Origin of the sequence: Dactylosporangium sp. NPDC050588 (genome assembly GCF_040654975.1) — a bacterium.
GTDB classification, from domain to species: domain Bacteria; phylum Actinomycetota; class Actinomycetes; order Mycobacteriales; family Micromonosporaceae; genus Dactylosporangium; species Dactylosporangium maewongense.
On record NZ_JBFAJA010000021.1, the window covers coordinates 1 to 56,562 of the forward strand.

Genomic DNA, 56,562 nt, shown 5'->3' on the forward strand with positions numbered 1-56,562 from the left:
TCGGACTTCGCGCCCGCGATGAACTGGTGGCGGATCACGTCGATCCGGACCGAGGCGGGTGCGGAGATCGCGGTCGACTACAGCGACCCGGACTGCACCAACCCCGGCCGGCTGCCGAACGTGAACGCGTTGGACAGCAACACCCTGCGCTGCTATCCGGTGAAGTGGGTGCCGCAGGGGTACACCCAGCCGCGCACCGACTACTTCCACAAGTACGTCGTCGACTCGGTGCAGCAGATCGACCTCACCGCCGGTGGCAGCGCCACCAAGACGTTCTACGAGTACGAGAACCCCGAGAACCTGCCGTTGTGGCACTGGGACGGCGAGGACGGCCTCGTCCAGGCCAAGTACAAGACGTGGGGGCAGTGGCGCGGGTATCCGTACGTCAAGACGAAGTTCGGGGAAGGCTCGAAGCAGCAGGTGCTGCGGGCGCAGTACTTCCGCGGCATGCACGGCGACAAGACCGCCTCCGGCACCAGAACGGTGAACGTGACCGGCCTGGAGGGTGGTCCGTTCCCGGACTACGAGCAGTTCGCGGGCATGGTTCGTGAGCAACTCGTCTATCTCGACGGGGCGGTCAACGCCGGCACGGTGACGACCCCGTGGCGGTCGACGACCCCCGCCGCGAGCCGGACGATCAACGGCGTCGTCACCGAGTCCCGCTATGCGGGCAGCGAGAAGACCGCGACCCGCGCGCTGATCAGCGGCGGGCAGTGGCGCCGGTTCGAGACGGTCACCGAGAACGACCAGCAGGGCGTCCCGCTGAAGATCAAGGATCTCGGCGACCCGGCAGACCCGGACGACGACAAGTGCACGGTGCACGAGTACCTGCCCAACACCGACCCCAACGTGTGGGTGCTGCGCTCGGCGAAGCGGGTCCGGACCTGGGCCGGTGACTGCGCCGCCGGCGGGCCGTCCGCCGCGGACCAGGTGATCTCGGATCTGCGGTACACGTACGACAACCTGGCCTACGGCGCGACGCCGACCACGGGACTGGTCACGAAGATCGAGCGGATGAGCGCCTGGAACGGCGGCAACGTCCAGTTCCAGACCGTCGGCACGTACAAGCACGACCCGCACGGCCGCACCACGGAGTCGACCGACATCGCCGGCCGGCTGTCGAAGACCGACTACTCGCCGACGACGGGCGGCCCGCTCGTCGGGATGACCACCACGAACCCGAAGCTGTGGACCACGACGGTCGTCATCGACCCGGCGCACGGCGAGGTGCTCAGCGAGTCCGACGTCAACAGCAGGGTCACCTCGGCGCAGTACGACGCGCTCGGCCGCCGCACCAAGGTGTGGAACGCCGACCGGTTGCAGGCCAGCAACCTGAACACGCCCAGCGTCGAATACCGGTACACGATCAGCAAGACCTCGGTGAACGCGGTCGAGACGCTCAGCCAGGACGCGAACGGCAACTACCAGTCGCTGTTCGAGCTGTACGACGGGCTGCTGCGGCCGCGCCAGAAGCAGGCGAAGGCGGTCGGTGGGGGCAGGATCATCGCCGACACCAACTTCTACGACTCGTTCGGCCGGGTGTGGAAGAGCAACGCGGCCTACGACACGACCGGCACGGCGGGCACGACCCTGCACCAGCCCGCCGACCTGGACGTCCCGGCGCAGAGCCGCATCGACTTCGACACGGCGGGCCGGCCGATCGAGGCCGCGCTGTACTCGGAGAACGTCTACAAGTGGAGCACGGTCACCAAGTACTACGGCGACTACACCACGGTCACCCCGCCGCTCGGCGGGACGGCCGGTGCCACGTTCACCGACAACCGCGGGCAGACGACCAAGCTGCGGCAGTACCACGGCGGCACCCCGACCGGCACCTATGACGAGATCTCCTACAGCTACAACAAGACCGGGCAGGTCGAGAAGATCACCGACGCCTCCGGCAACGTGTGGTCGTACGAGTTCGACGAGCTGGGTCGCACGAAGAAGTCCACGGACCCGGACCGGGGCGCCACCGAGTACACGTACAACACCTCGGACCAGCTGGTGCAGGTGAAGGACGCCGAGAACCGGATTCTGGCGTACACCTACGACGACCTCGACCGGCCCACCTCGATCCGTGACGGCAGCGAGACCGGGCCGCTGCGCGTGCAGACGGTGTACGACCTGCCGGCCAAGGGCCTGACGAAGTCGGTGTCCCGTTTCGTCGGCACCGACGAGTACAAGACCGAGCTGGTCACCGCTGACGCGCTGTACCGGCCGACGCAGACCAGGGTCACCCTTCCGCAGAGCGAGGGCGTCCTCGGCACCTCGTTCGCCGTGCGGAACACGTACAAGGTCAACGGCGACCTGAACACCGTCACGTTCCCGGCCGTCGGCAACCTCGCCGGGGAGACGCTGACGTACGAGTACGACAGCACGTACGGTCTGCCGAAGGCGCTGAGCACGAACTACGGCGACGCGACGTACTACGTCACCGACGCCACGTACACGGAGTTCGGCGAGTCGAGCTCGGTGATCCGGTCCACGGCCCTGACCGGTGCGCCGTTCGTGCAGAGCAAGACCGAGTACGACGACGTCACGCACCAGGTGAAGCGGCAGGCGGTGCTCAAGTCGGTCGGCTCCGCGTACGTCGCGGACGCGGCGTACAAGTACGACCCCGCCGGCAACCTGATCAAGATCGATGACAACCCGCTCAACGGGCAGCGGGACACGCAGTGCTTCGAGTACGACCACGCCCGCCGGCTGAAGCAGGCGTGGACCCCGCAGAGCGGTGACTGCTCGACCTCGCCCGCGTCCACGACGATGGGTGGCCCCGCACCGTACTGGCAGGAGTGGGACTTCGGTGCCGCCACAGACCCCAAGGGGCGCACCGGTTCCAGGCTGAAGGAGATCGACCACCTCACCCCGACCGGGCTGCAGACCACCGACTACACATACCCGAACCAGGGCGTCGCCGGCACCCAGCCGCACCTGTTGAAGGGCTCCACGCTCAAGAACTCCACCGGGCAGGTCCTCAAGACCTCGACGTACGAGTACGACAAGACCGGTAACACCACGTCGCGGCCGGGGCCGAACGGGCAGCAGAACCTGCAGTGGGACGCCGAGGGGCACCTCACCTCGGTGACCGACACGACCGGCACCACGTCATACGTCTACGACGGCGCCGGCAACCGGCTGCTGGCCAAGGACAGCACCGGCGCCACGCTCTATGTCGGCAACATGGAGATCAAGCTCACCGGCGCCTCGACGCTGACGACGACCCGCTTCTACTCGTTCAACGGTCAGGTCGTGGCGCAGCGGACCGGCAGCGGCATCGCCTGGTTGTGCGGCGACCAGCAGGGCACGGGCAATGTCGCGATCAGCGGCGACGCGGCCCAGACCGTGACCCGCCGCCGCCAGACCCCGTACGGCGAGGCTCGTGGCGCGGCGGTGGCCTGGCCGAACAAGAAGGGCTTCGTCGGCGGCACGGCGGACCCCACCGGCCTGGTCCACCTCGGCGCCCGCGAGTACGACCCGAACACGGGCAGGTTCATCTCCCTCGACCCGCTCGTCGACTTCAACGATCCGCAGCAGATGCACGGCTACGCGTACGCGAGCAACAACCCGACCACGCTCTCCGACCCGAGCGGACTGAAGGGCGTCGGCGACTTCTTCAAGGGCTTCCTGAGCGGCCTCTGGAACAGCCTCAAGTTCTGGGAAGCGTTCTTCGGCATCCTCAAGATGCTCCGGGACCCGAAGGGAGCGTGGAACGGCCTCAAGGGCGAGGCGAAGAAGTGGGAGAAGAAGACCGGCAACTTCGTCATGGGCTGGGCCTGCGCGATCAGCGGCATCTGCGACCAGATCGCCTCGTGCGTCGGCGGCGACGCCACCGCCTACGACTGCGGTGTGACCATCGGCGAGCTCGCCGGCGAGATGCTCCTCACCGCCTTGTCCGGCGGCGCGGGGTTGAGCGCCCGCGGCGCCGCCCTCGCCAAGAAGCTCGCCGAGAAGTTCAACGTCAAGATCCCCGGCATCGACACCGGACCGTCACACAACCGCGACGGTAACGGCAACGGCAACAGTTCGGACGGCGACGGGTCCTCGAGCGGCGACTCGGGCAACTCCGGTGACACCACCAAGTCCGGCGACAAGACCGGCGACGGCGGCGACGGGAACAACTCCGGCGGGGACGGCAAGTCCGGCGACCAGAACTCGGGCGGCGACGGCGACAGCTGCAAGCACAGCTTCGATCCGGAGACCAGGGTTCTGATGGCCGACGGCACCGTCAAGGCCATCAAGGACATCCAGGTCGGCGACGAGGTCCTCGCGACCGATCCGGAGACCGGTGAGACGCGCGCCCAGGTCGTCGAGGCGCTGCACCGCAACCTCGACGCGGAGTTCGCCACCCTCGACGTGGTGGACGGCGAGGGCGGCGAGGCCACCCTGCAGACGACCGCCAACCACCCGTTCTGGAACGAATCCCACGAGCGGTGGGAGCACGCGGGGGAGCTGGCGTCCGGCGATCTGCTGGTCGCGCCCGACGGCTCGACGGCCACGGTCAGCGCGTCCGTGGTGTGGACCGGCGCGAAGTACATGCACGACCTCACCGTCGCCCGGATGCACACGTACTACGTGCTCGCCGGTGCGTCCCCGGTGCTCGTGCACAACTGCCCCAAGGACGAGGACAACGACAACTACGCGGCCGACGACCCCTACTCGCCGAAGAACGTCAAGGCCCGGAGTGACCAGTGGAAGGGGCACTTCAAGCAGAACCGGTCGTACTTCCAGGTGCCGCCCGCCATCCATGAGATCGTCCGGCGCATCATGACCGACCCGACGTACCCGCAGCGCCGCAACCCCAACCAGACCAGGGACAACTTCGGCGGGCACAATCTGCCGGCGGGGCACTTCGGGCGTGGTTTCGGCGGTGAACCGATCTACGATCTCGGGGACGGCAGCCAGTTCCGGGTGGTCAGGCGCCGGTCCGACGGGGCGCTCGCCTGGGTCGGCCTCGATCAGCACGGCGTGCACGACTACTCGAAGGTCTATCAGTATCCGTGGGCGACGGCACCTGTGGTGACGTCCGTTCCGTAAGGTGGTTGACCGGCGTGGGGTGCGCGGACCGCACCCCACGCCGGTCCGCGTAGGGCGACGATCGGAGCATGGGGATGCGCGACCTGAGCACGGAGTTCGGTCGTGCCGGCCTGGAGTTCATCACCGTCGCCGACCCCGGGCACCCCTACATCCCGCCCGCGGTCGCCGCGGCGGCGACGAACGCCTCCGAGTTTCCGGGCCGGCGCTGGTTCGAGATCCCGGACGACGCGCCGGACCTGGTCGAGCGGGGCAACGCCGCCTGGCACGAGATGTGCTGCGGCCACGGCCTTTTCACACCCGAGGACCGGCGGTTCCTCGTCGCCGTCGACCTGAGCGAGGACAGCGCCTACGGCACGCGCTGGTGGGCCGAGGTGGCGCTGACCGACGACTGGGATGTCGTCGGCGAGGGCTCGGCGGGCATCCTCGGCCTCGGCCGCGGCCGGCCGGTCTTCGTCATGCTGTCGCGCGACGGCGACGTGGCCGTGCGCGGCGACCTGTGGCAGAGGTCCATCGGCGGGGTCCTCGTGCCCGACGTACAGCGGATGCAGCGGTCCCGGCAGGCCACGGGCTGGATCCTCGACGACCCGAGGTCCAGCCCGGCCGACCTGCGGGTGGTCCGGCGCTGGCTGGATCACCTCGCCGGCCTCCCGGACCGGTAGCCCCGGACAGCACCGTCGTCGCCGCGTGCGGCGATCCCGAAACGGCCGGGACCCGCGACCGCCGGGATGGGTGTTCGACGCGAACGCTCTGACAACCTCATAAGCGCACGCGAATCCGCCTGACGGCGGGTGGTCCGGCTTCGGCTGGGTCACCCGCCGTTTTCGCGTGTGTTGCCGTCCCAGAAACGCCGGTCTCCAGGCCGGGTTCCCGGATGGTGGGACGCGAACAGCGGCTGTCCGGACGGTTGACAACGGGGGTTCGGGCTGCGTTTATTTACGTTACCACCGAAGAAACATCGTTCCACTCTGCGAAACGGCTGCCGGTGCGGTGGAGCGGCCAGCCGGAGCAAACACCAGAGAGGAAGCGGCGATTCGATGAAGAATCCCTCCAGGTTGGCGGCCGGGGCCCTGGGCCTCGTCGCCGCCATCGCCGTCGGCGGCACCGCCGCCGAGGCGTACGGGCCCGCGGCGAACTCGCTCGGCTGTCGGCTGTACTTCAGCGACGCCGGCACGGGCAGCTCGCCGACGACGTGGAACGACACGTTCGGGCTCACCCAGACGCCGGCCACGCCGTCGCCCGGGCAGACCGTCACCGTCACCTTCACGGCGGTCGCCGGGCCGAACAACGGTCCGGTCCCGCTGAACGCGGGTGACGTGCCGGTCGTCATCAAGTTGGCGCTCGGCGGCTCCCAGTCGGGGACCGTCACGCTCAACATGGCCACCTACCCGACCGCCCCGGCGGCCGCGGGCGCGCCGCTCGGCTCCATCACCGCGACCGGCACGTACGTCGCCGGCACGGCCGGGGCCGCGTCGCTCACCGTCACGCAGGCCGTGTTCAACAACGCGACCGCCAAGACGTACTGCTCCGGCCCGGGCGACCGGGACCACAAGGCCGCCCCGGCGGCGAGCACGATCGTCGAGAACTACAGCGTGTTCGGCGGCGGCACCAGCATCACCTCGGTCACCGGGCAGAGCGTCACGAGCGCTGCGCGGGCGGGAAACACCATCAACTTCTCCGTGACCGGGCTGGCTCCAAGCGCGACCCTGAGCGCGTCGCTGAAGAACGCGGGCGGCGGTGGCACCGCTGAAGGCAGCGGCGCCGGCACCACCGACGCCACGGGTGCGGGCACCGGGACGCTCGTCGTCCCCGCCGGCGCCACGACCGGGGCGCGGACGCTGTCGGTGTCCGACGGCACCAACACCGTCACCACGCCGATCACGATCCTCGGCGCACCGGCCATCTCCATCACCCCCGGTGGTGGCGGCGCGGGCACGGCGATCGCGGTGACCGGCACCAACTGGAACCCGGGCAGCACCGTCTCCATCCGGGGCTACAAGGCCGGGGCGCCCCCGCCGCCGCCCACCGCCGACGCGGCGGTCACGGCGACGGCGAGCGCGACCGGCGCGATCACGGGCTCGTTCACGGTGAACGACCCGACCACCGCCTACATCGGCGCGTCGTCGGGCACCGGGCCGGGCACCCTGTTCGCGGTCGCCACCTGGACGGCCTCGGCCGACTCCTGCGTGGCGAAGGCCGGCCTGGCCACCACGGGCTCCTGCAACCTCACCTACAACCTGTCCCAGACGGTCACGGCGGGCAACCTCGCGATGTCCCGCACCACCGGCTCGGGCAACGTCACGTTGAGCGGCGTCACGCTCAACGGCACCGTCCAGCACGGCACCGGCGCGCTCGCGCCGATCACCGTGACGGACTACCGGGGCAGCACCTTCGGCTGGAGCCTGGTCGGTGCGGTCACCGACTTCACCGGTACGCCGGGCGGCAGCATCGCGAAGGCGAACCTCACCTGGATCCCGACGTGTGTGGCCGCCGCCGGCAGTACCAACGCGGTGACGGCGACGGCGGGCTCCGCGGGTGCGGTCGACGGCTCGACCCTGTGCTCGGCCCCGGCCGACGCGGCCGGCACGGGTGGCGGCTTCGACGCGGGCGCCGCGCTCGACCTGCAGATCCCGGCCAACCAGCTGGCCGGCAGCTACACCGCGACGCTCACGATCACGCTGAGCTAGCAGCCGAGGTGGGGGTCCTGCCGGGCCCCCACCTCCAAGCGGGAGGACAGACGTTGCGTTCCTTGACAAGCGTGCTCGCGGTCGTGCTCGCGGTCGCCCTCGTCGGCGCGCCCGCGCACGCCGCGGACAACGGTGAGTGGTCGGTGAACCCGACACCGCCCGCGCAGCCGGGCCCGGCGCCGCGCCTGTACTTCTTCCTCGAGTCGCCGCCCGGCACCTCCGTGCAGGACTCGGTCCGGGTGACGAACCTCGCCGACCAGCCGCGCACGTTCCGCCTGTACGGCGCCGACGCGTACAACACCCCCCGCGACGGCGGGTTCGGCCTGCGTACCCAGGACGCCACCCACGTCGACATCGGCGCCTGGACCCAGGTCGGCGCCGCGACCGTGACGGTGCCGGCGAAGTCGCAGGCGGACGTCCCGTTCGTCATCACCGTGCCCACCAACGCGACCCCCGGCGACCACGTCGGCGGGGTCGTCGCCATGGAGGAGCAGCCGGGCGCGACCACGAAGCAGAACGGCGTCGACGTCACCGTCCGCCGCGCCGTGGCCGCCCGCGTGTACCTGCGCGTCAGCGGGCCGACCGTCCCCGGCCTGCGGGTCGACCACGTGACGACGAAGCACGGGACCCCGTGGCTGCCGTCCACCGTCGACGGTTCCTACACGTACGACGTGGTCAACACCGGCAACCTGCACCTGCCGCCGAAGCTGGAGGTGCGCGTCACCGGGCTGTTCGGCCATCGCATCGCCCAGCACGGCAGCGCGCCGCAGATCGACCTGCTGCCCGGTGCGAGGACCCGGCTCGGCGGCACGTTCAGCGGCGTGTGGCCGTTCGACGTCGTCACCACCTCGGTGACCGTGACCGCCGACGGCGGCGTCTCCGCGCGGTCGCAGGACACGACGGTGGTCGTGTCGTGGCCGACCCTTGCCGTCGTCGTCGCCGGTCTGGTGCTGCTCGTCTGGCACCGTCGCCGCCGCGCCGCCGCGGTGACCGCCAAGCCCCGCAGGCGACTGCCCGAACCGGTGACGGTGCGATGAGGCGGACCCTCACCGTCCTCCGTGGACCTCGGCCGGCGGTGCCTCGGGCCGCCGCCGTCCTGTGCGGACCGCCGCGGACGGTGCCGCCGGCGGCGGCGCGGACCGTCGCCGTCCTCTGTGGACTGCTGCTGGCGGTGCTGCCGGCCGCGCCGGCGCGCGCCGACGGCATGACCGCGAGCGCCGCCGCACCGTCGGCGAAGCCGGGCGCGACGCTGCGGATCACCGGCGCCGGCTGGCCCGCCGGGCAGCTGCTGCAGCTCGTCACCTGCGGCGAGCTCGCCATGACCGGCTCCGGTGCCTGCGACATGCGCGCGGCGGTCGCGACCCCGGCCCGGGCCGACGGCACGTTCGGCGTCGACATCCGCGTCGGTGACCCGCCCCGCCCGTGCCCGTGCGTCGTGCACGTCGCGCTCGTCGGCACCGGCGCCGGCGGGCACGTCGACGTGCCCCTCGACATCCCCGGCCACGCGACCGGCCCGGCGCCGACCGCGGCGAGCACCATCGCCCGCCTCGACGTGGTGCGGATCAGGCTCACCGGCCGGCCGTCGTGGACGGAGTGGTTCGGCGCCCGCGCGGAGCGCACCCTCGTCTACGAGGTCCGCAACCCGGGTGCGCAGAGCCTGCGGGAGCTGCCGCTCAACGTCCGCGTCGGCAAGGGCGGCGGCGACCCGGCGGAAGCGCCGCGCTCCGGCGAGATCCGCCCCGGCGAGACCCGCGAATACCGGGTGCCGGTGACGATCCCGTTCGCGGCGTTCGGCCGGTACCAGGTCCGCGCCGACATCGCCGGGCTGGGCGCCGCGTCGGTCGGCTACGACGCGTACCCGTGGGGGCTGCTGGCGCTCAACGTGTTCGGCGTCGCGCTCATCGTCCTCGGCGTCCACCGCCGCCTGAAGGCCCGGCGGCACCGCGACGCCCTCGTGCCGCAGAGCACCGACCCGTTGCTGTTGCCGCCGCTGGTACGGGTGCCCGCGCTCGGCGCGGTGCTCGTGTTCGACGACGCCCCCGGCGCGAACCGGCTCCGCCGCAAGGCCCGGGCCCAGATCAGCGCCGCGACCCTGCGCGAGCTGATCGGCGAGCCGGACGGCGACGGCGGCACCGCGATCGTCGACCTGGCGGCGCTCGACACCGTCCTCGCGGGCGGCCGCCCGGCATCCGACGTGCCGGAGGCGAGCGGGAGCGCGGCCGTCGTCGACCTCGGCGAGCTGGACGCCTACCTCGCCGGCCACGCGGACGCCGACGACTGGCGGGCCGCACTGCAGCGTCCATCCCGGAAGGGCCGGCCCGGCCGGCGGAAGAGGAGCCCTGATGTGGGTGCGTGAGCGGGTGCACGACTGGTCCCTCGCGCTGCGCGCTGGCGCCGCCGCGGTCGCCGCCGTGGTGGCGTTCGCCGGCTGCTCCTCGGTGATGCCGGGGGCACTGGACGGCGGTGGCGGCACCGGCGACCAGCCGGTGACCGGGGCCGGGCCGGGCGTGACCGCGGACAGCGTCAAGGTCGTGTTCGTCGGCGTCGACCTCAAGGCCACCGCGAGCGTCACCGGCTTCAAGACCGCGGACGCCGGCGACCCGGCCCGCCAGGTCAAGGCCCTCGAGACATGGGTCAACGCCAACGGCGGCGTCGCCGGGCGCAAGATGGTCGCCGTCTACCGCAACTACGAGGCCGCCGACGACTCGCCGGCCGCCGAGGAGCGGCTGTGCAACCAGGTCACCCAGGACGACAAGGCGTTCGCGGTCGTGCTCACCGGCCAGTTCCAGAGCAACGCCCGCCCCTGCTACGCGACCCGCCGCACGCTCGTGCTCGACGCCACCCTCGTCGCCAACGACCAGACCACGTTCACGAAGCTCGCACCGTACCTGTGGTCGGCCAGCTACCCGGACTACGACGAGTTCGTGCGGGCGTTCCTCGGCAGCCTCGAACAGCAGCAGTACTTCGCCGGCAAGACCAAGGCCGGCGTCGTCGCCGCCGACACGCCCACCAACCGCAGCGCGTACGAGCGTCTCGCCGTGCCGGAGCTGAAACGGCTCAACGTCACACCGGCGGTCGCGTGGATCGACACCACCGACCTCGGCACCCTGAACGCCGGGCTCAACCAGGCCGCCGTCGACTTCCGCGCCAAGGGGGTCGACCGCGTGTTCTTCCTCGGCGGCGCCCGGATGGCGTCGTTCTTCCTCACGGTCGCCGCCGCGCAGAGCTTCACCGCCCGCTACGCGCTGTCCAGCTTCGACAACCCGAGCTTCCTGGTGAACAACCCGGCGACGATCCCGAAGGAGGGCCTCGAGGGCGCCGTCGGCATCGGCTTCAACCCCAGCCAGGACGTCCCCGACAGCGCGTACCCGTTCCCCGGCACCGACGCCGAACGCGCCTGCCTGAAGGTGTACGAGGCCGACGGCCAGAAGTTCGCGACCCGCGAGAACGCCCGCGTCGCGTTCCCCTACTGCGACGCGGCGCTGCTGCTGCAGGCCGGCGCCCGCGACCTCGGCGCCGACCTCAACGCGGCCGCGTGGTCGAAGGCCGCCCGCGCGCTCGGCACCGGGTTCAGCCCCGCGACCGGGTTCGCCGGGCTGCTCGGCCCCGGCAGGTTCTCGGCCGCGAACGGCTACCGCCCCCTCGCCTACGACGGCGGCTGCGGCTGCTTCGCCTACCAGGGCGAGGAGGTGCCCTTTGCGGCCCGCTGACGCGCTGTCCTGCGCCGCCGTCGACGCCTCCTACGGGCCCGTGCAGGTGCTGTACGGCGTGAACGTCCACGTCGCCGCCGGCGAGATGGTCGGCGTCTGCGGCCCGAACGGCGTCGGCAAGACCACGCTCGTGCGGGTCCTCGCCGGCCTGCAGCGCCCCGGCGCCGGCGGCCGGGTGCTGCTGGAAGGGCGCGACATCACCGGCGTGCCGGCCGCCCGCCGGGTCCGGCTGGGACTGTCCACGGTGGTCGGTCAGCAGGCGTTCGGGTCGCTGACGGTGGAGGAGAACCTCCGCATGTACGGCTACACGGTCAGCCGCCGCGACGGCCGCCTGCGCAAGGCCGTCGACGGTGCCTTCGCCGTCTTCCCGCGCCTGTACGAGCGGCGCGACCAGCCGGCGTCCACGTTGTCCGGTGGCGAGCGGCAGATGCTCGTGCTCGCCAAGACGCTCATCCAGCGGCCCCGGGTGCTGCTCATCGACGAGTTCTCCCTCGGCCTCGCCCCGGTCGTCGTCGGCGGCCTCCTGGAGATGGTGCGCCGGCTGAACCGGCTCGGCACCGCGCTGCTCGTGGTGGAGCAGTCCGTCAACGTCGCGCTGTCCCTCGTGGACCGCGCGTACTTCATGGAGAAGGGCACGATCGTCGCCGAACACACCTCCGCCGACCTCGCCGACCGGCCCGACCTGGTGCAGTCCCTCATGCTCGGCGGCCACGCATGAGTCTCTGGGGGTACGACTTCGGGCCTGACCGCATCCTGCTGGGGCTGTTCACCGGGCTCACCTACGCGCTGCTCGCCGTCGGCCTGGTGCTGACCTACCGGTCCAGCCGGTTCGTCAACTTCGCGCACGGCTCCATCGGCGTCTTCGGCGCCGCCGTGCTCGGCCGGCTCGTCGCCGGCGAAGGCATGCCGTACTGGGTCGCGTTCCCGGCCGCGATGGCGGTCGCTGCGGGCGTCGCCGCCGGTGTCGAGGCGGGCGTGGTCCGGCGGCTGCGGCACCGGTCCCGGGTCATCGGCATGATCGCCACCCTCGGGCTGTCGCAGTTCATCCTCGTCGTGTCGCTGCTGGTGAACCGGCAGGGCGTCAGCGGCGCCACCTTCCCCCGGCCGCCGGGCCTGCCGTCGTTCACCGTCGGGCGGACCCCGGTCGGGCCGGCGTTCACCGCCATGCTGATCCTCACCCCGATCCTGCTCGCGGGGCTCGCCCTGTTCCTGAAGCGGTCCCGGCACGGCCTCGCCATCCGCGCCGCCGCCGACCAGCCGTCCGCGGCGCTCCTCGACGGCGTCGCCGCGCCGCGGATGGCCACCGTCGCGTGGGCGATCGCCGGCGGGATCGCGGCGTTCTCCGCCATCCTCGTCACACCCACCCAGGGCGCCCAGTCCATCGACACGCTCGGCCCCGACCTGCTGCTGAAGGGCCTCGCCGGCGCCGTCATCGCCCGGCTGTCGTCGATCCCCGTCGCGTTCGCGGCGTCGCTGGGCATCGGCGTCCTCGAACAGATCCTGCTGTCCGGGTCCGCCGGCACCGGCATCGTCCAGGTGGTGCTCGGCGCGACCGTCCTCATCGCGCTGCTGCGCCAGCCGAGGCTCGGCCGGCGCGACACCGACGACGGCGGCTGGGCCCGCTCCGGCGCCGCGGTCCTGACCGGTCCGTGGCCGGTGCGGCACCTCGGCCGGCTCGTCGCCGCCGCCGGGTTCCTGGTCGCCGCGGCCCTCGCATACCTCGTGGACAACCAGACCGCGTCGGCGCTGACGACCGTCGCCGGGTTCACGCTCGTGGCGCTGTCGGTCCTCGTCGTCACCGGCGTCGCGGGCGAGCTGTCCCTCGGCCAGTTCGCGTTCGCCGGCATCGGCGGCGCCGTGTCCGTGCGGGTCGGCGCCGACACCGGCAACTTCTTCGTCGGCGTCGTCGCCGGCTGCGCCGCGGCCGCCCTCGCCGCGGCCGCCGTCGGGGTGCCCGCGCTGCGCCTGCGGGGACTCGCGCTCGCCGTCACCACCCTCGCGTTCGCCCTCGCCACCAGCGCCTACCTGCTGCGCCGCGACTGGCTGCTCGGCTCCGGCGTCAGCACCCCGAAGCCGCGCTGGGCCGGCTACACCCTCGAGGTCGCCAAGGACTACTACCTCTTCGCGCTGCTCATGCTCGGCCTCGGGATCTGGCTGACGGCGAACCTGCGCCGCGGCGCGTTCGGGCGGCTGCTCACCGCGCTGCGCGACAACGAGGAGGCCGCGCGGGCGCTGACCGTCTCCGCGCCGCTGCGCAAGCTCCAGGCCTACGCGGTCGCCGGCGCGCTCGCCGGGCTCGGCGGTGCCGTCATCGGCCACGGCCAGACGCAGCTCACCGTCAACAGCTTCCCGGCGAGCGCGAGCGTGGACGTCGTCGCCGTCACGGTCGTCGGCGGCATCGGCCTGCTGGGCGGGCCGCTGCTCGGGGCGCTGTTCATCGTCGGTATCCCGTCCTTCGTGGACCTCGGCATCCCCGGGCAGGCGGCGCTCACCCTCGCGTGGCTGCTCGTCGTCGTGCTGCTGCCACAGGGTCTCGGAGGTCTGCTGGTACGGGCCCGCGACCGGCTCGCCGCACGGTGGTCCGAGCCCGCGAAACCCGCGGCGAAGCCGGAGCAGGTCGCCGGCCCGGCGCTGCCGGCGCGCACCGTGCCGTTGCGCCCGCCGGTGGACGGGGAGCGGCTGCTCGTGGTGCGGGGCGTCACGAAGGCGTTCGGCGGGGTGACGGCGGTCAACGGCGTACACCTGGACGTCGCCGACGGGGAGGTCCTCGGCATCATCGGGCCCAACGGCGCCGGCAAGACCACGCTGTTCGAGATCCTCGCCGGGTTCGTCCGGCCCGACGCCGGCAGCGTGACCTTCGCGGGCGGCGACGTCACCCGCGCCACCCCCGAGCACCGCGCGAAGCTCGGTCTCGTCCGGTCGTTCCAGGACGCCCGGCTCTTCAGCACGATGACCGTCCTGGAGACCGTGATGACGGCGGGGGAGCGGACCGCGCCGAGCCACCTGCTCACCTCCGCGCTCGGCGGTCCGGTCGCCGAGCGGCGCAAGGCCGCGCGGGCCGCCGAGCTGGTCGACCTCATGGGACTGTCCACGGTGGCCGGTTCGCTGGTCGGGAATCTGTCGACCGGCACCCGCCGGATGGTCGAGATCACCTGCCTGCTCGCGCTCGAACCGGCGCTGCTGCTGCTCGACGAGCCGTCCTCGGGCGTCTCCCAGGCCGACGGCGCCGCGCTCGGCGACCTGCTGCTGCGCGTGCACCGCGAGCTCGGCACCACGCTGCTCGTCATCGAGCACGACCTGCCCCTGCTGTCCCGCCTCGCCACCCGGATGGTCGCGATGGAGGGCGGCCGGATCATCGCCGACGGCACCCCGGACGACGTCCGCGCGCACCCCGCCGTCGTGCGCTCCTACCTCGGCACCGACCTCGCGGCCGTCAACCGGTCCGGCGCAACCCACTGAGGAGACCTTCGATGCAACGACGGATCGCATCCCTGGCGGTGCTGGTCACCGCGGCGCTCGCCGCTGTCGTCCCGCTCGGCGCGGCGCCCGCGTGGGCCGCGCCGACGCTCACCGTCAGCAAGACCACCGGCCTGACCGATGGGGTGTCGGTGACCGTCGGCGGCAGCGGCTTCACCGCCAACCTCAAGCAGATCGCCGTCGGGCAGTGCATCGAGGAGGTGAAGGGCCCCACCGACTGCAACCTCGCGGGCGGCTCCCAGTTCGTCAACGCCGACGCCTCCGGCAAGATCCCCACGGTCACGCTGAAGCTGGCGCAGAAGTTCGGCACGTTCGACTGCACCAAGCGCACCTGCGTGATCGCCGCGCAGATCCTGCCGTCCGGCGGCAACGCGGGCGAGATCGCCGCCAACAAGGCCTCGGTGAAGCTGACGTTCGGCGCCGCCGCCGCCCAGCCGACCACCCAGGCCGCCGCGGCGGCCACGACCGAGGCGGCGGCGCTGCCGAAGACCGGCCCCGGCGACGAGCCGTTCGTCGTCGTCCTGGCCGGGTCGGCGCTGCTCACGCTCGGCATCGGGCTTCTCGTCGTGCTCCCGGCCCGCCGGCGCCGCGCGCACACCGCGGAAGGGGTGTGAGCGACATGCGCCGCATCGCGATGGCCGCCGCGGCACTCACCGTGGCGTGCGCCGGCCTCGCCGTCGTCACCGGGACGGCCGCCGCGGCGCCGGTGGACGCGTCACTGGGGTGCCGGCTGTACTTCAGCGACGCCGGGACCGGCACGTCGCCGACCACGTGGGCGGACACGTTCACGCTCAGCCAGTCCCCGGCGAGCCCGGCGGCCGGTCAGACCGTGACGGTGACCCTCGCCGCGGTCGCCGGCGTGACCAACGGCCCGGTGCCGCTCAACGCCGGCGACGTGCCTGTGCGGGTCACCGTCGCTCTCGGCGGCGCGCAGACCGGGACCGTCACCCTCGACCAGGCCGCGTACCCGGCGGCGGCGAAGGCGGCCGGGGTGCCGCTCGGCCCGATCAGCGCCACCGGCACGTACACGGCGGCGGCCGCCGGCACGGTGACGCTGGTGGTGCGGCAGGTCGCGTTCGCCAACACGACCGCGACCACGTACTGCTCGGCGAGCGGCGACCGCGACCACAAGGCGGCGCCGGTCGACACGCCGGTCACCGCGTCCGCCGTCGTCACCCCCGGCCCGTCCGGCTCGGCGTCGCCGTCGGCCTCGGCGTCGGCGTCCGCCTCACCCTCCGCGTCCGCGTCCGCTTCGGCGTCCGTGAGCCCGAGCGCGTCGGCGTCGAGCACGGAGGCGGCCACCCCCGCGGAGACGTTCGGGCCCGCGTCGGTGACGATGAAGTGCAAGACGCTCAGCACGATCCGCGACTGGACCGCCACCCACACGCTCACCATGTCACCGGCGAACCCGGGCCACGGCGCCAACGTCACCGTCACGTACACCTTCGACAACGGCGGCAAGAACGGCCCGGCGCCGATCGCCGCCGGTGACCTCAAACCGACCGCCACCGTGAAGCTCAGCGGCGCCCAGTCCGGCACGGTGAAGCTCACCGGCCCGGCCTACGGCTCGATCGCGGCGCAGGCGACCGTGCCCGGCGCCACCCTCACGGGGCAGTTCGTCGCCAGCACGCCCGGCGTCGTCACCCTCACGGTCGCGGACATCCTGTTCGACCACCCGCAGGTCGACACGGAGTGCAACAAGGGCAGCGACCCGGTGACGTCGCCGGCGGACACCACGATCGTCGCGCGGTTCACCGTGAAGTCGACGCCGGCGACCCCGTCGGAGGTCACCGGGGAGGCGCTGCCGAAGACCGGCGACGGCGGGATCCTGCCGGTGATCCTGCTGTGGGGCACGGCGCTGCTGCTCACCGGGGTGGGTGCGCTCGTCGTCCTCCCCAGACGGGCCCGGCGCAGGATCGTCCTCGAATAGGTAGGTGCTCCCGATGTCCGGGCGGCCGCCGGCGGCGAGGCTTGACGCATCGCCCCGGCGCCCCGCCGGAGCACCAGCCAAGGAGCACACAGTGCAACGCTTTCTCATCGAACGCCAGATCGAGGGCGCCGCGAACCTCACCCAGGAGCAGCTGGCCGAGATCGCCAGGACCTCCAACGCGGCCGTCGACTCGCTCGGCGTGCCCTACACGTGGGTCACCAGCTACGTCGCCGGAGACAAGATCTACTGCCTGCACGAGACCGACGACGCCGAGACGATCCGCGAGCACGCCCGGCGCGGCGGCTTCCCGGCCGACCTGGTCACGATCGTGGCGAACGAGTTCGGCCCGCAGACCGCCGCGGCGGCCTGACCCGACGTGGTGGCGGCCGCCGGGTCTGGATGCCCGGCGGCGCCGCTCCTACAGTCACCTCATGGAGCTGTACGAACGGGATCGCGAGCTCGCCGCACTGGCGGGCGCGACCGCCGGCGCGGCCCGCGGCACCGGTGCGGGGGTCGCCCTGGTCGGCGAGGCCGGTGCCGGCAAGTCGGCGCTGGTCGAGGTCGCCTGCGCACGGGCGGCCGGGCTGCGGGTGCTGCGCGGCGGCTGCGACCCGCTCGTCACCCCGCGGCCGCTCGGCCCGTTCCGCGACCTGATCGAGGGGCTGCGCCCCGCCGACCTGACCGACCCGGCCGCCGCGTGCGAGGTCGCCTACGAGGCGCTGCGCACCGAGCCGACCGTGCTGGTGGTCGAGGACGCGCACTGGATCGACGGCGCGTCGGTCGAGGTGCTGCGCTTCCTCGTCCGCCGGCTCGAGGTGCTGCCGTGCGCGCTCGTCGTCACCTACCGCGACGACGAGATCGGCGCGCAGCACCAGCTGCGTCCGCTGCTCGGCGACTTCGCGAAGCTCGGCGGCGTCACCACGCTGCGCCTGGACCCGCTCACCGTCGACGGCGTCGCGATGCTGCTGCGCGGCGGGCCCCTCGACGCCGCCCAGGTGCACCCGCTGACCGGGGGCAACCCGTTCTTCGTCGCGGAGGTCGCGAAGGAGCCCGGACGGCCGCTGCCGGCGACGGTGCGGGACGCGGTGCTCGCCCGGACCGCCGGGATCGCCGCCGAGGACCTCGAGGTGCTCCAGCTCGCGGCGACCGCCCCGGACCGCCTCGCCGACCGGGTGCTGCCCACGCTCGGCGTGGACCTGCCGACGCTGCGCCGCCTGCACGACACGGGACTGCTGCTGCGTGACCGGCAGGGCCTGGTGTTCCGGCACGAGCTCGCCCGGCTCGCGGTGGAGAGCACCATCCCGGCCGGCGGCGCGGCGCGCCTGCACGCGCGGCTGCTGGCGGCCCTGGAGCGGCTGGAGCCACGCGACCCGGCCGTGCTGACCCACCACGCGGTCTCCGCGGCCGACCCGGCCCGCGCCGCCCGCTACGCGCAGGACGCCGCCGAGGAGGCCGCCCGCGCCGGCGACCACACCGACGCGGTCGCGTTCCTGGAGATCGCGGCGGCCAGCCTGCACGGCGCCCCGCCCGGCGAGCGGGCCCGCGTCCTGACCCGGCTCGGCTACGAGCAGTACATGACGAGCAGCCTGGAGGAGGCCATCGGCAGCGTCACCGCGACCTTCCCGCTGTGGCACGCGGCCGGCGACCGCGCCGGGCTGGCGTCCGCGCACGAGTCGTGCGCGCTGTTCGAGTACTACAGCGCACGCCGCCAGCAGGCCGAATACCACGCCGAGCGGGCCGCGGCGGCCGCCCCGTCGCACGCCGGCGGCGCCTAGTTCATCAAGGGGTACCTCGCCTACCTGCGCAGCGACCAGGAGCTCGCCGCCCGGCACTGCGCCGACGCGAGCCGCATCGCCGAGGCCGCCGGCGGCACCGCCCTCGCCCTGCGCACCGCCGTCGTCGAAGCGGCCGCCGCGCTCGCGCACGGCGCCGCCGGCGCCCGCGACCGGCTGCTCACCCTCATCGAGGACGCGAAGGCGCACGGCCTCGACGAGCTCGCCTCAACCGGCTACTCGAACCTCAGCTACCTCGACGTCGAGCAGCGCCGCCTCGGCGACGCCGAGCGCGTGCTGGAGCAGTCCCTCGCCTTCACGATCGCCCGGGACATCCCGATCTGCAACCACTGGCAGACCGCCGTCCGGGCGCGGCTGCGGTTCGTCGGCGGGCGGTGGGACGCCGCCGCGGAGGACGCCGCCGACGTCCTCGGCCGCGACGGCATGCCCCTGGCCACGCTGTGGCCGCACCTGATCAGCGCGCTGCTGCCGCTGCGCCGCGACGGCGCCGCCGGCCCGCCCGGTGCGGTCGGTGCGGTCGGTGCGGGCGGTGCGGGCGGTGCGGCCGGTGCGGCCGGGGCGGGCGGTGCGGGCGGTGCGGCCGGTGCGGGCGGTGCCGCCGACGTCGTCACGGCGCACCTCGACGCCGCCTGGGCCGTCGCCGAACGCCTCGACGAGCCGCTGCGCCGCCTGCCGGTCCTCGCCGCGCTCGCGGAGCGCGCCTGGCTCACCGGCTCGGCGGACCCGCGGCTCGCGTCGGCCCCGGCCGTGCTCGCCGGCGCGCTCGGGTCGCCCGCGACCGCGTGGGTCGCCGGCGACCTCGCCGTGTGGCTGTGCCGGCTCGGCGTCGCCGCCCCCGTCGACCCGGCGCAGGTCCTGGCGCACGTCGCCGAGCCGCACCGGCTCATGCTCGCCGGCCGCCACCACGACGCGGCCGCCTGGTGGCGGCGGGCCGGCGCCGTCTACGACGAGGCCCTGGCCCTCGCCGACGCGCCCGGCGTCGACGACCAGGTGCAGGCGATCGAGCGGCTCGACCTGCTCGGCGCGACCGCCGTCGCCGACCGGCTGCGCCTGGGCCTGCGCCGGCAGGGCGTCGCGCAGCTGCCGCAGCGCCCGCGCGCCGGCACCCGCGCGAACCCTTCCGGCCTCACCAACCGGCAGCTCGACGTGGCGAAGCTCGTCGCCCGCGGCCTCACCAACGCCGAGATCGCCGGCAAGCTCTTCATCTCGGTGAAGACCGCCGATCATCACGTGTCCGCGGTGCTGACGAAGCTCGGCCTCACCAGCCGCCGCGCCGTCATGGCCCAGGCGGAGGCGCTGAAACTGTCCTGAGGGTCAGCTGGACCGCGGAGCGGTGCCGAGGTCCGCGCTCGCCAGCCGCCGCGTCGTCGTGGCCCAGGCGGAGGCGCTGAAGCTGTCCTGAGGGTCAGCTGGGCCGCGGAGCGGGGCCGACGCCCGCCCGCGCGGGCGGCGAGCAGGCGTCGGCGCACCGCAGGTAGCCGGTCGTCATGTTGCCCTGGTCGCCGACGTAGAAGAAGACCAGGTAGACCTGGCCGTCGCCGGGCCGCAGCGCGCTCAGCTCGGCACCGCCGACGCCGAGGTCCGCCCCGGTGCGTTCCTCGATGATCAGCCTGACGGAGGCGTGCGGCCCCGCCGTCGCCGCCGGCTGGTAGGCGAGGACATACCGGCCGGACGCGTCGATCGGCTCGGCAGCCGTGCCGGACGGGGACCTGTGGAACAGGCCCGGCGGCAGGTTCAGCGCGGTGAACGTGCCGTCCGCGGCGAACGTGATGAACCGCTCGGTGCCCGCGTGCCAGGTGCCGGCGATGCTCTCGGTGGTCATGTCGACCGGATCCCCCGGATCCTGCAGTGCCTCGCCGATGCTGCAGGCGGCACCGACCACCAGCGCCATCAGGAGCGCCGCGGAGACCGACCCTCGTCGCAAGGTGCCTCCCCGCCGTGGCGCTCAGTCGATGCCGCCGAGCGTAGTGCCTCCGGCGACCGTCCGCGGGCCCGGCGGGCGGTGGTCACGGCGGTCCGGTCTGCACGGGGGCGTCCGGGGGCGGGCGCAGCATCGCGCGCCAGGAGACGGCGATGGCGGCCACGGGCGGGGCGAGCAGCACGCCGACGAGCCCGGCGAGGGCGCCGCCGAGGACCGTGACCGCCAGGATCACGACCGGGTGCAGGTCGAGGGCGCGGCCGAACACGTACGGGCGCAGCACGCCCTCCAGGATGTTCTGCGTTATCAGCACGATCACCAGCATCCACGCGGCCGCCTCCACGCCGCCGGCGCCGAGGGCGACGACGACCGCGAACACCGCCGACACCCACGCGCCGAGATAGGGCACGTACGCGGCGACGAACGTGACCAGCGCGATCGTCCCGATGAGGGGCAGGCCGAGCGCGGCCGCGCCGATGGTGATGACGACCGCGTCCATGGCCGCGACGACGGTGGTGCCCAGGACGTACTGGCGTAACCGCAGCGCGGCGCTGTCCAGCATCTGGCGGGTCAGGCCGGGCCGCAGCGGCAGCCGGCGGTCGAGGTAGTCGACGAGCGCCGGCCCGTCCTTGAACGTGTAGTACAGCAGGAACGCGCCCAGCAGCACGCCGACCGCGGCCTGTGCGAGCAGCGCGGCCGTGTTGAGCAGCGCCGAACCCGCGCCGAGCAGCGCCTCACGCCACTGCTTCGAGCGCAGCAGCGCGTCGAGGGGGTCGCTGCCGAGCGCCGAACGCAGGTGGTCGCCGGCGCTGTCGGCGACCTCGGCCCAGCCCGGGCCGGCGTTGGCGATCGTGCGCCACATCAGGGCACCGAACAGCACGAGCAGCGCCGGCACGAGCAGCGCACCGGTGAGCGCGGCGGCGGCCGGCGGGACTCCGCGGCTGCGGAGCCGGGCGATGAACGGTTGCAGGGCCGCGGCGATGGTCACGGTGATGAGGACCGGCGCGAGGACCGCGAGGACGACACCGACGCCGACGATCAGGGCGGCGGCGCCCACGACGGCGCCGGTGACCAGCCAGCCGGACCGTCCCAGCCGTGTCAGCCAAATCGTCGGCATGCGGCTCTACTGCCCGAGCGGGGCGCAGAAACGCCGCCGCCGAAGGGTGACGGGACGGGTGCTTCCTTCCCATTGGAACGTATAACACGCACGGGGTCTTGCGGCAAGACCCGGGTGCTGGCGCAGAATTCGTGGCCGCGGCGCCGGCCGGCGCGGCCACGGGAGAAGGAGAAGACCATGCGTGTGCTGGTGTCGTCGGCGGGGACGCGCGGCGACGTGCAACCGGTGCTGGCCCTGGCCCTCGAGGTCCGCCGGCTCGGGCACGACGTGCGCCTGTGCGTGCCGCCCAACTTCGTGGAGTGGGTCGCGGGTCACGGGTTCGACGCGGTGCCGATGGGCGTGGAGATGCGCAAACCCGCGCCGGGGCAGCCGCCCGCGCCGGTGCCGGACCTGATCACCGACCAGTTCGACACGCTCGCCGCCGCCGTCAAGGGCTGCGACGGCGTCCTCGGTGCCAACGCGCACCAGTACGCGGCCCGCTCCGTCGCCGAACGCGCCGGCCTGCCGTACGTGACCGCCGTCTACGCGCCGGTGGCACTGCCCTCACCGGAGCTCGCGCCGCCACCCGCGCCGGGTGAGACGTGGGAGCCGGGGCGGCCCGGGGACAACGAGCGCCGGTGGGCCGCCGCCACGGCCGCCTGGAACGCCCGGGCCCTGGAGCGGGTCAACCACAACCGGGCCCGGCTCGGGCTCGCGGAGATCGGCGACGTCCTGCGGCACAACGTGACCGACCGGCCGTGGCTCGCCGCCGACGCCACCCTCGGCCCGGCGCCCGCCGGCCTGGACGTCGTGCAGACCGGGGCGTGGCTGCTGCGGGACCCGGCGCCGCTGCCGGCGGAGCTCGAGGCGTTCCTCGACGCCGGCGACCCGCCGGTGTACGTGGGCTTCGGCAGCATGCCGCTGCCGCCCGACACCAGCCGCGCCGTGGTCGAGGCGGCGCGGGCCAACGGCCGGCGGGTCGTGCTCTCGCGGGGCTGGGCGGACCTCGCCCCCGTCGACGACGGGCCGGACTGCGTCAGCGTCGGCGACGTCAACCAGCAGGCGCTGTTCGCGCGGGTGGCGGTGGCCGTGCACCACGGCGGGGCGGGCACCACCGTCGCCGCCGCCCGCGCGGGGGTGCCGCAGGTGGTGGTGCCGATGTTCAGCGACCAGTTCTACTGGGCCTCCCGGGTGGTGGCGCTCGGCGTCGGGACCTCGGCGTCGCTCGCCGGCCTGCACGCGGGCACCCTGAACGCGGCGCTGCACGAGGCGCTCCTGCCCGGCGTCGAGGCCACGGCGGGCGCGACCGCCTGGGACGTCACCACCGACGGCGCCGCCACCGCGGCCCGGCTGCTGGTGGCGACCGTCAGCGGTTGAGCGCCGCCACCAGCAACGGTGCGGTCGTCAGTGGTTGAGGGCCGCCACGAGCAGATGGGCGCGGGCGTCAGTGGTTGAGGGCGGCCACGACGGGGGCGGCCTTGCGGCGGCCCATGGTGAGCAGGCCGGCGAACGACGCCCATGAGCCGTCGGTGAACTCGATCGTCAGCCGGGACGGGCTCAGGCGGTGCCAGCCGACCCGGGCGGACCGCACGCCGGCGCGCGGCACGTCCCACACCGGGCGCAGCCGCTCGGTGGCCGGCCTGGTGTGGTACTTCGGCTCGTCGATGAAGTGGGCCTGGTCGAGCGGCTCGTACAGGCGCAGGCGGGCGTCGGTGACCACCAGCAGCAGCGGGCCGCCGGTGCCCAGGGTCGCCGCGTGGCAGGCGGCGGCGGTGGACGTCGCCGCCCCGGCCGCGGACCGGCCGAACACCAGCCACCAGAAGAACCCCTGGCCCGGCTTCGGCGGGGACAGGATCGCGCCGGCGACGGCGCCCGCGGCGGACCCCGCCGTCACCGGGCTGTCGTCGCCGTCCGGTGGCAGCGGCGGGCCGAGCCCCAGCGGCGCCTTCGCCACGACCGCGGCGAGGACCCGCTCCCCGGGCGCCAGCTCGGCGAGCGCCTCGGCGTAGGCCTCCGCGGGCGACGGGTCAGTGTTCATCCGGGTACCGCCGCTGGTCACCCGCGCGGGAGACCGGGTCGAGCAGCGCCTTCACCGCTTCCTTCGACAGCTCGGCGGCGTTGTCCTGGGCGCGCTTGACGGCCTGCAGGACGTCGGCCGCGAGGTCCTGCGAGCCGTAGCGCATGGCCCGCGGGTCGAGCTGGATGTCGGTGACGGCCCCGTCGGTGGTGGCCCTCACGAGGACCAGGCCGGAGTCGCTGACCCCTTCCGCGGTCTGGCCGGCGAGCGCGCCGAGGCGGTCGCCGAGGTCCCGGCTCATCGCGTCCAGGCCCTGCACGAGGGCCTCCAGCCGGTCGAGGGACGGGTAGTCGGTCATATGCCCACCAGATCGATCAGGTCCTGGACCGGTTTCACGTACCGGCCGGTCACGTCCTTGTACGTGCCGTCGTGCACGTAGTTGCGGTCCTTCTTGCCGTCCTGCAGGTCGTTGTACCCGACGACGCCGTCGAGCACGGTGCCGCCGAGCCCCGGGATGTTGATCGGCGACGCCGCGTTGATCGCCAGCTTCCCCGGCAGCGACACGAGGAACTTCTCCACCTGGAAGTTCAGGCCGGCTCTGGAGTACAGCGCCTTCTTCCACGGGGAGAACTGCCGCTTCATGGCGAACAGCTTCTTCATCTTCGCCGCGTACTTCATCAGCAGCTCGGCCACCTTGCCGATGCGGGTGGCGAGGCGGCCGAGGATGACGGCGAAGCGGCCGATCACCTTCCACATGCGGCCGAGGGTCGCGGCGAGCCGGGCGATGGCCCGCACCGCGAACGCGACGGCGCTCGCGCCGAACGACACGGCGGCCGCGACCGCGGCGATGATGAGCTCAGCGAGGTACCACAGGATGAACTCGAAGATGATCTCGCACAGGAGGTTGAACGCCTCGACGCTCGCGTTCGCCGCCTCGACGAGGATCTGCGCCATCTGGTCGAAGCCGTCGGCGAGGTCCTTGACCGCGTCGATGAAGTCGTCCATCGCGGTGCCGAAGGAATCGCCGGCCGGCCCGCGCCAGTGCGGCTTCAGCCGGGCCACGTTCTGCCGGTGCTGCTCGGCGGCGTCGCGGACCTGGTCGCCGGTCGTCGCCGCCTGCCGGGCCGCCGCCATCAGGTCGTCGGGCTCGCCGGCGACCAGCTCCAGCAGCTGCTCGAACGGCCACAGCACCGCCTGCGTCAGGCCCTTGAACGGCTCGGGGCACCAGGCGACGAGCTGCTCGAAGTAGGTCTTGTTGCGCTCCAGCGCGACGGCGCTCATCAGGCCTCCCTCGGCTTGAAGAGGTCCAGGTTCGCCACCTCGTTGGCCTCGTACGCATCGCGCTCGTCGGCGACGCCGCCGGCGATCTCCTCGAACGCCTCGTAACCGTCGGACAGGCCGGTCCGGCACGCCTCGGCGACCTGCTGGTAGATGTCCCACAGCTGGAACGACGCCGGCAGCAGCCCGAACGACATCCGGCCGACCTCGGTGCCGGCACCGCCGGCGCGCATCGCCTCGAACCGGTCCGCGACGCCGTGCGTCCTGCCCACGAACGCGGTCATCTCGGCCGGGTCGACGTAGCTGTCCTGTCCCGCCATCCGGTCCCCCAGTCCCCGTCGGAATGCGGCCGAGGGTATCAATCCCGCCCGCCGCCGGATCACAGGGTGGTGTTTCCTCGATGCTTCGACCAAGATGGATGCCGTTGCCGGCGCCGCACCGTTCGGGGGTCACGATGACAGCTGTCCAGCACGATCCGTCCGCGGCGCTGCCGCCGCTGCCGTTACCGCCCGCGAGCGGCTGCCCGTTCGACCCGCCCGCGCAGTACGAGAGCCTCCGCGAAGGCACCCCGGTCGTCCGCGTCGCGTGCCCCACGGGCGTGCAGGCGTGGCTGGTGAGCCGCTACGCCGACGTGCGGGAGGTCCTCGGCGACCCGCAGCGTTTCAGCAACCGGTCCGGCGTCGCCGCGCACATCCTGCTGGGCTACGGCGGCGACACCCCGGTCGGCGAGGGCGAGTTCCCGCGCATGGACGGCGCGGAGCACCTGCGCTTCCGCCGGCACATGGCGCCCGAGGTCTCCAACATGAAGCGGATCAACCAGCTGCGCCCGCTGGTCCGGCAGATCGTCGACGAGCGCCTCGACGCGCTGGCCTCGGCGCCGTCGCCGGTCGACCTGTACGCGGACTTCGCCCGGCCGGTGACGACCGCCGTGATCGCCGAGCTGCTCAGCGTCCCCAAGGAGGACCGGCACCTGTTCAAGACCGCCGCGGAGGCGCTCTCCGACGGCAAGTCCAGCGCCGGCGACGTCGCCGCGGCCATGCAGCCGCTGTTCGAGTACCTGTACATGACGGTGGTGACCCGCCGGGCGAACCCCGGCGAGGACGTGCTGAGCCGGATGATCGTGCGCAGCGACCAGACCGACCGGCCGTTCACCGACATGGAGCTGGTCATGATGAGCGCGGCGATGCTGATCGCCGGCTACGACACGACGGCCAGCATGATCAGCCACGGAGTCCTCGCGCTGCTGGAGCACCCCGAGGAGCTGGAGCGGCTGCGGCAGGATCCGTCGCTCGCCGGCGCTGCCGCGGAGGAGCTCGTCAGGTATCTCGGCGTCGGCTCGGGGCTGCTGCGCGAGGTCACCGAGGACACGTCGATCGCCGGGCAGCCGGTCAAGGCCGGTGACTACGTCGTCGTCGCCATCCAGTCGGCGAACCGGGACACGGAGCTGCACCCCGACGGCGACCGGCTCGACATCGGCCGGGCCACCGGCCCGCACCTCGGCTTCGGGCACGGCCCGCACCAGTGCGTCGGCCAGCAGCTCGCCCGCCTGGAGCTGACCACGGTCCTGGCGACGCTGCCGCGGCGGATCCCGACGCTGCGGCTCGCGGTGCCGCTCGAGGACATCCGGTTCAAGGTGGAGACGTCGGTGTACGGGCCGGAGACGCTACCCGTGACGTGGGACAAGGTCGAGCCGGCCGAGGAGGGCCTGTGATGCGGGTGTCGGTGGACGCGGACAAGTGCATCGGGTCGGGGGTGTGCGTCCTGGTGGCCGGCGAGGTGTTCGACCAGCGCGACGACGACGGGGTCGTGGTCCTGCTCGCCGAGCACCCCGCAGAGGAGCACCAGGAGGCGGTGTACGAGGCCGCGAACCGCTGCCCGGCGGCCGTCATCGAGGTTCACGACCGCGCCTGAGGCGTGCGTCCGGCCCCGCCGTGCCGGCCCGCCTCAGGCGGGTGTCGGTGCGGCCGGGGCCTGCTGCTCGTCGGCGTGGGCGATGCGGGTCAGCTCGCGCCACAGCAGCACCACGAACAGCGCCGAGCCGGCGAAGGCGAACCAGAACGGCGCCGTCACGCCGACGTGGGTCGCCAGGAGGCCGCCGATCACCGACCCGGCGACGAGACCGCCGAAGACGCTGATCGTGTTGACGCTGCCGACGCGGCCCTGCAGGTGCTCCGGCACCGCCCGCTGCCGGACGGTGATCGACGTGGTGCCCCAGATGAACGCGTGCGCGCCGAACACGAACATGATGGCCGACGCGACCCACGCCGACGTCGTCACGGCGAGCGCGAGGTGGGTGAGCGTCTCGATGATGAGCCCGGCGCGCATCACGTTGCCGAGGCTCACGTGGCGGGTCAGCCGGCCGTAGAGGCCCGTGCCGAGCAGCCCGCCGGCGGCGCCGACCGTGGTGAACAGCCCGAACCCGACGGCGTCGAGGCCGAGGCGCTGCTGCGCGTACAGCACCAGGACGGACCAGGCGGCGCCGAACGTGACGTTGAAGATCAGGATCGTCAGCGACAGGGTCCGCACGGCCGGGTGGCGGATCGTCCAGCGCAGGCCCTCCATGACGGCGTGCCGCACGTTGCCGGGCGCCTCCGTGGCCGGCCTGGTGGTGCCCGGCAACGCGAGCCGGGACACCAGCAGTACTCCGGCGGTGACCAGCACGGCCTCCGCGGCGAACGGCCACACCAGCCCCGCGGCGAAGAGCACCGCGCCGAGCGGCGGACCGACGAGCTGGTTGAGCGTCAGGTACCCCGCCTGCAGCCGGGCGTTGGCGACGACCAGGTCGTCCCGCCCGACCAGCATCGGGGAGAGGGTCGAGGCCGCGTTGTCGGCGAACACCTCGGCGATCGTCAGCAGCCCCAGCGCGGCGAGCGCGGCCGCGACCGGCAGCCGGTCGGCGGCGAGCAGCGTGATCAGCACGCACAGCACGACGGCCCGCAGGCCGTCGGCGGCCATGACGATCCTGCGCCGGTCGAGCCGGTCGGACAGTACCCCGGCGTAGAGCCCGAACACGAGCGGCGGCGCCCACCGCAGCAGCGCCGCCAGCGACACCAGGAACGCGTTGTCCGTCAGCGACGCGACGAGCAGCGGCCCGGCCGCGACCGCGATCCCGTCGCCGAGGTTGCTGGTCCACGACGACGCCACCAGCCATCGGAACCCTCTGCCCAGCCGCGCCGGCAGGACCTTATCGACGACGGTGCTGATGACAGGGGCCACGAGGAGAGCACCTTACGGCGCCGGGCGCGGCCCCGCACGCGATTTTCAGTGATTGCGGAGGAGCGATCCGGCGTTGTGAATTTTGTCCTGGATGTCGTTGTCGCGCAGCGCCATCCACCAGGTGGCGGCGTTGATGGCGATGACCGGCTTGCCCAGCCAGCGTTCGGCCTCGTCGGCGAGGCGGACCATGGAGAGGTTGGTGCCGCACTGGACGACGGCGTCGACGTCGGGGCCGTCGACCTCCAGGATCGCGGCGCGCAGCTCGTCCTCGGTGACGTGGGCGATCGACACCGCCGTGGGGCAGCGCAGGCCCTTGATGCGCACGACGTCGAAGCCGAGCTCGGAGAAGAAGCGGACCACGTTCTCGTCGCCGATCGGCTGGTACGGGGTGACGACCCCGATGCGGCGGGCGCCGTAGAGGTGCAGGGCGCGTTCGCAGGCCTCGGCGCCGGTGGCGACCTTCAGCCCGGTGATGCCGTTGATCTGGGCGACGAACTCGCGGTTGCCCTCGACGCCGCCCCAGAAGGTCTCCGCGGACATGCCCATGACCATGAAGTCGGGCTCGCAGGTGAGGACGCGCTCGCAGGCGTGGCCGATCTCGGCGCGGATCTGGACCAGGAGGTTCTCGAAGCCCTCGTCGCTGGACAGGTCCTGGTTACGGATGTGGATGCGGGAGAAGTGTGCGGTCACGCCGGGCACGCCCATGGCGTAGAAGTCGGGTTCGACGATCGTGTTGGTGGAAGGGGCGATGACGCCGAACTTGCGGCGCCAGCCCAGGGCGTCGGTCATGCGAACACCTCGGAGGGGGAGCGTCGGTAGGCGCGGACGGTGAGCCACGCCGCGGTGAGGAAGGCCAGCTGCGCGGCCGTGTTCGTGCCCTGCTCGATCCACTGCAGGCGCAGCGTCTCGTGGTCGGGGTGGTTGCGCAGCGGCACGAGGGCCGTGACGAGCACGATGCCAAGGGTGTACAGCGCGATGGCGGGCCGGGCCCGCCGCCGTCCCGCGTACACCGCGCCGATGACGCTGACCGTGGTCACGCCCGCGGTGGCGAGGATGAACACGGGCTTCATCGTGCCGGCCAGCGCGGCGCCGCCCGCCACGGCGGCGTAGACGGCCGCGAACGGCCACCACGGCGCCGTGGGCAGCAGCGCCCAGATCAGCAGGACCGCGCCGGCGGACATGAGCGGGAAGAGTGAGCCCTCCAGCCACGGCAGGTCCACGCCGAACCCGGCGACCAGCAGCTTCCACACGGACTTGGCGATGCCGCCCGCGCCGATGAGGACCGCGCCGATCCGCCCGGCGGTGACCTTCGCAGGAACCGCGAGGCCAGCCAGCAGCCAGAACCCGTACATGGCGAGCAGCGTCGGCACGAAGTCCTCGACGGCGAGGATGACGGGGTAGTCGTTCACGTGAAAAGGTCCCGCTTCCGGAAGGCGGCGGTGGCGAAGCGGGCGAACGCCTTGGGGGTGGTGAGCCAGGCGACCCGGCCGCCGTTGGGGACGCCGGCGAGGACGCGGTCGGCGAGCCACGGGGTGACCGTCTCGACCTTGTCCGCGAGGACGTTGAAGATCTTCTTCGCCTTGGCGAACTCTTCGGGGGTGTAGTCGCGGGACAGCAGGTCGGTGACGACCATGCCGGGGGACAGGTGCGCGACCTTGACCGGGGAGTCCTTGCCGAGGTCTTTTGCCAGAGCGTCGGTGAGGTACGTGACGGCCCGTTTCGTGGCGCCGTAGGCGGCCAGGCCGGGCGCCTTCTGGTTGCCGGAGCCGAAGCCCTCCATGTTCCAGAGCGTGCCGTGTCCCTGCGCGCGCATCGCGGCCAGGACGACGGCACTGGCATGAGCGAGGCCGCGCAGGTTGACGTCGACCACCGTGTCGAGCTCCTCCGGTGGCAGCTCCCACAAGGGTTTCCGCGATGTGGACACACCGGCGTTGTTGATCCAGACGTCGACCTTGCCGAACCTGGCGACGGCCTCGTCCCACAGGTGCCGCACCGCGGCCCGGTCCGTCACGTCCGCGACCACACCGAGCGCGCGCGGGTCCGCCACCGGCCCGGCGACGGAGCGTCCACAGTAGACGACGGAGCAGTCGCGGGCGAGGAACTCGCGGACGAGCCCCTGGCCGATGCCCCGGGTGCCGCCGGTGACCACGACGACCTTGCCGCTCACGACGCGCTCCACTGCAGCGAGCCGTGCACGACGCCGGCGAGCGTGGCGCCCTCGTACACGCGATAGGCGACCGCGAGCGAGGTGCCGGCGCCCATCCCGGGGGTGGCGTCGAGCATGAACTCGCGGCCCGTCACCTTGACCACGTCGGTGCAGTGGACGGTGCCGTAGTTGGCGCGGCCGAAGGCGATCGCGTTGCCCCAGGCGCCCGGCCCCTCGTAGAAAGACCGGAAGCCGTCGCGGCGCCAGTCCACGGTGTACGAGCGCTCGTAGGCGCCGGACCAGGTGACGGTGAGCCGGGTGCGGAGCAGGTCGACCGGGTCGAGCGCGATCGACACGTCGACCGGACCAGCCAGCTTCTGGTCGGCGCCCCACAGCTCGCAGCGTCCACTGTAGACGCCAGCCTGCTTGGTGGGGAGGATGAAGGGCACGGGGCCGTTGCGGGTCTCGGCGGCGAGATGCTCCCGCAGCTCGGCCGGGGAGACGCCGCGCTTGTAGACGCCGTTGAAGCAGCCGACGACCGCCGGGCCCTGGTACAGCATCGACGAGTACACCTGGGTGTCGTCGCCGAGCACCTGGTTCCACGTGTTCAGGTCGACCTGCCAGCCGGGGCCGTAGTAGTGGGCGTCGACGAACGTGCCGTACGGCTGGCCGGTGCCGTAGAAGTCGGGCCCGGTGTAGATCCGGTCGGCGTCGGAGTCGACGACGCCGAACGCGAACGGCGCGCCGAGCCGGAACCGCCCCGCGAGCGGGCCGCCGCCCTCGAGGCCGCCGTCCATGTAGTACGTGGTGACGCCGTCGGCGAAGACCGACGAGCGGCGGATGTCCTCGTAGCCGCGCCAGGTGCCGTCGGCGTCGAAGAGACTGGGCCGCCCGTGCCACTCACCGGCGATGCGCTGCTGCCACTCCGAAGGCTCAGCCGGGGCGGTCATGCGAGCGGCCCGCCCATCAGCACCTCGCGGATCTCGTCGGAGGCGGGCTCGCCGATCAGGCGGGACACCTGCGCCCAGACCGGGTCGACGGCGGGGCTGAACAGGTTGGCACGCACGGCGGCGTCGCGGGCGGCGAGGTCGGTGTCGCCCAGCGACGCGACCACGTCGGCGGGCAGGCCCGCCTCGACCAGGCCGAGCCAGTGCGACACGTACCCGTCGACGATCGCGTCCATGCCCCGGAAGGCGGCCTCGTCGGCGCGGTGCACCAGCATCCACGGCGACATCAGCGCGTGCTGGCGCGGGCCGATGTGCGCCCGGCTGAGCCCTTCGCGCTGCGACGCCTCCTCGTACAGGCCGGTCAGCGGGTGGTACGCGGTGTCCATGTAGGACAGGTGGGAGGACAGCTCGGCCCGGGGGATGAGGTCCAGGTGGTAGGCGTAGTACTCGCCGCCGTGGACGGAGTCGAGCGTGAAGTGCGGGATCCCGGACTTCGGCGCGGTGAACGCGAACACCATGTGGCTGTCGAGGTTGATCTGGGGCACGACGAGCCCGACGTACACCACCCGGGAGATGTGCGAGGAGCCCTCCCACACCCGCATCGTGCCCACGGGCGCCGGCGACATGGGTGAGCGCAGCTCCCGGTAGGGCGAGCCGACCTCGACGACGGGCAGGGCCCGCAGCGCGTCGACGACCCGGGTGGCGAGCGCGAACGGCAGTGACATCACTGTTCCTCCAGGTGGGCCTGCCCGAGACGCTCCGCCTCGGCGACCGTGGGGTGTTCGCCCTTCGCCTTGTGCACCCAGGCGCGGGCGAGCTCCGGGTTTTCCCGGCGGGCGGGGGAGGCGATGACCGTCGCCTCGCGGCGCGGGACGTCGCCCATGATGCGGTCCTCGTCGCCCAGCAGCCAGCCCTGCTCGGCGAGCTCCTGCCGGCGCCGCCGGTAGTGCACGGCGATCAGGTCGCTCTTCACGTGCAGCTCGGCGCCGAGGTCGAACGGCAGCAGCTCCGGGCGGACCTTGTCGACGACCGGGGCGTCCTGGCCGAAGATCTTCTCGACGCGCTGGACGGCGTTCTTGTCGGCCCAGTTGCCGGTGAAGAAGTCGCGCAGCGCGACCCACTTCACGAGCGTCGTGGTCTCGTCGATGGGGATGTTGGTGTCGTAGATGATGAGGTTGCCCAGCGGGAGCCGGACGTGCAGCTTGATCATGTTGGGCAGCATCCAGCCGGCGGTGGTGGCGACCGGCGGGCGCTCCTTGAGGTTCCTGCCGCGCCGCCCGACCATCGCCCAGATGCCCTTCGGCGCGGGCGGGTGCAGCCGCACGGTGGCGAACGCCGACCACTGGTCGGGGATCTCCAGCTCGTACTCCTCGACGTCGGGCCGCTCCGGGTTGCCGAAGGCGCCGGCGTGCACGAACGGCGTGTGCGCGATGTCGCAGCCGTTCTCCAGGATCCGCTCGTAGTTGGACTTCCACAGGTACTCGCCGGTGACCGCCTTGTAGCGCCCGCCGTTGGTGACCAGGTCGTCGAACTCGGGCCAGACCGGGATCGGCGGCCGCTCCTCGGCGGGGAGGTCGCCGAGGAACACCCAGACGAAGCCGTAGCGCTCCTCCACCGGGTACGAGTCGACCCGGGCCTTCTTCGGGATGCCGCGGCCCGGCTGGTTCGCCGGGATCTTCACGCACGCGCCGCTGGGCTCGTACTCCCAGCCGTGGTACGGGCAGACGATCGAGTCGTTCTTCACCCAGCCGCCGGACAGCGCGGCGCCGCGGTGCACGCACAGGTCCGACAGCGCGACCGGGCGGCCCTTCGGCGTGCGGTACAGCACCAGCTCCTGCCCGAGACAGGTGGCGCGCATCGGTTTGGTGGTGACGCGGTCGGCGAACTCGACCGCGTACCAGAAGTTCTTCAACATGCGGGGCACTCCAAGCACGGATCAGCGGCGCCGGACGGACACCAGGTCCTGGGGGAACGTGTCGAGCGCGGCCGGGTCGCCGTCGCGCAGGTGGGTGCGGAGGAACGCCGCGAGCAGCCCCGCGATCGCGCCGCGGGCGGTGGCGCCGCCGACGGTGGACGGACGGTCGAGGAACGACCGGGCCGAGGTGGGGTCGGCCGGCTCGACGACGCTGAAGTGGTTGGCGCCGTGCACGGTCGCGAGGACGTGGGCGCCGTCGCGGTCCTTGAGCGCCTCGTCGAACGTGCGGCTCACCGGGTCGTGCGGCTTGTCCGCGGCGGCGCCGTACCGGTCGGAGGAGGCGGCGATGACGCCGTCCTCGGTGCCGGCGAGCAGCATGACCGGCGATTCGACGAGCGCCTCGGCGACCGTGCCGGCGGGCCAGCCGAGCATCGTGGAGACCATGGTGTGCGCGCCGTACGTGGCGACCGCCCGTACCTGCGGGAAGAAGCGCCCGGACTGCAGCGCGACGGTGCCGCCGGCGGAGTGCCCGAACAGCGCCACCCGGTCCAGGTCGAGGGCGCCGTGCAGCGGTCCCTCGGCGGCGTCGAGCGCGGCCAGCCGCTCCAGCAGCGGCGCGATCGCCTGGCAGGTGGGGCCGTCGCCGTAGGTGCCGGGCCGGGCCAGGGCGAGGTCGACGCCGGGCGTGATGCCGACCTGGCCGGCGAACAGCGGGCCGACCCAGTCGTAGGTGACGGCGGCGAAGCCCTGCGCGGCGAGCTCGGCGGCCAGCCAGCGGTAGGCGTCCTGGCCGACGTTGACGCCGCTGAGCACGAGCACCACCGGGTAGGGCCCGCCCGCCGGGTCGGCCTGGAAGACGCCGCTGAGCCGTTCGGCGTCCGACCCGGTGACCAGCGCCGGGTAGTACACCTTCAGATGGGCGGTGGCGTAGGGGTCCTCGGCGCCGGGGATCGTCGCGGCGGACCACAGGGACCGGATCGTCGTCACGGGCGTGGCAGTTCGCGGTCGCCGCCCCACAGGGCACGCACGAGACGCTGGGTGGTCTCCTCGCCGAAGTACCGCACGCCCATCACGTTGGCCGGGTCGCGGTCGGCGATGTTGCGCCGGGTCGCGAGGTCCCGCTCCCGCAGTGCGGCGCGCTCGTCCTCCGGCACCGGGGGAGCCTCGTCGACCCAGGTGAGCCACTGGTCGACCCGGGCGTGCAGCACGTCGCTGACCACCTGCAGGTTCCGTGCGGTGCGCTCGAAGGAGTACACGTACGCGTTCGGTGACAGCGAGGCGCGGATGAAGCCGGCCCGGCTGGTGAACCAGGCGAACTGGTCGTCCGCCCGGTGCTCCAGCCACGCGTCGTTGGGGCCCGCGTAGTAGCGGTCGAAGTAGTCGCCGTCGACGACGATGTCGGTCCGCGGGATGTAGTCGGTGTAGAACCAGCCGCCGGGCCAGCACAGCAGCGCGATGCCGAGGTGCGGCACCCGGACCTGCGGGCCGAGCCAGCAGGTGAGGTGCAGGTTCACGAAGCTGCGCGACGGGTCACCCAGCCACGAGTGCACCATCCAGTCGACCTCGGGCCCGCTGTAGGCGGCCACCCGGCCGCCCGGACCCTCCGGATATGTCCCGTACTGCTCCAGGATCTCCGTCGACGGGTCGCGCGTCGTGTCGAACCTTGCGTCGATCTTGGCCTTGAGATCCGCCAGGAGCTGCTGGAACTGTGCGAAGGTGTCGTGGACGTCGATCACGGGCGACGCGTCGAGCATCTCCTCGACGTGCTGGACGGTTTCCTCCACGCGCTCACTCTCCAACGTTGGTCCGTAATGGAAACAGTGTTTCGCTACGGGTAACGGATGTCAACGGGTCAGCGCGTCGACGAGCTGCCAGGGCCGCCCGTCGAGGAGGTCGGTGCCGCGCGAGACGAGCTTGTTGCGGCTCTGTGCGGGCGCGAGGACCGCCGTGGCGACCGGCGTGCCGGCCTCCACGAGGGTGACGAGCGGGTGGCTGATCCTCCCCGTGAACGGCCCCTCCCACGCGGTCCACAGCGTGAAGTCGGGGCTGAGCGCGAAGAACGCCGACGGCGAGCCCAGGGGTGCCGCGGCGACGATGTTGAGCCGGTTCTCCGCCGCCCGCTCCGGCAGACCGAGCGCCAGCTCCCAGTCCTCGGCCGGGGTGAACGGCACCGCCACCACGTCCGCGCCGGCGATCGCGGCCAGGCGGAACACCTCGGGGTAGATGGCGTCGTCGCCGACGACGACGGCGAGGCGCCCCCACGGCAGGTCGAAGGTGGCCACGCCGTCGCCGAACCGGCTCACCCCGGCGAGCCTGGCGACCGGGTGCAGCTGGAGCTGCCGGCCGACGACCCCCTCGCCGGACACCACGACGCCGACGTGGGCGCCGTCCTCCAGGACGCTGGTCACCGCGACCGCGTCGGTGCCCTGGAGGAGCTCTCGCAGGGTCGGCACGACCGAGGGGTCCTGCAGCTCGGGCAGGACCAGGAGGCGGGCACCGGCGGACAGCGCCTCGGGCCCGTGGTCGATCGCCCGCACCATCGCCGCACGTAGCGACCCGGCGGCCGGTGGAACGGCGGGGTCGTGCGGTGGGCGGCCGATCGGGGCGTAGACCGGGCCGCGGCGCGCGGTGAAGCGGTCGGTGCCGTCGGGGCGGCGCTTGTCCCTGGCCAGGACCGGGTCGATGTCGGCGACCACGACCGCCTCGCCGGTCCGCGGGCCCTTGGCCACGACGGTGCCGTCCGGGGCCACGATCTGGCTCTCGCCGGCGCCGTGCAGCCACTCCGGCGGCACCTTGAGCCCGGCGCTGATGGCGCCCAGCTTGTCGGCGGGCAGCAGCGGGCCGACCTTGTTGGCCGCCACGACCCAGACCCGGTTCTCCGCCGCCCGCACCGGGATGTGCAGGCTCGCCTCGTCGGTGGCGAACGAGTTGAGACTGTTGAGCAGCACCTCCGCCCCGCGCAGCGCGAGACCGCGGGCCACCTCGGGTGCGACGCCCTCCATGCAGGCATACATCCCGACGGTACCGAAGGCGGTGGCGACGATCGGGCCGTTCTCGCTGCCCCGGTGCAGGTGGTCGTTCTCGCTGCCCATCAGGGTCTGCTTGTCGCTCTGCCCGAGCAGCTCGCCGCCGGGACCGAAGAGCAGGTTCGTGCCGGTGGTCCGGCCGTCGTCGCGGGCGAGCGTAACGTTGATCTTCACGTGGACGCGGTGCCGCGCGGCCCTGTCCGCGACGGCGGTCAGGAACGGGTCGCCGAGGCGGCAGGCCATGCGGCGGGCGTGGTCGCGGTCGTCGTACCACGACAGGTGGTTGCAGAATTCCGGCAGGACCACCAGGTCCGCGCCCTCGGCGACGGCCTGGTCGATCATCCGCAGGCAGTTCGCGAGGTTCGCGGACACGTCCTGACCGACGGCGAACTGGACAGCGGCAACCCTCACGAGGGCCTCCTGGTTCCTCTAGCGGAACAGTGTTTCCCGAACATACACTCGCGGCGCGTTCCCTGAACAGAGAGGCCGATTCTGGTGCTGACCCATGTCGTCGTCATGAAGTTCCTGGATCCCGCCGACGCGCCGAGGGCCAAGGAGCTCCTGCAGGGCCTCGTGGGCGTGGTGCCGCAGATCCGCTCGATGGTCGTCGGCCTGGACACCGTGCGCAGCGACGTCTCCGCCGACCTGTGCCTGATCACCACCCACGACAACGTGGAAGGCCTGCGCGGCTACCAGTCGCACCAGGCGCACCAGGAGGTCGGCGCCTGGCTGCGCCCGCGCCTGGCGTCGCGCACCGTGGTGGACTTCTGAGCCTGCCGCCCACCCCCGTGCCGGCCACCCGGCGGCATGAAAGGCCGCCGGGCGGGTAGGTCCGGCGGTGATGTGGAGGGGACGGGCGCTCGCTATCGCCCTCGTGGCGGCGTTCATGACGCTGCTCGACGTCAGCATCGTCAACGTCGCCATCCCCTCCATGCAGGCCGGCCTGCACATGAGCGCCAGCGGGCTGCAGTGGGTCCTGTCCGGTTACGCGCTGACGTTCGGGCTGCTGCTGGTGCCCGCCGGGCGGGTCGGCGACGCGCGCGGGATCCGGCCGGTGTTCGTGGCCGGGCTCCTCGGGTTCACCGCGGCCAGCGCCGCGGCCGGGGCGGCCCAGAGCGAGGCGTGGCTGGTCGTCGCCCGGCTCATCCAGGGCGCCTTCGCCGGCGTGGTGAACCCGCAGGTGACCGGCCTCATCCAGCGCCTGTACCCGCCGCCCGAGCGGGCCCGGCCGTTCGGCCTGCTCGGCGCCACGATCGGCATCGCCACCGCGGTGGGGCCGCTGCTCGGCGGGGTGATCATCCAGTTCGCCGGCACGGCCGACGGCTGGCGCTGGGTGTTCTACATCAACGTGCCCGTCGGGCTCGCCGCCGCGGCGCTCGGCTGGCGGATGATTCCGCGGCGCCCCGCGGAGCGCAGGCGCCGGGAGAGCCTGGACCCGGTCGGCGTGCTGCTGCTGGGCGGCGCCGTCGTGCAGATCCTGCTGCCCCTGATCGAGCAGCGGCAGTGGTACCTGCTGGGCACGGGTGTGCTCACGCTCGGCGGGTTCGTGTGGTGGGAGCTGCGCCGCGCGCGGGTGCCGCTGGCGGACCTGCACCTGTTCCGGCGGCGCTCCTACGCGCTGGGCACGGTCGTGATGCTGCTCTACTTCGCCGGGTTCACCGCGAACTTCTTCATCCTCACCCTGTACCTGCAGCGCGGCCAGCACTTCACGGCGCTGCAGGCGGGGCTGGCGATCACCCCGTTCGCGCTCGGCTCGGCCCTGGCGGCGTTCGCGGGCGGCCGGGTCGTCAACCAGTTCGGCCGGTCGCTGGTCGTGGCCGGGCTGGTCACGGTCCTCACCGGCCTCGTGGGCACGGCCGTGGTGCTGCACCTCGTGGCCTCGCCGTGGGCCCTGACCGTGCCGCTGCTGGTCGCCGGCCTCGGCAGCGGCCTTACCATCACGCCCAACCAGACGCTGACCCTCGCCGACGTGCCGGTCGACCGTGCCGGCAGCGCCGCCGGCGTCGTGCAGACCGCCCAGCGCGTCAGCGCGGCGTTCGGCATCGCGGCGATCGGTGCGGTGTTCTTCGCCCGCCTCACCGGCACGCACGGCGACTGGACCGCGGCGATCGAGATGGCCCTCGCCGTCGCGATCGGCTTCATCGCCCTGGCCTTCGCCGCCGCGGTGACCGACGTGTTCCTCGCCCACCGCCCCCACTGAACCCTGTCAGGGGGTCCGGTGGGGGGCCGGCGCCGGCTTCCTCCTGCATCAGCCGCACCCGCCGGGCCCTGAACAGGGCCCGGCAGGAAGCCGGCGCCGGGGCTCGGGTCAGCTTACGGCGCAGGTCAGGGCCGGCGTCGTCGCCGTGCCCGTCGCGATGAAGCCGAAGGTGGTCGAGGCGCCGGCGGCGAGGGCGCCGTTGTAGGACTCGTTGGTCACGGTGACGGCCGCACCGCTCGTGGCGAGGCGGCCGCTCCAGATCTGGCCGATGCTCTGGCCGCCGCCGAGCGTCCAGCGCACCGACCAGCCGGTGACCGGCGAGCCGCCGGCGGTCACCGTCACCTCGCCCTGGAAGCCGCCGGACCAGCTGTTGGTGGTCCGGTAGGCCGCCGTGCACCCACCCGCCGGCGGGGTCGTGACGGGAGGGGTGGTGACCGGCGGGGTCGGGTTCGCCTGGCCGCCCTGGGCGGCGTGCTCCAGGTACTCCTCGACGTTGCGGTAGCCGTCGCCGTCCGCGTCGCCGTTGTGGTCGTCCACCTTCGGGTCGAGGCCGTTGGCGGACTCCCAGGCGTCGGGCATGCCGTCGCGGTCGGTGTCCCAGCCGCCGGGCCGGCTCACCTGGGCGGCGTTCCACATAACACTTTCTACGACGGGTAGGCGGTGGGGGACAGGCCGGCCCCACCGGCGCGGAACGCGGCCGGCGCGTGGACCACGCACGGCTGCGCGTACTCGGCGAGGCCCTCCTCCGCGTACTCGCGGCCCCAGCCGGAGCGCTTCACCCCGCCGAACGGCGCCCGCAGCGACATGCCGGTGCGGTTGTGGGTGTTGACGAACGCGAACCCAGCCTCCAGCCGCCGGGCGAAGGCGAACGCCCGCTCCTCGTCGGCGCTCCACACCGACGCGCCGAGGCCGAGGTCGTCGTCGTTGGCCATGGCCAGCACCTGGTCCTCCGAGTCGTACGGGACCAGCGGCACCACCGGCGCGAACTGCTCCTCGCGGACGAGCGCGGAGTCCGGCCCCGGGTCGACGACGAGCAGCGGCGGCAGGAAGTGGCCCGCCTGCTCGTCGTAGCCGTCGGCCTTGCGGCCCAGGTCGACGACGTCGCCCATGGCGGTGATGGCCAGGTCGAACGCGCGGGACCTGGCCTCGGCGCTGATCAGCGGCCCCATCGTGACGCCCTCGGTGAGCGGGTCGCCGACGACGAGGACCCGGGCCGCGGCGGCCACGTACGCGTCGACGAACTCGCCGGTGCGGTCCCGGGGCACGTACAGCCGCTTCGCCGCCATGCACACCTGCCCGGCGGTCGCGAAGCTCGCCATCACCAGGCGCTCCATGCTCGCCTCGTCGAACGGCGCGTCGGGCAGGAACACCGCCGGGTCGTTGCCGCCGAGCTCCAGCACCGTCGGGATCAGCCGGTCCGCGGCGGCCGCGGCGATCGCCCGGCCCGCGTCCTCGCCGCCGGTGAACGCGACCTTGCGGACCAGGCGGTGCGTGACGAGCGCCGTGACCAGGGCGGCGTGGCCGTGCAGGACCTGGACGGCGGCGTCGGGCAGGTGCGCCTGGAGCAGCCGGACCAGGCGGTCGACGGTGAGCGGGCCGAGCGGGGAGGGCTTGACGATGACGGTGTTGCCGGCGGCGAGGGCGGCGGCGAGCTTGAGCATGGCGAGGATGACCGGCGCGTTCCACGGGGTGACGGCGACGACGACCCCGTAGGGCTTCCGGACGGTCAGCAGCCGGCCCTGGGCGTCGTCGAGCTCCCGGTCGGCGTACGCGGCCGGCGCGTGCTCGATGACCCACCGCAGGTGCTGGACGGCGAACCCGATCTCGCCGCGGCAGTCGGGCAGGGGCTTGCCGATCTCCCGCGCGAGCAGGACCGCGAGGTCGTCGAGCTCGCCGGCGATCGCGTCGGCGGCGTTGCCCAGCGCCGCGAGCCGGTCGTCCAGTGGTGTGCCGGACCAGCCGCGGAACGCGGCGTGCGCGGCGCGGACGGCGTCGTCGACCCGGTCGGGGACGTTGCGGGTGACCGGGTCGACCCGCCCGACGATCTCCACATGCCGCGCCGGGTTCTCCCGCCGGATGCTCACGCGGTCACCTGCCGCAGGGAGGCGATCATCGACGAACGAAGCAGGTAGGCGCGGGCGGCGGCGGGGTCGGCGGCGAGGGCGCGCAGCTCGGCGGCGTAGGCGGAGGCGCCGCCGGAGCGCAGCTTCTCCCAGTTGCCGTGGGTGGTCTTCTGCACGTAGTCGCGGGCGACGGCGCGCCTGGCGTCCGCTGTGCCGGTGATGACGTCGTCGTCGCCGGTCATGACGGCCTTGGCGAGCAGGACCGCGTCGTGGATGCCGGAGTTCATGCCCATCCCGCCCAGCGGATTGTTGATGTGCGCGGCGTCCCCGGCCAGCAGCACCCTGCCCACCCGGAAGGACTCCGCGACCCGCTGATGGACCCGGTACAGCGTGGTGTGCGCGACCCGCCACGGCCGCCCGGGGTCGGCGACGCCGAGGAGCCGCTCCGGCAGCCTCGCCTTCTCCAGGTCGTCGGGGGTGTCCGGCGGGGTCGGCAGCAGCACCCGCCAGTGGTCGGGGGTCCGCAGCAGGACCAGCCACTCGACCGGGTCGAACAGGTAGTTGACGTCGGCGATGCCGGGCAGCAGCGCGGCGAGGTCCTCGTCGGTGGAGCCGACCAGGAACCGGTCCGGGTAGGTGATGCCCTCGAACGCGTCGCCGAACAGCGACCGGCGCACCGCCGAGTTGGCCCCGTCGGCGCCGATGAGCCAGTCGCCGCGGAAACCGTCGTCGACCGTCACCCCGGTGCGGTCCTGCGCGACGCGCTCGACGCGCTGCCCGAAGTGGACGGTGCCGGGCGGCAGCAGCGGCAGCAGCAGCCGGGTCAGCTTGCTCTGCTCGCACTGCACCCGGAACGGGTAGGGGGTGTCGCCGGCGAGCAGCCCCATGTCGAGCTCGGCGATGATGCCGCCGCCGCGTTCGCGGTACTGGAACCGCGGCGACACCAGGCCCTGCTCGAGGAGCGCGGGCAGGACGCCGAGCCCGGCGAGCATCTCCAGGGACGGCGGGTGGAACGTCGACGCCCGGGACTCCGTGGCGAGGGCGTCGCCCGCTTCCAGGACGGTGACGTCGGCGCCGAGCCGGTGCAGGGTGAGCGCGGCGGTGAGCCCGACCGGCCCGGCGCCGGCGACGATGACCTTCATGCGGGCACCTCCACTGCGTACTGGGCGTCGAGAGCGAGCGCCGAGCCCTGGCCGACGAGGCCGGTGAACGCGTCCCACGGCAGCCGGGCGACACCGGCGGCGGTGCCGTGCGCGGCGATCGCGGCGTACGCGGCCCGGGCCGCCTGCAGCGCGGCGAGCAGCGGCGCGACCGGGTGCAGCACGAGCCGGACGCCGAGCGCCGCGAGGTCCGCGTCCTTCAGGAAGACGTCGGCGCCGGCCGCCTCGGACCGGTTGACGACCAGGGGGACGCCGGGCAGCGCGGCGTGCACGGCGGCGAGCTCCGCCGCGCCGGTGACCCCCTCGACGAAGACCGCGTCGGCGCCGGCCTCGACGTATGCCAGGCACCGGCCGATCGCGTCGTCGAGACCGGTGACGGTGTAGGCGTCGGTGCGGGCGACGAGCACCAGACCGGTCGCGGCCTCGGCGACCGCCCGGATCTTCGCGGCGGCCACCCGCACGTCCACGAGCTCCTTGCCGGCGAGGTGCCCGCAGCGCTTCGGGCTGACCTGGTCCTCCAGGTGCAGCCCGGCGATGCCGGCGGCGGCGTACCGGCGGGCCGTCCACACCGCGTGCAGCGCGTTGCCGTAGCCAGTGTCGGCGTCGGCGAGCAGCGGCACCCCGCCGAGCGCGGGCGTGAGCGCGGCGGCGCGGTCGGCGATGTGGGTGCCGTGCACGTAGCCCAGGTCGGGCAGGCCGAGCGCGAGCGCCGCGACCGCCGCCCCCGACAGGTGCACGGCCGAGAACCCGGCCCGGGCCGCGAGCGCGGCGGTCGGCGGGTCGTACACGCCGGGCAGGTGGGTCACGCCCGGGGCGTGCAGCAGCGACCTCACAGCGCGAAGCCGTTCTCGACGCCGGTGACCCGCGGGTTGGTGAAGAACCGCAGGGTCTCCGCGGTGCCTTCCTCGCCGAGGCCGGAGACGCCCCACGCGGGGCGCGGCGTGAACAGGTGCAGGCTCATCACCGACGAGCCGTTGACCTTCACCTCGCCGGCCCGGATGCGGCGGGCGGCGGCGAGCGCGGCCTCCTCGTCGCTGCCGAACACGTAGCCTTCCAGGCCATACGCGGTGTCGTTGGCGAGCGCGACGGCCTCGTCGACGGTGCCGTACCCGTGGACGGTGGCCACAGGCCCGAAGATCTCGTGCCGGGCGGGCTCCTCGGCGGCGCCGGTGACGAGCGCGGGCGCGAAGAAGTTCCCGCCGGCGGGCACGTCGGTGAACGTGTGCGCCTTGCCGCCGAGGTCCAGCAGCCGGGCCGCGACGAGCGCCCGGTGCCCGCTGTGGATGAGCGGGCCGAGCTCGGTGGCGGGGTCGGCGGGGTCGCCGGCGCGCAGCGCGGCCAGGCGCTCACCGATCGCCGCGAGCAGCGACGGGAGCAGGTCGTGCGGGGCGATGAGCCGGCCCAGTGCCCGGCACCACTGGCCGTTGAGGGTGGTGAGCAGGTCGACCGCGGCGCGGGCGGCGGCGTCGACGTCGGCGTCGGGCATGACGAGCAGCGGGTTGTTGCCGCCGAGCTCCAGCTGCGCCGGTTTCAGCCCGGCCGCGCACAGCCCGGCGACGGCGCGGCCGCCGGGGACGCCGCCGGTGAACGACACGGCCCGCACCCGCGGGTCGCCGACGAGCGCCCCGCCGACCTCGGCGCCGCCGTGCAGCAGTTGCAGCACGCCGGGCGGCAGGACGTCCGCGATCGTCTCGACGAGCAGCTGGGTGCCGGCAGGGGCGAACTCGCTGGGCTTCAGGATCGTGGGGCAGCCGGCGGCGAGGGCGTTGGCGGCCTTGTGCGCGGCCATCGGTGCGGGCGCGTTCCATGGCACGAGGCACAGCGCCGGACCCCACGGCAGCAGCTCGACGGTGACGGGCCGGCCGTCGTCGCGGGTGACGGTCCGGGTCAGCCAGCCCTCGCGCAGCTGCGCGGCGGCGAGCCGGAACGAGCCGGTGACGATGAACCCGAGCGGGGTCGCCTGCCGGATCGGCACGCCCGTGCTCGCGCTCTCCACGGCGACGATCCCGGCGACGGCCGCCTCGAGGGCGTCGGCGCAGGCGTCGAGCAGGTCGGCGCGCTCGGCCGGTGGGACGGCCGCCCACGGCCCGGCGGCCCGGTCGGCGGCGGCGAGGGCGGTCTCGACGTCCTCGCGGGAGCTGCCGAGCTGCGGGCCCAGCACCGCGCCGGTCGCCGGGTCCTCCAGGGTGCCGGGCAGCGTCCGGGTGGCGGGCTTCCAGCCACCGTCGACGAGAGAGCGGGCCGTCATGTCAGTGATCCTTCCCTGCCGTCGTCGTGGTCGACGCGACGTTGGCGAACAGGGCGTTCTCCGCGCCGGTGGTGACCAGGTTCGCGGCCTCCAGGCGGCCGCGCTCGGCGGGGAACGTCATCACCAGGGACATCGCGGTGTCGCGGACGGCACGGGCGATGACGCCGGAGTTGGCGGTGCCGGACGTGCCGGTGCACTTGAGCGCGCCGACGGCCACGTCGAAGCACGCCTCGGTGATGGAGCCCTTCGCCATCCGCCACTGGCGGAACACGTCGTCCTTGCCGCGCAGCGGCGGCTCGGAGGTCTCCAGCTCCAGCTGGCGGCGGATCCACAGGTATGCGGTCTCCAGGCGCTCGGTCATGTCGCCGAACAGGACCTGGTGCATGGGGCTGCTGGCGACGGGCCGCCCGGTGTCGGCGAACGCCTTGCCGGTCGTCGCGGCGAGGGCCGCGTCGTACGCCGACTGTGCCGCGCCGAGGTAGACGGCGGAGATGGCGAGCTGGTTGCCGACGAACGAGCCGCGGCTGACCTGGAGCATCCGCACGAACGCGCCCGGCAGCGTCAGCGCCTCGTCGTCGGCGATGAACACGTCCTTGAGGGTGATGCCCTGGTTGGCGGTGGCGCGCATGCCGAGCGCGTCCCAGGTGGGGCGCTCACCGACGCCGGCGGCGTCGCGCGGGACGAAGAACGTGGCGAGCCCGGCGGCGGTGTCGGTGCCGTCCAGCCGGGCGGTGGTCAGGTAGTAGTCGGCGACGCCGGTGGCGCAGCCGAAGGACTTCTCGCCGTTGAGCAGCCAGCCGCCGTCGACCTTCGTCGCGGTGGTGCTGATGGAGATGTTCGCGCCGGCGCTCTTCACCGACTCGGACGCGAAGTTGGCCAGCCACACGCCGCCGGCCATGCGGGTCAAAACCTTCTCGGCGAACGCCCGCACGACCGGGACCTCGTCGGCCTCGAACAGGCCGGCCTTGATCGCCTCCAGGGGCAGCAGGCCGCGCGACGCGCTGGTGTTGTGGAAGAAGTACGCCAGCGCCGTCGACCCGCACGCGGTGCCCATCGCGAACGTGGCGGCGGCGAGGTCGCGCAGGGTGCCGCCGAGCCCGCCGTACTCCTCCGGCACGACGAGCCCGAGCAGCCCCGCGTCGCGCATCCGGGCGACGTGCTCGACTGGGAAGCGGCCTTCGGCGTCGGCGCCCGCCGCGGCGTCCCGCAGCGCGGGCAGGACGGCCTCGACCCGTGCGGCCCGGCCACGCTCGGCGTCGGACAGGCCGTCCAGCAGACGGTCGGCGGTGAGCTGTGCCATGACGGTCGGGGTCCCTTCAGGAGGTGGAAACGCGGTACGTGCGGCCGGGCAGCGCCCCGCCGAGGTGTCGTTCGAGGTCGGCGGCGGCGGTGACCAGGGCGGCGCGGGGGCTGTCGCAGGCGACGCCGAGCCGGTCGGCGAGGAACTGCACGTCCTCGCAGGCCAGGACCCCGTCGATGCCGCCGAGTGTGGTGTCGAAGTGCCGGACGCCGCTCTTCATCGCGGTCAGCGCGTTGACGAGGCCTAGGCCGTGCCGGTCGCGCAGGCGGACCCGTAAGGATACGGGTATGGGCCTCGTGGCAGCCCGGACGGTCGCGTCCTGCAGCAGCTCCCGGACCTGGCGGGGCGAGGCCGCCTCGGCGCCCTCGTCGAGGCCGATCTCGGCGCAGCCGAGCGCGGCGAGCATGTCGACGGCGTCGAGCACGTCGGCGGCGCGGGCGGGCGCGAACGCGTCCGGCAGCCAGCAGGCCGCCGTCATGTCGTAGCGGCCGGCCTCGTCGAGGATGTGTTTCGTGACGACGGGGTCACCGGCGGGCAGCTCGATCACCCCGGCGCCGGACAGGGCCGCGTCGGCGACCTCGTCGGCGGTCGCGACGAGCGCGGTCGCGGTGTGCCGGTCGCCGGTCGAGACGAGGCAGCCGTACGGGTCCCGCACGCGCACCCGGACCCCTGCGGCGCGCAGCGCGGTGGCGAGGGCGCCGGCGGCGGTGGCGGGCACTGCGTGGGTGCGCAGCGCGGACAGCAGCCCGGTGTCGGCGACGCTGACCAGGTCGGGCAGCACGTCGGCGAGCTGCCCCCAGGCCCGGGAGTGGAACAGCAGCGGCGCGACGACCCGCTCGGTCGACGCGCCGAGGACCGCGCCGACGAAGATGGTGTGGTCGCCGCCGGCGTACGCGTGCACGACCCGGCAGTCGAGCCAGCCGACGGCGTCGGTGAGCACCGGCGCGCCGGTGACCCGGGTCTCCCAGGCGCCGCCGGCGAACCGGTCCGCGACGCCCTCGTGGCCGGCGAAGCGGCGGCCGACCATCGTCTGGTCCTTCGCCAGGACGCTGACGGCGAAGACGCCGCTGGCCTCGATGAGCGCGTGCGTGGTGATCCGCCGGTTGAGGCACACGAGGATCAGCGGCGGGTCCATGCTCACGCTGGAGAACGAGCTCGCGGTCATGCCGTGCCAGCCGTCGCCCGCGACCGTGGTCACGACGCTGACTCCGCTCGGCCACTGTGCGAGCACCGAGCGGAACGTGTCGGGGTCGATCGTCACCCGCGCTCACCTTCTGTCTGCCGAACTGTTCCACTTGGCGAAACGCTGTCACCGTCAAGGTAACGACGGTGGTCAAGCGATGTCAACGATGTGCGACGCCGTTTCCCCTAGGGAAATCTGTGCTTAGACTTCTGGGGTGTCGACCACCACCACGGCGGCTTCCGCCGACAACACCGACGGCTCCGCGAGCCGCTCCATCGCGGCGGTCGAGCGGGCCATGGACGTCCTGCTCCTCTTCGGCCGGGTCGGGCGCCCCGACCTGGGCGTGACCGAGATCGCCGCCGAGCTCGGCCTGACCAAGGCGGCGGTGCACCGCATCCTCACCGCGCTGCGCAACCGCGACCTGGTCACGGTCGACCCGACGACCCGCCGGTATGCGCTCGGCCACGCGGCGGTCGCGCTCGGCCGCGCCTACCTGGCCCGCACCGACCTGCGCGCGATCGCGGCGCCGGAGCTGCGCCGGCTGTCGGAGGAGACCGGCGAGACCGCCACCCTGTCCATCCGCCGCGGCGACATGCGCCTCTACGCCGACCAGGTGGTCCCGGAGCAGGAGCTGCGCCTGGAGGTGCAGCTCGGCACGCCCTACCCGCTGCACGCGGGCGCCTCGTCGAAGGCGTTCCTGGCGTTCCTGGGCGAGGACGAGATCGAGGTGTACCTGGCCAAGCACACCCTCGGCGCCCTGACGGAGAAGACCATCGTCGACGACGCCGCGCTGCGCCTCGAGCTGGCCGCCATCCAGCGCCGCGGCTACGCGACCTCGCTGGGGGAGCGGCAGGTCGGCGCGGCGTCGGTGGCCGCGCCGGTGTTCGACCACGACGGGCACGTCATCGCGGTGCTGTCGGCGGCCGGGCCGCTGTCGCGCTTCAAGCCGCGGATGTCCGAGTGCGCCGACCGGCTTCTCGTCGCGGCGGCCCGGGTCTCCGGCCACTTCGGCTACCACGCGCCGTAGCTCGACGAGGGCTTCCGGGCGCCTCAGTGCATCCAGGGCTTCAGGACACCGAAGGCGGCGGCGGCGAGGACGGACAGCCAGATGCCCCACACGTAGGGCAGGCAGCCGTCCACCGCCCGCCGCAGGCCGCGCTCCACCTCCGGCGTCGAGCCGCTCGTCATGAGCGCGCCGTAGGGGGCGGCGAAGCCGCGCAGCGTGAGCCGGATGCCGAGGCCGCACGCGATCGCCGTGGCGTAGAGCGCGACCTTCGCGCCGAGCCACTTCGGGTTCGTCGTCACGCCGAACGGCTCGGCGGCGATGACCGTGTACCCCGCCAGGGCGTACAACACCCCGATCAAACCGATCCGGATGCCCCAGTCAGCCCGTCGCACCACGGGGTGCTTCCCCGGCGCGTGGTGGTCCTTGACCGTCAGGAACAGCCAGCCGAAGGCGAAGAGCCACACGGGCAGCACCGTCCACCACTGGAACAGCTCGAAGCCGCCCAGGCGCGCGCCGTGCGAGTCCAGGGCCATCAGGGTGACGCCGCTGGGCAGGAAGAGCACCAGGCAGATCTTCGGCCCCAGGTCGAGCCCGCCCATGATCTTCAGGGCGGTGCTGCGCGCGACGGGCGGCAGGTCGGGCCGCAGGACGAAGCGGCTGGAGTAGAAGACGCCGAGGTCCCCGCCCAGCCAGAACACGAACAGCACGATGTGCAGCAGGATCCACCAGCCCATCGCACAATGGAAACACTGATCCGCTGTGGGAAACAAGTGCTTGACTCTGGCGTGGCGCGCTGCCTAGCGTCACGAGCATGACGCTGGGCAACTACCTCGAGGACTTCACCGTCGGCGCGGTCTATCAGCACCCGCTGGGGCGCACGATCAGCGAGGCCGACAACACGTGGTTCACGTTGCTCACCATGAACACCAACCAGAACCACTTCAACGCCCACTTCGCCGCCTCCGCGCCGTACGGGCGGCTCATCGTCAACTCCGGGCTGAGCGTCGCGGTCGTCCTCGGGCTGTCCGTCTCCGACATGAGCCAGCACGCGATCATGAACCTCGGCTGGGAGGAGATCCGCCTCACCGCGCCGGTGTTCGTCGGCGACACCCTCTACGCCGAGTCGATCGTCCTGGAGACCCGCCCGTCGGCATCCCGGCCTTACGCCGGCATCGTCACCTGCCGCACCCGCGGTCTCAACCAGGACGGTGACGAGGTGATGTCCTGGCGGCGCAGCGTCATGGTGTACCGCCGTGACGCCCCCCACGACAAGTCGCACTTCCCCGTCGCGAAGACCGGGCCGCTGACCGTATGAGCGGGCAGCGGAGCGACTCGGCCCGCTCATCAGGATGGCAGGTTTCGGTCATGCCGGCGCCGAAGGCGGCGGTATGACGCTGCCTGCGCTGCACTTCCAGCCCTGGGGCGAGACGCTCCAGGAGCAGCTCGACGCGGCCCGCCGGGCGGAGGCGGCCGGGGCGGCCGTCGTGTGGGCGCCGGAGTTGCACCGCAGCGCGCCCGTCACCGCCGCCGCCCTCGCCGCCCGCACCACGTCTGTGGGCGTCGGTACGGGGATCGCCCTGGCCTTCGCCCGTAGCCCGTTCCTCACCGCGCTGTCCGCGCTCGACCTCGACGAGCTGTCGGGCGGGCGCCTCCGCCTCGGTCTGGGCACGGGCGTGCAGCGGCTCAACGAGGACTGGCACGGCGTCACCTGGTCCCGCCCGGTCCTGCGGCTCAGGGAGACCGTGCTCGCCGTGCGCGCGGTGGTTGCGGGCGCGCACACCGGCGACCCGATCGACGTCGAGGGCGTCGAGGTACGGGTTCGGGTGCGCGGATACCGCCGCCCGTACCCACCGGTACGGGAACAGATCCCGGTCTATCTCGCGGGCGTCGGTCCGGCGATGACCGCCCTCGCCGGGGAGATCGGCGACGGGTGGATCTCGCACGAGCTGTGCTCGCCGTCCTACCTGTCGTCGCACGTCCTGCCCCGCCTGCGACCCCGGCCCGGCTTCGAGGTCGTCGTGTCGGCCTGTTGCGCCATCGACGACGACCCGGCCGCCGCCCGCGCCGCCGCCGCCGGGGTCGTCGGGTTCTACGCCTCCGTGCGCACCTACGCCGACCTGTTCGCCTTCCACGGCCTCGCCGACGAGCAGCAGCGGGTCATCGACGCCTTCCGCGGCGGGCTGCCCGCCGACGGCCTCGCCGGCGCCGTCGCCCCGGAGATGGTCGACCGGCTCACCCTCACCGGCACCCCGGACGAGGTCGCGTCGCGGATCGCCGGGTACTGCGGCCTCGCCGGCGCGCTCAAGCTCAGCCCACCCACGTACGGGCTGCCTCCGTCGAGGACGCGCGAGCTGCAGGACGCCATCCTGCGCCTGATCGAGGAGCTGAGCCGGTGAGACCCCTGGAAGACGTCCGGATCGTGTCGCTGGAGCAGTACGGCGCGGGACCGTTCGGGTCCGTGCACCTCGCCGACCTCGGCGCCGAGATCATCAAGGTGGAGGACCCGCGGACCGGCGGCGACGTCGGCCGCTACGTGCCGCCGTTCGCCGACGGCGAGGACTCGCTGTTCTTCGAGACGTTCAACCGCAACAAGCGCTCCATCTCCCTCGACGTCACCGCGCCGGCCGGGCGGGCCGTGTTCGAGGACCTGGTGCGGGCCAGCCACGCCGTCTACTCCAACCTGCGCGGCGACGTGCCGGCGAAGCTCGGCATCCGCTACGAGGACCTCGCCGGGATCAACCCCGCGATCGTCTGCTGCTCCCTGACCGGCTTCGGCATGACCGGCCCCCGCGCCACCCAGCCCGGCTACGACTACGTCCTGCAGGGGCTCGCCGGCTGGATGGAGCTCACCGGCGAGCCCGGCGGCCCGCCGACGAAGAGCGGGCTGTCCCTGGTGGACTACAGCGGCGGCCTGGTCGCCGCGATCGCGCTCCTCGCGGGGGTGCACGCGGCCCGCCGCGACGGCGTCGGCATGGACTGCGACCTCAGCCTGTACGACACGGCCGTCGGCATGCTCACGTACCCCGCGGTGTGGCACCTCAACGGCGGCTTCCAGCCCGCCCGGACGCACCACTCGGCGCACCCGTCGCTGGTGCCGTTCCAGGTGTTCGAGGCCCAGGACGGCTGGCTGGTCGTCGGCTGCGCGAAGGAGAAGTTCTGGCGGCGGCTCGCCACCCTGCTCGACGGGGTCGCCGGCACCGCGCTCGCCGCCGACCCGCGGTTCGCGACGTTCGGCGACCGGCACCGCCACGCCACGATCCTGCTCGCGCTGCTCGAGGACGCCTTCGCGACACGGACGGTGGCGGCGTGGCTCGCCGACCTCCAGCCCGCCGGCATCCCGTGCGGCCCCGTCAACGACGTCGCCGCCGCGCTCGCCGACCCGCACACCGTCGCCCGCGGCCTGGTCGTGGAGACCGACCACCCGCACTTCGGCACCGTCCGGCAGCCCGCGTCGCCGGTGCGGGTCGGCACCGACCCCGTCCCGCACCGCCGCGCCCCCCGCCGCAACGAGGACGCCGGCTACGTCCTGCACGACGTCCTCGGCTACGACGACACCCGCGTCGCCGCGCTCACAGCCGCCGGCGCCTTCGGACCGCCCGCATGACGGTCTCCGAGGACCTCGCCGAGTGGGCGATGTCGGTCACCGCGCCGCCGCCGCGGGTGGTCGACGCGGCGCTGCGCCATCTGCTCGACGGCTGCGGCACCGCCGTCGCCGCGCTCCGCTCGGACGCGGCCGGCCCGGCGCTCGCGGTCGCCCGCGGGCTCGGCGGACCGCCCGAGGCGCGCATCCCCGGCACCGGCACGCGCCTCGGGGCGCCCGCCGCCGCGCTCGCGGGTGGGGTCCTCGTGCACGCGCTCGACTTCGACGACACCCACGCCGGAGGCCTCGTCCACGCGACGGCACCGGTGCTGCCCGTGGTGCTCGCGGTGGGGGAGCAGCTGCGGGTCAGCGGGGCCGAAGCCGTCGCGGCCGCGGTCGTCGGGCTCGAAACGATCTGCCGGCTCGGGGGTGCGGCGCCGCACGCGTTCCACGCGCGCGGGGTGCACGCCACCGCCGCCTGCGGGGTGATCGCCGCGGCGCTCGTGGCGGCCCGGCTGCACGGCCTCACCCAGGCTCAGACGGTCGACGCGATCGGCATCGCCGCCAGCCAGGCCGGCGGGCTCCTGGAGTTCCTGCACACCGGGTCGTCGACGAAGCAGCTGCACACCGGCTTCGCGGCGCACCACGGGATCCTCGCCGCCCGCCTCGCCGCCGCGGGTGCCAGCGGGCCGGCGAGCGCGATCGAGGGCGCCTCAGGGTTCTACGCCGCCCTCGCCGGCCGGCGGGTCGCGCCGGAAGCGGTCCTCGACGGCCTCGGCGAGCGGTTCGAGCTGACCCGGATCACCGTGAAGCCATACCCGGCGTGCCAGCTGCTGCACGCCCCGCTCGACGCCGCCGCCACCCTGCGCCTGGACCCCGCCGACGTCGCCGCCGTGGTCGTCGACATCCACCCCGACGCCGAGGCGATCGTCTGCGGGCCGGACCAGGCCGCGCCCCGCACCGCGTACCAGGCGAAGTTCGCCCTGGCGTGGTGTGTCGCCGCGATGCTCGTCGACCGGGCCGTCACCGTGGACACCTTCGCCCGCGTCGACCGGCCCGACGTGTCGGCGTTGGCGGCGTCGGTACGGCACCGCGTGGCCGACTTCGCGGGCCCGGCCGCCGAACAGCCCGGCCGGGTCACGGTGACGCTCCGAGACGGCCGGACGCTGACCGCCGAGGTGCCGCGCAGCGGCGGCGGGCCCGGCGCGCCCGGCCTCGAAGCGACGGTGCGCGGCAAGGCCCTCGCGAACCTCGGCCCGGGCGGGCCCGCGGTCCTCGCCGCCGTCGCCGTCCTGCCGACCGCGTCCGACCTCACCGATCTGCTCGACGCGCTGGGAGCGACCGCATGACCACCTACCTGCCGGGTATCGCCGGCCCCGACCCCGCGACCGTCTACGCGTCGGCCGCCCGTCACCTCGCCGACGCCGGGTTCGGGCCGGGCGACGTCGTCCACGTCGCCGAGTACGTCACCGCCGGCGCCCCACCGGACGCGCGCGAGGGATTCCTCGACGGGCACCGGGCGCCGGTGTCCGTCGTGCCCGTCGCCGGGCTCCCCGACCCGGGGCACCGCTTCGCCGTCGACCTGACGGTGCACCCCGGCGGGGGTGAGGCGGTCGCCGGTGGCCTGCTGCGCATCGCGGGGGACCTCGTGCACCTGCCGAGCGTCCACACCACCACGGGGGCCTTCCGGGACCAGTACACCTGGTGCCTCGAACGCATCGGCGAGCTGCTGGGCCACGCCGGGCTGGGCCTCGACGCGCTGGTCCGCACGACCGACTTCACCGCCACCGCGACCCGCGCCGAATACCCCCGGTGCGGTCGCCCCCGGCGGGACCTGCTCGGCCCTGTCTTTCCGGGTGCCGCCGGGATCCTCGTCGACACGCCCGTCGAGGCCGGCGCCGCCGTGTCGCTCGACGCGCTCGCCGCCCGCGGGCCGCTGCGGCCGGTGAACCCGGGCTGGTCCCGGTACGACACCCTCACCTACCTCCCGGGCGTCCTGGCCGGCGACACCCTGGTCATGTCGGGCTTCGGCGCGCTCGACCCGGAGTCACAGCTGGCCGTGCACGAGGACGACCTGCCGGCGCAGGCCGCGTTCGTCTACGACAACATCGACCTGGTCGCCGCCGGCGCCACCGTCACCCGCCTCCTCGAGTACGTCACCCCCGCCGCCGTGGCTGAATACCCGAAGCTCGCCGCGGCGCGCGCCGAGCGCTACCCGCACGCCGCCGTCACCTCCGTCGTCTGCTCGGCGCTGCTGCGCCCCCAGTTCCTCATCGAGGTCGTGCCGACGGCGGTGCTCGCATGATGACCGACGAGCTCCGGGCCCTCATCGGCCGCGAGGCCACGTACACCGCGCCCGAACCCCTCGGCCGCGCGGCGATCCGCTATTTCGCCCTCGCGGTCGGCGACGACAACCCTGTCTACACCGACGACGCGGCCGCCCGGGCCGCCGGCCACGACGGGGTCGTCGCGCCGCCGACGCTGATCTGCGAGACCAACCAGTACGCCGGGCTGCCCCGCGACGCCGACGGCTACGCCGGCCACACGTGGGGGATCGACCTGCCCGGCACCCGCCAGGTCCGCGGCGGCAACGCCTACGAGTTCCACCGGGCGGTGCGCCCCGACGACGTGGTCACCGCCGTGTGGCGGCTCGTGGACATCGCCGAGCGGGCCACGGGTGCCGGGCAGCCGATGCTGGTGTTCACCTCGCGCGCCACCTACACCAACCAGGACGGCGACCTCCTCGCCACCAACGAGGAGTCCATCATCTACCTGGCGGTGACGCCGTGAAGCCCGGCCTCGAGCTGCCGCCCCTCGAACGGCTGATCGCGCTGCCCGACATGATCGCCTACGCCGGCGCCACGTGGGACTGGCACCGGCTGCACTACGACCCGTCCTACCTGGCGCCGCGCGGCCTGGACCGGCCGGTCGTCGACGGGCAGGTGTTCGGGGCGCTGCTCGCCGAGCAGGTCCAGGACTGGATCGGCACTTCTGGAGTGCTTCGCTCGCTGACGTTCCGGTTCAAGAGCCTCGTTCACGCCGGCGAGACAGTGCGCTGCCTGGGTGTCGTTCAGGCGGTCGACGGCCGGCTCGTCACCGTCGAGCACCGAGTCGAAGCCGAGGGCCGGATCGCGGTCGCGCCCGCCTCGTCCACAGTGGAACTGCGATGACCACCGGGGTCTGCGTCGTCGGCGCCGCCGAGTCGGACCTCGGGGTCACCGGCAAGACCGCGCTGCACCTGCAGACGCAGGCGGTCACCCGGGCGCTCGCCGACGCCGGGCTGCGCCTCGCCGACGTCGACGGGCTCGCCACCAACGGCGTGTCCCGCTTCTCCGCGACCCAGGTCGCCGAGCACCTCGGGCTGCGTCCACGGTGGACGGACTCGACGTTCGCCGGCGGCGCGGCGTTCGAGCTCTACGTCGGCCACGCCGTCCAGGCGATCCAGGCCGGGCAGGCGTCCGTCGTCGTCATCTCGTACGGGTCCAACCAGCGCTCCGCCCGCAGCCGCACCTTCGACCCCTACGAGGCGCACACGCCGGAGGCGCAGTTCGAGCAGCCGTACGGGCCGCTGTACCCCGTGTCGGCGTACGCGCTCGCCGCGCAGCTCTACCTGCACACGTACGGCACCGGCCGCGGCCGGGCCGGCATGACGTCGGTGGCCGTCGCCGCCCGCGAGTGGGCGCGGCAGAACCCGCGCGCCTACCGGTTCGGTGCGGGACCGGTTGAGATGGACGCCAGTCCGCTGGTGAGCGACCCGCTGCGGGTCGCCGACTGCTGCCTCGTCACCGACGGCGGCGGCGCCGTCGTGCTGACCACTGTGGACCGCGCCCGTGACCTGCCCGCCGTCCCGGTCGAGGTCCTCGGCTACGGCGAGGCGACGACCGGCACCTCCATCGTCGGCGTCGGCGACCTGCTGCGCACCGGCGCCGTCGACTCCGGCCGGCGCGCGTTCGCCATGGCCGGGCTCACCCCCGCCGACGTCGACAGCGCCCAGATCTACGACTCGTTCACCATCACCGTGCTGCTGACCCTCGAGGCCCTCGGCTTCTGCGGCTTCGGCGAGGCACCCGACCTCGTCGCCGCCGGGACGCTGCCGATGAACACGTCCGGCGGCGGGCTGTCCTACTGCCACCCGGGGCAGCTCGGCGTGCTGCTGCTCGTCGAGGCCGTCCGCCGGCTGCGCGGCACGGCGGACCGGGTCGCCCTCGCCCACGGTACCGGCGGAATCCTCTCCACCCATGGCACCGTCCTGCTCGGACGGACCTCGTGAGCATCCCGGTGGACGAGACGACGGCCGCGTGGTGGGACGCGACGAGGCAGCGGCGGCTCACCGTCCAGCGCTGCGCCGCCTGCGGGCACCACCAGCACTACCCACGCCCGCTGTGCCTGCGCTGCGGGGAGCCCGACCCGCCCCTGGTGGACACCTCGGGCGCCGGCGTGATCGAGACGTACACCGTCGTGCGCCGCGCGTCGGAGCCGTACGCGGTCGCCGTCATCGCGCTCGCCGAAGGCCCCCGCCTGGTGTCCAACGTGGAGCCCTGGCAGGACGCCGCGATCGGCGCCACCGTCGTCGTGCACTGGCGGCCGCTCGACGACGGCCGCAACCTTCCCGTCTTCCGTTTGGGGTGACCCGTGGACTTCGAGCTCACCGACGAGCAGCGCCAGTTCCGCGACGCGCTGCGCGCGTTCGTCGACAGGGAGATCCGGCCCGTCGCCCGCGAATGGGAGGCGACTGACCGCTACCCGGCCGAGATCGTCGAGACCATGCGGCGGATGGGGCTGTTCGGGCTGACCGTCCCCGAGGAGTACGGCGGCCTCGGCGCCGACATGGTCTCCTTCGCCCTCGTCTTCGAGGAGATCGCGAAGGGCTGGATGGGCATCGCCGGCATCCTCGGCAGCCACTCCCTGTCGTGCTGGCTGATCGCGCGGCACGGCACCGACGAGCAGCGCCGCGCGTACCTGCCGGACCTCGCGACCGGGGCCCGCCGCACCGGGATCGCGCTCACCGAACCCGACGCCGGCACCGACCTGCAGGGCATCCGCACCGTCGCCCGCCGCGACGGCCAGGACTACGTCATCACCGGCCGCAAGACCTGGATCACCAACGCCCGGCACGCCGACCCGCTGCCGGTCCTCGTCAAGACCGACCCGTCGGCCGACCCCGCGCACCGCGGCATGTCCGTGCTGCTCGTCGAGGCCGGCACCCCCGGCTTCGAGGTGCTCCGGGACCTGCCGAAGCTCGGCTACAAGGGCACCGAGTCGTGCGAGATCCTCTTCGACGACTGCCGGGTCCCCGCCTCCGCGCTGCTCGGCGGCGTCGAGGGGCGCGGCATGCAGCAGGTCCTGTCGGGCCTGGAGACCGGCCGGATCAACGTCGCCGCCCGCGCCCTCGGCATCGCCCAGGCCGCCTACGACGAGGCCCTGCGCTACGCGGGGCAGCGCAAGGCGTTCGGGTCGCAGATCTCGGACTTCCAGGCGATCCAGCTGCGCCTCGCCGACATGGCGATGCAGGTCCAGGCGGCGCGGCTCATGGTGTACTGGGCGGCGTCCCGCGCCGACGCCGGCCGCCGGGTCGACCTGGAGGCCGGGATGGCGAAGGCGTTCGCGTCGGAGGCGGCCGCCGCGTGCGCGCTGT

The 56,562-nt window shown here is 73.4% G+C and carries 53 protein-coding genes (1 of these 53 only partly in view); 29 read left to right on the forward strand and 24 right to left on the reverse strand.

Going from position 1 to position 56,562, the window contains the following annotated elements; genetic code table 11:
* The first annotated feature begins 18 nt into the window (after positions 1-18).
* The 13 genes from AB0I21_RS16415 to AB0I21_RS16475 all read left to right on the forward strand — a co-directional run bounded on the left by AB0I21_RS16415 (position 19) and on the right by AB0I21_RS16475 (position 19,939).
* Entirely contained in the window at positions 19-5,034 is a 5,016-nt protein-coding gene (locus tag AB0I21_RS16415; RefSeq protein WP_360561865.1) for a polymorphic toxin-type HINT domain-containing protein, read from the forward strand.
* Between the two features lie 68 nt (positions 5,035-5,102).
* Positions 5,103-5,693: a hypothetical protein gene (locus AB0I21_RS16420; RefSeq protein WP_360561867.1), complete on the forward strand. Its 591-nt coding sequence runs from the start codon at positions 5,103-5,105 to the stop codon at positions 5,691-5,693.
* A 375-nt stretch (positions 5,694-6,068) separates the two neighbouring features.
* On the forward strand, positions 6,069-7,718 hold the full coding sequence (locus tag AB0I21_RS16425; RefSeq protein WP_360561869.1) for a hypothetical protein: 1,650 nt from the start codon (positions 6,069-6,071) through the stop codon (positions 7,716-7,718).
* A gap of 71 nt (positions 7,719-7,789) precedes the next feature.
* Positions 7,790-8,755, forward strand: a complete 966-nt coding sequence (locus AB0I21_RS16430; RefSeq protein WP_360562061.1) for a DUF916 domain-containing protein — start codon at positions 7,790-7,792, stop codon at positions 8,753-8,755.
* Positions 8,752-10,074, forward strand: a complete 1,323-nt coding sequence (locus AB0I21_RS16435) for a hypothetical protein (RefSeq protein ID WP_360561870.1) — start codon at positions 8,752-8,754, stop codon at positions 10,072-10,074. Before AB0I21_RS16430 ends, AB0I21_RS16435 begins: the two co-directional genes overlap by 4 nt.
* Positions 10,061-11,428 (forward strand): hypothetical protein, encoded by a 1,368-nt coding sequence (locus AB0I21_RS16440; RefSeq protein ID WP_360561872.1) that lies wholly within the window; start codon positions 10,061-10,063, stop codon positions 11,426-11,428. The genes AB0I21_RS16435 and AB0I21_RS16440 overlap by 14 nt, the downstream gene beginning before the upstream one ends.
* Positions 11,415-12,146 carry an ABC transporter ATP-binding protein gene (locus AB0I21_RS16445; RefSeq protein ID WP_360561874.1) on the forward strand — a complete coding sequence of 244 codons (732 nt, stop codon included), beginning with the start codon at positions 11,415-11,417 and terminating at the stop codon, positions 12,144-12,146. The genes AB0I21_RS16440 and AB0I21_RS16445 overlap by 14 nt, the downstream gene beginning before the upstream one ends.
* Positions 12,143-14,887: an ATP-binding cassette domain-containing protein gene (locus AB0I21_RS16450; RefSeq protein WP_360561876.1), complete on the forward strand. Its 2,745-nt coding sequence runs from the start codon at positions 12,143-12,145 to the stop codon at positions 14,885-14,887. Before AB0I21_RS16445 ends, AB0I21_RS16450 begins: the two co-directional genes overlap by 4 nt.
* 11 nt (positions 14,888-14,898) lie before the next feature.
* The gene (locus AB0I21_RS16455) at positions 14,899-15,519 is read left to right on the forward strand and encodes a neocarzinostatin apoprotein domain-containing protein (RefSeq protein WP_360561877.1); all 621 of its coding nucleotides are present in this window, start codon (positions 14,899-14,901) and stop codon (positions 15,517-15,519) included.
* 5 nt (positions 15,520-15,524) lie between these two features.
* Positions 15,525-16,835 (forward strand): hypothetical protein, encoded by a 1,311-nt coding sequence (locus AB0I21_RS16460; RefSeq protein WP_360561879.1) that lies wholly within the window; start codon positions 15,525-15,527, stop codon positions 16,833-16,835.
* Positions 16,836-16,926: 91 nt separating this feature from the next.
* On the forward strand, positions 16,927-17,205 hold the full coding sequence (locus AB0I21_RS16465; protein ID WP_360561880.1) for a DUF4242 domain-containing protein: 279 nt from the start codon (positions 16,927-16,929) through the stop codon (positions 17,203-17,205).
* 61 nt (positions 17,206-17,266) lie between these two features.
* Complete coding sequence (locus AB0I21_RS16470; protein ID WP_360561882.1) at positions 17,267-18,610, forward strand: AAA family ATPase; 1,344 nt, start codon at positions 17,267-17,269, stop codon at positions 18,608-18,610.
* A 291-nt stretch (positions 18,611-18,901) separates the two neighbouring features.
* On the forward strand, positions 18,902-19,939 hold the full coding sequence (locus AB0I21_RS16475; protein WP_360561883.1) for a helix-turn-helix transcriptional regulator: 1,038 nt from the start codon (positions 18,902-18,904) through the stop codon (positions 19,937-19,939).
* A 94-nt stretch (positions 19,940-20,033) separates the two neighbouring features.
* Here the strand turns inward: AB0I21_RS16475 and AB0I21_RS16480 are convergent, their stop codons facing one another.
* Positions 20,034-20,552 (reverse strand): hypothetical protein, encoded by a 519-nt coding sequence (locus tag AB0I21_RS16480; RefSeq protein WP_360561885.1) that lies wholly within the window; start codon positions 20,550-20,552, stop codon positions 20,034-20,036.
* 82 nt (positions 20,553-20,634) lie between these two features.
* Positions 20,635-21,663, reverse strand: coding sequence for an AI-2E family transporter (locus AB0I21_RS16485; protein WP_360561887.1), 1,029 nt, complete (start codon positions 21,661-21,663; stop codon positions 20,635-20,637).
* 177 nt (positions 21,664-21,840) lie between these two features.
* Here AB0I21_RS16485 and AB0I21_RS16490 point away from each other — a divergent pair, with 177 nt between their 5' ends.
* Positions 21,841-23,019 (forward strand): glycosyltransferase, encoded by a 1,179-nt coding sequence (locus AB0I21_RS16490; RefSeq protein ID WP_360561888.1) that lies wholly within the window; start codon positions 21,841-21,843, stop codon positions 23,017-23,019.
* Positions 23,020-23,086: 67 nt separating this feature from the next.
* Here the strand turns inward: AB0I21_RS16490 and AB0I21_RS16495 are convergent, their stop codons facing one another.
* From AB0I21_RS16495 to AB0I21_RS16510, 4 genes are read right to left on the reverse strand one after another with little or no spacing between them, the layout of a single operon-like run.
* A complete protein-coding gene (locus tag AB0I21_RS16495) occupies positions 23,087-23,680 on the reverse strand; it encodes a hypothetical protein (protein ID WP_360561890.1) in 594 nt (197 codons plus the stop codon).
* Positions 23,670-24,017 carry a YbaB/EbfC family nucleoid-associated protein gene (locus AB0I21_RS16500; protein ID WP_360561892.1) on the reverse strand — a complete coding sequence of 116 codons (348 nt, stop codon included), beginning with the start codon at positions 24,015-24,017 and terminating at the stop codon, positions 23,670-23,672. Before AB0I21_RS16500 ends, AB0I21_RS16495 begins: the two co-directional genes overlap by 11 nt.
* Complete coding sequence (locus AB0I21_RS16505; protein WP_360561894.1) at positions 24,014-24,940, reverse strand: WXG100 family type VII secretion target; 927 nt, start codon at positions 24,938-24,940, stop codon at positions 24,014-24,016. Before AB0I21_RS16505 ends, AB0I21_RS16500 begins: the two co-directional genes overlap by 4 nt.
* Positions 24,940-25,257: a hypothetical protein gene (locus AB0I21_RS16510; RefSeq protein WP_360561895.1), complete on the reverse strand. Its 318-nt coding sequence runs from the start codon at positions 25,255-25,257 to the stop codon at positions 24,940-24,942. The genes AB0I21_RS16505 and AB0I21_RS16510 overlap by 1 nt, the downstream gene beginning before the upstream one ends.
* A 134-nt stretch (positions 25,258-25,391) precedes the next feature.
* Here AB0I21_RS16510 and AB0I21_RS16515 point away from each other — a divergent pair, with 134 nt between their 5' ends.
* Both AB0I21_RS16515 and AB0I21_RS16520 read left to right on the forward strand, forming a co-directional pair.
* Positions 25,392-26,648 (forward strand): cytochrome P450, encoded by a 1,257-nt coding sequence (locus AB0I21_RS16515; RefSeq protein ID WP_360561897.1) that lies wholly within the window; start codon positions 25,392-25,394, stop codon positions 26,646-26,648.
* Entirely contained in the window at positions 26,648-26,848 is a 201-nt protein-coding gene (locus AB0I21_RS16520; RefSeq protein WP_360561899.1) for a ferredoxin, read from the forward strand. The genes AB0I21_RS16515 and AB0I21_RS16520 overlap by 1 nt, the downstream gene beginning before the upstream one ends.
* Before the next feature lie 33 nt (positions 26,849-26,881).
* Here the strand turns inward: AB0I21_RS16520 and AB0I21_RS16525 are convergent, their stop codons facing one another.
* Genes AB0I21_RS16525 through AB0I21_RS16570 form a run of 10 tightly spaced genes read right to left on the reverse strand, consistent with a single transcriptional unit; the run spans position 26,882 to position 36,598 of the window.
* On the reverse strand, positions 26,882-28,141 hold the full coding sequence (locus AB0I21_RS16525; RefSeq protein WP_360562062.1) for an MFS transporter: 1,260 nt from the start codon (positions 28,139-28,141) through the stop codon (positions 26,882-26,884).
* A 57-nt stretch (positions 28,142-28,198) separates the two neighbouring features.
* Complete coding sequence (locus AB0I21_RS16530; protein WP_360561900.1) at positions 28,199-28,942, reverse strand: arylmalonate decarboxylase; 744 nt, start codon at positions 28,940-28,942, stop codon at positions 28,199-28,201.
* The gene (locus AB0I21_RS16535; protein ID WP_360561901.1) at positions 28,939-29,562 is read right to left on the reverse strand and encodes a hypothetical protein; all 624 of its coding nucleotides are present in this window, start codon (positions 29,560-29,562) and stop codon (positions 28,939-28,941) included. The genes AB0I21_RS16530 and AB0I21_RS16535 overlap by 4 nt, the downstream gene beginning before the upstream one ends.
* Entirely contained in the window at positions 29,559-30,320 is a 762-nt protein-coding gene (locus AB0I21_RS16540) for an SDR family oxidoreductase (RefSeq protein WP_360561902.1), read from the reverse strand. The genes AB0I21_RS16535 and AB0I21_RS16540 overlap by 4 nt, the downstream gene beginning before the upstream one ends.
* Positions 30,317-31,249, reverse strand: a complete 933-nt coding sequence (locus AB0I21_RS16545) for a hypothetical protein (protein WP_360561904.1) — start codon at positions 31,247-31,249, stop codon at positions 30,317-30,319. The genes AB0I21_RS16540 and AB0I21_RS16545 overlap by 4 nt, the downstream gene beginning before the upstream one ends.
* Positions 31,246-31,971: a hypothetical protein gene (locus AB0I21_RS16550; protein ID WP_360561905.1), complete on the reverse strand. Its 726-nt coding sequence runs from the start codon at positions 31,969-31,971 to the stop codon at positions 31,246-31,248. Before AB0I21_RS16550 ends, AB0I21_RS16545 begins: the two co-directional genes overlap by 4 nt.
* Positions 31,971-33,161, reverse strand: a complete 1,191-nt coding sequence (locus AB0I21_RS16555) for an aromatic ring-hydroxylating dioxygenase subunit alpha (RefSeq protein ID WP_354892251.1) — start codon at positions 33,159-33,161, stop codon at positions 31,971-31,973. The genes AB0I21_RS16550 and AB0I21_RS16555 overlap by 1 nt, the downstream gene beginning before the upstream one ends.
* A gap of 21 nt (positions 33,162-33,182) precedes the next feature.
* Positions 33,183-34,148: an alpha/beta hydrolase gene (locus AB0I21_RS16560; RefSeq protein WP_360561906.1), complete on the reverse strand. Its 966-nt coding sequence runs from the start codon at positions 34,146-34,148 to the stop codon at positions 33,183-33,185.
* Complete coding sequence (locus AB0I21_RS16565) at positions 34,145-34,945, reverse strand: oxidoreductase (protein ID WP_360561908.1); 801 nt, start codon at positions 34,943-34,945, stop codon at positions 34,145-34,147. Before AB0I21_RS16565 ends, AB0I21_RS16560 begins: the two co-directional genes overlap by 4 nt.
* Positions 34,946-35,005: 60 nt before the next feature.
* A complete protein-coding gene (locus tag AB0I21_RS16570) occupies positions 35,006-36,598 on the reverse strand; it encodes a nitrilase-related carbon-nitrogen hydrolase (RefSeq protein WP_360561910.1) in 1,593 nt (530 codons plus the stop codon).
* An 84-nt stretch (positions 36,599-36,682) separates the two neighbouring features.
* Between AB0I21_RS16570 and AB0I21_RS16575 the strand changes: the two genes are divergently transcribed.
* A complete protein-coding gene (locus AB0I21_RS16575; protein ID WP_360561911.1) occupies positions 36,683-36,958 on the forward strand; it encodes a Dabb family protein in 276 nt (91 codons plus the stop codon).
* Between the two features lie 70 nt (positions 36,959-37,028).
* Positions 37,029-38,387: an MFS transporter gene (locus AB0I21_RS16580; protein WP_360562064.1), complete on the forward strand. Its 1,359-nt coding sequence runs from the start codon at positions 37,029-37,031 to the stop codon at positions 38,385-38,387.
* Positions 38,388-38,495: 108 nt separating this feature from the next.
* On the opposite strand, the gene AB0I21_RS16585 is transcribed toward AB0I21_RS16580, so the two are convergent.
* The 7 genes from AB0I21_RS16585 to AB0I21_RS16615 are packed head-to-tail and all read right to left on the reverse strand — an operon-like array spanning position 38,496 to position 46,419.
* On the reverse strand, positions 38,496-39,023 hold the full coding sequence (locus AB0I21_RS16585) for a cellulose binding domain-containing protein (RefSeq protein WP_360561913.1): 528 nt from the start codon (positions 39,021-39,023) through the stop codon (positions 38,496-38,498).
* An 8-nt stretch (positions 39,024-39,031) separates the two neighbouring features.
* On the reverse strand, positions 39,032-40,471 hold the full coding sequence (locus tag AB0I21_RS16590) for an aldehyde dehydrogenase family protein (protein WP_360561914.1): 1,440 nt from the start codon (positions 40,469-40,471) through the stop codon (positions 39,032-39,034).
* On the reverse strand, positions 40,468-41,592 hold the full coding sequence (locus tag AB0I21_RS16595; RefSeq protein WP_360561916.1) for an NAD(P)/FAD-dependent oxidoreductase: 1,125 nt from the start codon (positions 41,590-41,592) through the stop codon (positions 40,468-40,470). Before AB0I21_RS16595 ends, AB0I21_RS16590 begins: the two co-directional genes overlap by 4 nt.
* A complete protein-coding gene (locus AB0I21_RS16600; protein ID WP_360561918.1) occupies positions 41,589-42,443 on the reverse strand; it encodes an isocitrate lyase/PEP mutase family protein in 855 nt (284 codons plus the stop codon). The genes AB0I21_RS16595 and AB0I21_RS16600 overlap by 4 nt, the downstream gene beginning before the upstream one ends.
* Positions 42,440-43,858: an aldehyde dehydrogenase gene (locus AB0I21_RS16605; protein ID WP_360561920.1), complete on the reverse strand. Its 1,419-nt coding sequence runs from the start codon at positions 43,856-43,858 to the stop codon at positions 42,440-42,442. The genes AB0I21_RS16600 and AB0I21_RS16605 overlap by 4 nt, the downstream gene beginning before the upstream one ends.
* A 1-nt stretch (position 43,859) precedes the next feature.
* Positions 43,860-45,158 carry an acyl-CoA dehydrogenase family protein gene (locus tag AB0I21_RS16610; protein ID WP_360561922.1) on the reverse strand — a complete coding sequence of 433 codons (1,299 nt, stop codon included), beginning with the start codon at positions 45,156-45,158 and terminating at the stop codon, positions 43,860-43,862.
* Between the two features lie 16 nt (positions 45,159-45,174).
* Positions 45,175-46,419, reverse strand: a complete 1,245-nt coding sequence (locus AB0I21_RS16615) for a flavin reductase (RefSeq protein WP_360561924.1) — start codon at positions 46,417-46,419, stop codon at positions 45,175-45,177.
* Between the two features lie 136 nt (positions 46,420-46,555).
* On the opposite strand from AB0I21_RS16615, the gene AB0I21_RS16620 reads away from it, so the two are divergent.
* Entirely contained in the window at positions 46,556-47,368 is an 813-nt protein-coding gene (locus AB0I21_RS16620; protein ID WP_344498610.1) for an IclR family transcriptional regulator, read from the forward strand.
* 23 nt (positions 47,369-47,391) lie between these two features.
* Here AB0I21_RS16620 and AB0I21_RS16625 read toward each other — a convergent pair whose 3' ends face one another.
* Positions 47,392-48,081 (reverse strand): hypothetical protein, encoded by a 690-nt coding sequence (locus AB0I21_RS16625; RefSeq protein WP_360561927.1) that lies wholly within the window; start codon positions 48,079-48,081, stop codon positions 47,392-47,394.
* 77 nt (positions 48,082-48,158) lie between these two features.
* On the opposite strand from AB0I21_RS16625, the gene AB0I21_RS16630 reads away from it, so the two are divergent.
* From AB0I21_RS16630 to AB0I21_RS16675, 10 genes are all read left to right on the forward strand, one after another.
* The gene (locus AB0I21_RS16630) at positions 48,159-48,662 is read left to right on the forward strand and encodes a MaoC family dehydratase (RefSeq protein WP_344498614.1); all 504 of its coding nucleotides are present in this window, start codon (positions 48,159-48,161) and stop codon (positions 48,660-48,662) included.
* A gap of 73 nt (positions 48,663-48,735) precedes the next feature.
* Positions 48,736-49,743, forward strand: a complete 1,008-nt coding sequence (locus AB0I21_RS16635; RefSeq protein WP_360561929.1) for an LLM class flavin-dependent oxidoreductase — start codon at positions 48,736-48,738, stop codon at positions 49,741-49,743.
* The gene (locus tag AB0I21_RS16640) at positions 49,740-50,951 is read left to right on the forward strand and encodes a CoA transferase (protein WP_360561931.1); all 1,212 of its coding nucleotides are present in this window, start codon (positions 49,740-49,742) and stop codon (positions 50,949-50,951) included. Before AB0I21_RS16635 ends, AB0I21_RS16640 begins: the two co-directional genes overlap by 4 nt.
* The gene (locus tag AB0I21_RS16645) at positions 50,948-52,276 is read left to right on the forward strand and encodes an MmgE/PrpD family protein (RefSeq protein ID WP_360561933.1); all 1,329 of its coding nucleotides are present in this window, start codon (positions 50,948-50,950) and stop codon (positions 52,274-52,276) included. Before AB0I21_RS16640 ends, AB0I21_RS16645 begins: the two co-directional genes overlap by 4 nt.
* On the forward strand, positions 52,273-53,232 hold the full coding sequence (locus AB0I21_RS16650; protein ID WP_360561935.1) for a RidA family protein: 960 nt from the start codon (positions 52,273-52,275) through the stop codon (positions 53,230-53,232). Before AB0I21_RS16645 ends, AB0I21_RS16650 begins: the two co-directional genes overlap by 4 nt.
* Positions 53,229-53,717: a MaoC family dehydratase N-terminal domain-containing protein gene (locus tag AB0I21_RS16655; RefSeq protein WP_360561937.1), complete on the forward strand. Its 489-nt coding sequence runs from the start codon at positions 53,229-53,231 to the stop codon at positions 53,715-53,717. Before AB0I21_RS16650 ends, AB0I21_RS16655 begins: the two co-directional genes overlap by 4 nt.
* On the forward strand, positions 53,714-54,097 hold the full coding sequence (locus AB0I21_RS16660) for a MaoC/PaaZ C-terminal domain-containing protein (protein WP_360561939.1): 384 nt from the start codon (positions 53,714-53,716) through the stop codon (positions 54,095-54,097). Before AB0I21_RS16655 ends, AB0I21_RS16660 begins: the two co-directional genes overlap by 4 nt.
* A complete protein-coding gene (locus tag AB0I21_RS16665) occupies positions 54,094-55,197 on the forward strand; it encodes a thiolase (protein ID WP_360561941.1) in 1,104 nt (367 codons plus the stop codon). The genes AB0I21_RS16660 and AB0I21_RS16665 overlap by 4 nt, the downstream gene beginning before the upstream one ends.
* Positions 55,194-55,556 (forward strand): zinc ribbon domain-containing protein, encoded by a 363-nt coding sequence (locus tag AB0I21_RS16670; protein WP_360561943.1) that lies wholly within the window; start codon positions 55,194-55,196, stop codon positions 55,554-55,556. The genes AB0I21_RS16665 and AB0I21_RS16670 overlap by 4 nt, the downstream gene beginning before the upstream one ends.
* A gap of 3 nt (positions 55,557-55,559) precedes the next feature.
* A protein-coding gene (locus tag AB0I21_RS16675) for an acyl-CoA dehydrogenase family protein (RefSeq protein WP_360561945.1) crosses the window boundary here: on the forward strand, positions 55,560-56,562 show its 5' portion. It continues 161 nt past the right edge of the window; only the first 1,003 of its 1,164 coding nucleotides appear in the window; it begins with the start codon at positions 55,560-55,562; the stop codon falls past the right edge of the window.

Coding starts and splice junctions, on each gene's coding strand:
- AB0I21_RS16555 (WP_354892251.1), bottom strand. CDS start 33,161: ATGTTGAAGAACTTCTGGTACGCGGTCGAGTTCGCCGACCGCGTCACC.
- AB0I21_RS16655 (WP_360561937.1), top strand. CDS start 53,229: ATGATGACCGACGAGCTCCGGGCCCTCATCGGCCGCGAGGCCACGTAC.
- AB0I21_RS16595 (WP_360561916.1), bottom strand. CDS start 41,592: ATGAAGGTCATCGTCGCCGGCGCCGGGCCGGTCGGGCTCACCGCCGCG.
- AB0I21_RS16495 (WP_360561890.1), bottom strand. CDS start 23,680: ATGAACACTGACCCGTCGCCCGCGGAGGCCTACGCCGAGGCGCTCGCC.
- AB0I21_RS16580 (WP_360562064.1), top strand. CDS start 37,029: ATGTGGAGGGGACGGGCGCTCGCTATCGCCCTCGTGGCGGCGTTCATG.
- AB0I21_RS16420 (WP_360561867.1), top strand. CDS start 5,103: ATGGGGATGCGCGACCTGAGCACGGAGTTCGGTCGTGCCGGCCTGGAG.
- AB0I21_RS16635 (WP_360561929.1), top strand. CDS start 48,736: ATGACGCTGCCTGCGCTGCACTTCCAGCCCTGGGGCGAGACGCTCCAG.
- AB0I21_RS16650 (WP_360561935.1), top strand. CDS start 52,273: ATGACCACCTACCTGCCGGGTATCGCCGGCCCCGACCCCGCGACCGTC.
- AB0I21_RS16485 (WP_360561887.1), bottom strand. CDS start 21,663: ATGCCGACGATTTGGCTGACACGGCTGGGACGGTCCGGCTGGCTGGTC.
- AB0I21_RS16665 (WP_360561941.1), top strand. CDS start 54,094: ATGACCACCGGGGTCTGCGTCGTCGGCGCCGCCGAGTCGGACCTCGGG.
- AB0I21_RS16550 (WP_360561905.1), bottom strand. CDS start 31,971: ATGTCACTGCCGTTCGCGCTCGCCACCCGGGTCGTCGACGCGCTGCGG.
- AB0I21_RS16470 (WP_360561882.1), top strand. CDS start 17,267: ATGGAGCTGTACGAACGGGATCGCGAGCTCGCCGCACTGGCGGGCGCG.
- AB0I21_RS16510 (WP_360561895.1), bottom strand. CDS start 25,257: ATGGCGGGACAGGACAGCTACGTCGACCCGGCCGAGATGACCGCGTTC.
- AB0I21_RS16530 (WP_360561900.1), bottom strand. CDS start 28,942: ATGACCGACGCCCTGGGCTGGCGCCGCAAGTTCGGCGTCATCGCCCCT.
- AB0I21_RS16610 (WP_360561922.1), bottom strand. CDS start 45,158: ATGGCACAGCTCACCGCCGACCGTCTGCTGGACGGCCTGTCCGACGCC.
- AB0I21_RS16490 (WP_360561888.1), top strand. CDS start 21,841: ATGCGTGTGCTGGTGTCGTCGGCGGGGACGCGCGGCGACGTGCAACCG.
- AB0I21_RS16505 (WP_360561894.1), bottom strand. CDS start 24,940: ATGAGCGCCGTCGCGCTGGAGCGCAACAAGACCTACTTCGAGCAGCTC.
- AB0I21_RS16625 (WP_360561927.1), bottom strand. CDS start 48,081: ATGGGCTGGTGGATCCTGCTGCACATCGTGCTGTTCGTGTTCTGGCTG.
- AB0I21_RS16645 (WP_360561933.1), top strand. CDS start 50,948: ATGACGGTCTCCGAGGACCTCGCCGAGTGGGCGATGTCGGTCACCGCG.
- AB0I21_RS16520 (WP_360561899.1), top strand. CDS start 26,648: ATGCGGGTGTCGGTGGACGCGGACAAGTGCATCGGGTCGGGGGTGTGC.
- AB0I21_RS16630 (WP_344498614.1), top strand. CDS start 48,159: ATGACGCTGGGCAACTACCTCGAGGACTTCACCGTCGGCGCGGTCTAT.
- AB0I21_RS16515 (WP_360561897.1), top strand. CDS start 25,392: ATGACAGCTGTCCAGCACGATCCGTCCGCGGCGCTGCCGCCGCTGCCG.
- AB0I21_RS16460 (WP_360561879.1), top strand. CDS start 15,525: ATGCGCCGCATCGCGATGGCCGCCGCGGCACTCACCGTGGCGTGCGCC.
- AB0I21_RS16440 (WP_360561872.1), top strand. CDS start 10,061: ATGTGGGTGCGTGAGCGGGTGCACGACTGGTCCCTCGCGCTGCGCGCT.
- AB0I21_RS16585 (WP_360561913.1), bottom strand. CDS start 39,023: ATGTGGAACGCCGCCCAGGTGAGCCGGCCCGGCGGCTGGGACACCGAC.
- AB0I21_RS16450 (WP_360561876.1), top strand. CDS start 12,143: ATGAGTCTCTGGGGGTACGACTTCGGGCCTGACCGCATCCTGCTGGGG.
- AB0I21_RS16455 (WP_360561877.1), top strand. CDS start 14,899: ATGCAACGACGGATCGCATCCCTGGCGGTGCTGGTCACCGCGGCGCTC.
- AB0I21_RS16605 (WP_360561920.1), bottom strand. CDS start 43,858: ATGACGGCCCGCTCTCTCGTCGACGGTGGCTGGAAGCCCGCCACCCGG.
- AB0I21_RS16435 (WP_360561870.1), top strand. CDS start 8,752: ATGAGGCGGACCCTCACCGTCCTCCGTGGACCTCGGCCGGCGGTGCCT.
- AB0I21_RS16500 (WP_360561892.1), bottom strand. CDS start 24,017: ATGACCGACTACCCGTCCCTCGACCGGCTGGAGGCCCTCGTGCAGGGC.
- AB0I21_RS16425 (WP_360561869.1), top strand. CDS start 6,069: ATGAAGAATCCCTCCAGGTTGGCGGCCGGGGCCCTGGGCCTCGTCGCC.
- AB0I21_RS16415 (WP_360561865.1), top strand. CDS start 19: ATGAACTGGTGGCGGATCACGTCGATCCGGACCGAGGCGGGTGCGGAG.
- AB0I21_RS16545 (WP_360561904.1), bottom strand. CDS start 31,249: ATGACCGCCCCGGCTGAGCCTTCGGAGTGGCAGCAGCGCATCGCCGGT.